This window comes from Nocardia bovistercoris, assembly GCF_015674855.1.
Lineage (GTDB): Bacteria > Actinomycetota > Actinomycetes > Mycobacteriales > Mycobacteriaceae > Nocardia > Nocardia bovistercoris.
Genome location: NZ_JADMLG010000028.1, coordinates 1 through 57671, shown reverse-complemented (window position 1 = coordinate 57671; position 57671 = coordinate 1). Strand labels below are relative to the sequence as shown.

Below are 57671 nucleotides of genomic sequence, written 5' to 3'. Positions count from 1 at the left end.
GGTGTGGGTCAGCAGATGCCGCAGCGTCGGGTGCGGATACTCCGGCCTGCCCGGCACCAGGCGATAGGCCCGCAGGTACCGCTGCGCGGGCGCGTCGAGGTCGACGAGGCCGCGTTCCCACAATTGCATGATCGCGATGGCGGTGAAGGTCTTGGTGATCGACGCGACACGGAACACCGTGTCCTCGGTGACCGGTCGGCGCGTGCCGATATCCGAGCAGCCGTGCGCCGCCAGGGATTCCAGGCGTCCGTCGCGAACGACGCCGATCACCGCGCCCACCATCGCGTGACGGGCGAAGATCCCCGCCGTCGCGCTGTCCACCTCGCGCGCGACGGCATCCGAGGTGGTCGTTCTGGATACGCTCATTCCGTTTCCTCGCGTCTCGGCCGATCTCGCGGCACGGGCGGTCATGGCACTGCTCCGCTCGGCGGAGTTGCCTGTGCGACCCGACCACTTCGATTCGATCAAGCCTCGCCTCCGCCGACCAGGGACTGCGGTCCCGTCTCCGCGGGACGTTCGTCGCCCTCCGGAGATGGCGAAAGTAGGCGCACCAGGAACCATCCGGTGATCGCGGCCATCACCGCCGCCATCAGCACGCCGCCGACGACACCGATCAGCACGACCACCGCGTACGGCTGTCCCGGCTGCCACAACGGCGTCGTGAACGCGGTGAAGGCGGCCAATCCGCCCGCCCACGCCAACGCGGTCGCCAGGATCCACCGCGCTGCTCCCGACACGTATCGCCTGAGGACGGCCCACTGAGCCACGCCGATCGACAGCAACAGCACCGCGCCGCCGAGCACCACCGCGGGCACGACCACGAAGACGGACAGATCGGCGAACCCGTCGGTCAGCATCGGCACGACCCCCAGAGACCACGCCACCAACGCACCCGACACCGTTGCCACGATCCACTCGGCCGAATGGAATCCCGCGATCACCGAGCGCAGCACACGTGCCTGGAACCAGCCGAGTACACCGCCCTCGATCGCCCCCGCGATCAGCATGACCGTCGCTGTGATCGGCATCGCCGCATCCGAGGTCGCCGCGCCCATCGCCGCGGGCACGACGAATCCGAGGAACTCCCCCGTCGTCGCCGCGGCGAACCAGCGCCACCACAGCTCCCGCGACCGTTCTCGGCCGAGCGACGCGTCATATGTCCCGGAGCTACGCCGAGACGGCGGATCAGGCAGCCCTTCGACCGTCCCGTCTTCGACCGACGAACCTTTACCGACCTTCGCGGGTCGCGCGGTGTGCCACATGGATCCAGCCTGGCCGCCATCGCGCGACGCGGGCAGAGCACAAGGCCCTGTCGACGGGTTCTTCGGTCACCCGGGCTGGGGTAGTACTGCCCTTTTCGCCACTCCCCTGATCGGACAGGCTCGAGGTATGACGACCCCGGCACACCACCCGCCCGGCACGGATCCCGCCGCGCCGCTGGGTATGCCCGCGATCGCCCTCGCGGTGGTCACGCTGTGCATACCGCTGCTCGCGATCGACGCGGTCTCCGGATGGATCGCGGACTACGGATCGCTGACGTACGCGGCGCTCGCCTTGTACGTCGCCTGCGCCTTGCATCTGCTGCGCTGGGGTGTGTCCATTCGCCGCACCGCCCTCTCCGTAAAGGTCTCGCCATGAACACCCGAAACGACAGTCATGTTCCGAAGCTCGCCGCGCCGGTGGTCGTCGGCGTCAACAGTTCCGCGGGCAGTCGTCAGGCGCTGCGCTGGGCGGCCGAGGCCGCCGCGACATCGCATCGTCCGCTACGCATCGTCTTCGGTCTCGACCTGTTCCGGTTGAGCGCGACCGTCGAAAGCCGCGAGGCGATCACGCCGGCGATCATCGATTCGATGCGCGGCAACGCGCACACCGTCCTCGTCGATGCCGCCGAACTCGCCCGACAGATCGCCCCCACGATCGACATCGATGTCGAAATCTGCGACGAATCTCCCGCCAAGGCCCTCATCGAACGGTCCGAATCGGCGCATATGGTCGTGCTCGGCGCCACCGGTGACGTAGGCACCTTCGGTCACCTCGGTTCCACACTGCTCAACGTGACCAGCCACGGACACGGATCGATCGTCGTCGTCCGGGGCGGGGAGCGACCGCCCGAGGGGCCGGTGGTGGTCGGCATCGACGGCAGCCCCGTCAGCGAATCCGCGATCGCCGCGGGCTTCGCCGAAGCGTCCGCGCGCGGCGCGCGCCTGGTCGCCGTGCACTCCTGGAGCGACTGGGGCACCGGGGATTTCGCGGGAAAGCACCCCGTCGTCATCGACGCGAACCAACTGGAGACCGCCGAGCAGGCGATCCTCGCGGAACGGCTGGCGGGCTGGCAGGAGAAGTACCCGGATGTGGAGGTGATCCGCAAGGTGTACTTGGCAGGTCCGACCCAGACGCTGATGCAGTGGTCGGCGCGCGCTCGATTGCTCGTGGTCGGCAGTCGAGGTCGCGGTGGATTCACCGGCCTGCTGCTCGGCTCCACGAGCAACTACCTCGTCCAACACGCCGACTGCCCGGTACTCGTCGCGCACTCCGCGTGAATACGACATCTCAGCCAACGAAGGGGCAAGCGGTGCCCGAACACGAATCACCGACCGTTATCACGGTGACCATCAATCCCACCGTCGACATGACGATGACGACACCGCGGTTGACCAGTGGCGGCAAGAATCGCGCCGACGGGCCGACTGTCCAGGCGGGCGGAGGCGGCATCAACGTCGCCCGCGGCATCCGAAGACTCGGCGGCTCGGCTCTGGCGGTGCACACCCGGGGCCGCGAGATCGGGCACTATCTCGATCGCCTCCTCGATGAGGAGGGGATCCCGCATCGAGGCGTCGATATCGACCGCGAGACCAGAACCGCCTTCGTGGTGGCCGAGGAATGGACGGGCCACAGCTACCACATCGTGCCACCCGGCCCCGAACTCACCGAGACCGATGAGCGCCGCCTACTCGAGACCATTTGCCGGGAGGCTGCGGGCTGCCGCTATCTCGTACTCACCGGCAGCCCGACCCCGCGGCTGCGTGAGGACTTCTGCGCCGAGATCATTCGCTCGCTCGCCGATACGGACACTCGAATACTGTTGGACGTGACCGCGCCCCAGCTACGGAAAGCCCTCACGAACGAGGTATTCCTCATCCGCTTGGACCGCGCTACCGCCGAAGATCTCACCGGTACACCGATCGAGACGTTCGAGGACGCCCGCGCCGCCAACGAGCACCTTCTGGACATCGGCGCCACCGCCAACGCCGTCACCACGGTCGGGGCGCTCGGAGCCGTCTACTCCACCCCGCGAGCTCATCACGAACTGCCCGCACCCGCGCTCGTCGACGGCCCGCGCAGCGATGCCTGTGCGGGTGACAGCCTCGTGGCAGCGCTCACCCACCACCTCACCCTCGGGACCCGCCTCGAGGAAGCCGCGGCGTTCGCAGTGGCGGCCGCCGCCGCGACCGTGGCACTACGGGGGACCCAGATGTTCACCCGCGCCGAGGTCGAGCGGCTGCGCGCGGCCATGCCCGCAGGCAGGCGCGTAGCGCGCTGACCGTGCGCGCCGCGAGAAACCGGGGGCGCCGCCGCGGAACACGGTGGCGCTTCCGGCGCGGGACTCGCCGCAGATCGCGCGGCGATCAGATGGTCATCGCCCCCGCAGCCGCTGCGCGAGGGTCGCCCCGACGACCACGGCCACGACAGTGACCCACCCGAGCACCGCCACCGCACGATTGACATCCAGCGCGGGCTGCCATCGCAGCCGCCCCTCGCGGATCACGTAAGCGCCGATCGGCCTACCACCCATTCCGAATCCGACACCGCGACCGCCATTTTCGGCTCCCCCTGCATCTCCACCGCCACCGCCCCCCGACACCGCGGCCGCGGGAATCACGATGATCCCGTCCTTCTCGACCGGCTCGCCGTACACGCGTTCGACGGTCATCGATTTCCCCGCCATCGCCAAGATCTCGTCGACTTTCAGCATCGTCTTCTCCTCGCACAAGGTCGTCGGGCGACCATCCGGTATCTGGTCGAAATCCATTCTCGGACCACCGAAACGTGGATCTCAGAGTCGATCGACCTCGAACTCGCGACATGCTCCCCCTTTGCGGCGGGCCATCGGACCCGGGGCCGCGGGTGCTCACGGGCACCTGCCCTTCGTCCTCGCCTCGAGGGCACTGCGCCTCTCCCGCGCGCGACACGTTCACGGCCACACTGTTGGCAGAGCTCACCGCCACCACCCATCGCATCGCATCGCATCGACGCGATCATGTCGACACCGCCACGACGGCGAACCGTACGGGCGCTGCCCGGACACCGGTCTGCATCGCGGCCTTCGCACCGGAAAGGAAAGTAACGTGAACTGGCCCCTAGCGGCGGTGATCATCGCCATCGTCTTCGCCTTGATGATCGTCATCACCACCTATCTGTCGACCAAACGGCAATGAAGCCCGCGCGTCGACGTTCGCGAATCGAAGAATCCTCCGCTCGAGCGACGCCACCGGGATGCGCCGGGGAAAAGGAGACGTGATGGACGCCGCCGTATTCGATGACACCGCACCCGACGACGCCACGGTCCGCGCGGTGCTGGAGCGCGCCGATCGCGCGCCCTCACTGCACAACAGCCAGCCGTGGCGCTGGCACTGGAACGGCGTCCGGCTCGCGCTGCACGTCGATCCCGACCGGCTGCTGCCCTCCACCGACGCGTTCAACCGCCAGGGCATCATCGGCTGCGGAATCGCATTGCACCACGCCGCGACAGCATGCGCCGCGGCGGGCTGGCAGCCACGAATCCGGCGATTTCCAAAGCCGACGGACCGGACATGTCTGGCCACACTCGAATTCGACGGCCGCGGCGACGTTCTCGATACCGATTCCGAACTCGCCGCGGCGATCGACCACCGCTACACCGACCGCGCGCCCTACACACCGGCGCCGCACTGGCCAGATCTCGTACCCGTTCTCGACGAACTCTGCCGCCGACACGACACGCGACTGCTCACCATCGATGCGGCGTCCCGCGCGACCCTGGCCGAGATCTCCTGGACCGCCGCGACGACGCGACGCCACGATCCCCACTACCGAACCGAACTCATGTGGTGGCTGGGCGGCGCGGGTCCCGACGCGGGCGTACCCGCCTCGGCGATACCCGCGCGCGAGGACATCGAGCGGGTACCCACGAACCGCGTATTCCTCCCCGGCACCGCCGATCCCGGACCCGAACAGCAGGATCATGCCCACATCGTGGCGCTCACGAGCCCAGACGACACGATCGAATCACTGCTCGCCTGCGGCGAGGCGCTCTCGGCGGTCCTGCTCGAATGCACAGTCCACGAACTGGCCACCTGCGTGATGAGCCATCTCACCGAACTACCCGCGACCCGAGCACGCGTCGCCACCGCCATCGGAGACCCGCACCCGCAGATCTTCCTCAGGATCGGAAGCGCCACCGCCCCCATGCCGCCGCGCACACCCCGCCGCCCCGTCGAGGACGTACTCGAGGCAGGCTGACCCGCGAGTGGCGCCTCGGCTACCGAGCCTGGCCTGCGGGCGAGCACTCGCGCCCCCAGCCGCAGGCGGCGCGCCGCCGGATTCCGCTGCCGGTCATCGAGGCGACCGTGATCACGCCGCCGACGAGGCGTTGGTCGCGGATCGTGACCGGATCACCGGCAGGTCGCGCCCGCGCAGGTCGTCAATTCCTCGAGGCGCCGGTCGAGATCGGCGACGAGGTCCGCGTGCGCCGCCCGGCCTTCGGCGGTCTTGACGAGATTGGTCAGCTGGTAGGGGTCGGAGACCAGGTCGTAGAGCTCGTATTCTCGTTCGGCCAGCGGACGTTCACGCTCGTACCAGCGGACATACAGATACCGGCTGGTGCGGACCGCGCTCCATGAAGGCATGTCGAGGGCGTAGATCCGGGGCGTGTCGGTGCCGGGCACCTGTTCCTGCGCGATCCCGTCCCGGCCGCCGGCGCCAGGGCCTCCGTATTCGGCGGCGAAATCGCTACGCCACGAACCGGTTTCGCCGCGCAGCACCGGCGCCAGCGACCGGCCGTCGACGGGACCGGGCGCCGCGACGCCCGCCCAGTCCAGCACGGTGGGCGCGAGATCGATGGACAAGGCCATGGCGTCGCTGCGTCCAGGGGCGATCCCCGGCCCCGCGACGACCAGCGGCACGCGCATCGACTCCTCATAGGGCGCCATCTTCTGGGTGAGGCGGTGCGCGCCGAGGCTGTAACCGTTGTCGGAGGTGAACAGCAGGTAGGTGTTGTCGAGTTCGCCGGTGCGGGCGAGGGTTTCCACGATGCCCGCCACCATCTCGTCCAGCGACTTCAGCGCGCCGAGGCGGTTGGTGTAGTCGAGATCGTTGGTCGCGGCGATCGTCGCCGCGCGCGGGCCCGCCGTATCGATGAGCCAGCTCGGCTTGTCGGAGACGTCGGCCTCCTGATAGTTCGGCGAGCGGGGCGCGGCGGTTGGCCGGGTGTCGGGTAGGTGGCGCGGCGCGGGCGGAAGGGGGAAGTGCGGCGAGGTGGAGGCCGCGTACCAGAAGAACGGCTGCCCGGATGCGGCGGACTCGGTGATGAACCTGCTCGACTTCTCCGCGATCACGTCGGTCTCGTAATCTCTCGGCGCCACACCGTATTTCACCAGCCGACCGTTCTCGTTGAGGGTGTAGTTGTAGCCGCCGTAGAGAAAGTTGTCGACACCGGCGTTCCAGTCGTCCCAACCGGGCGGAATATGACCGGGATCGTCCTCGAGGCCGTTGAGGTATTTGCCCGCCATGCCGGTCCGGTAACCCGCGCCGTGCAACGCCGTCACGAAGGTGCGTGACTCGTTGCCATTGGCCCGGAACGCCTCGAAACCACCGACCGGACCGGCGTTGGTCAGCACTCCGGTGTTGTGGCCGTAGTTCCCGGTCAATATCGAGGAGCGGGCGGCACAGCAGATCGGCATCGGCGCGAATCCGTTGGTGAATTCCACGCCTCGATCTCGCAGGAGTTCGGCGGTGCGCGGCATCGCCTGCCAGACCGGCGTCGAGGTGATATCGAGATCGTCGGCGAGGATCATCACGATATTGGGGCGTGGGTCATCGGCGGCGGAGGCGGCGGACACCGAAGCTGTCCACGCCAAAGCCCCCGTCATCACGACGGTCAACGCGCGGCGCAGCGAACGACCGGAAACCATCGGTACTCCTCGGATCGAAATATGCGGCGTCCGTGCCGGACGACACGGGAACGGAATCGACATTAGGCATCGAAGGTCGATGAACAGAGACCCCGGCGACGATCCTCACCGTTTTCTCACGGGTCGACCGATCCGCACGGCGCCGCTTGCCACCGCCCTCGAAATACGTTGTGGTGCAGGCTTTCAGGTGAGATCTGGATGAGAAGGATTAGCACTCGATGAGATTCGCCGCGCGACGGTTGTCACGGGATTCCACGCACCCATACGGTGAATTCAGTCCTTCGCGGTCCGATCACCACCGATCGCACGACCCAATTCGCGGAGGATATTCGAGAAAGGAATTCCCATGGATATGAATCGAATTCGGCGCCTCGTGGTCCAGGTCGCCACGGCGGGCGCCTTGGCCGCGATTCCGGTGGCGGCACTGGCGGGCACCGCCGCCGCGGTCGATCCCGGTCCCGGCATCGGCGTGGACGGACCCGGCGTATTCGTCCCGCGCCCGGAGGGCGCTTCGGACCCCGGCCCCGGCATCGGCGTCGACGGGCCGGGCGTGTTCGTGCCACGCCCCGAGGGCGCCTCCGATCCGGGTCCGGGCATCGGCGTCGACGGACCCGGCGTATTCGTGCCGCGGGCGGCGCCCGTCGTCGATCCCGGTCCCGGCATCGGTGTTCCCGGCCCGGGGGTGTTCGTCCCGCGCACGGGTTCGGCGGACCTCGGCGCACCGGGCCTCGGTCTGCTGCCCGGACTCGGCTGGGGGCTGCCCGGTCTGCCGGGACACCCGTTCCTGCGCTGACGACCGACCGATCGCCGCGCGGGCAGCCGAGCCCGCGCGGCGATCACCCAGCGGGCGACGGCCGCCGGTGATCAGCAACGGTCGAATCGCTCGCAGGGGCGAACTCTGCTCGGACGCTGCACCGTGATCTCGAGGTGCAGGCCGCTCGGTGGCGGGGTTGGCGCCACGGTCACCGTCTCACTCGGCGGCGCCTGTGGCTGGGCAGTGGTGAGCGCGACCGCGGCGCGACCGCGGTCCAGTTCCTCCTGGCGGCGCGCGCACGCACCGATCGGGCCGGTTCCCGACGCCCACGCCGTGGTCTCCGCCTCGGCCAGCGCCGGGAAGTAGTCGCGATCGGGCACGGGCAGTGTCGCGGCGCGCGCGGCGACCTGATCCTCGAGCGGCACGGCGGCGGTCGCCGCGCGCTCGAGCGGACTCCGCAAACCCGCTCGACCCGTGCGCAACAACTCCTCGTTCACGCTCGCGCCCACTGGAGCCGCCGCATCGGCGGCCAGGTCGGCGTCGGTGTGCACGAAAGCGGTGAGATCGTGTCCGGCACCGGCCGAGCCGTTGGCGCGGACCAGAATCACGGCCCGACCGACCGGGGCGAGCGCACCCAACCCCTCGGCGAACGCGGCCGCACCGTCCGCGTCGCAGTTGGTCACCGTCACCTGCGCCAAGGCCACCGTCACGGGGCGCGCGGTACCGATGTCGATCACCAGATCGTCGTCGCCGACCGCGGTGACGACACCTGCCAACCGCGCGGCATCCGGTATGTGGACGGCCGTGACCGGTGGCCGGTCGATGGATTCCGGTGCGCAACCGGCGAATCCTGTTACCGCGGTCGCGATCACCAGCACGCGACCGTATCGGCTGACGGGCACCATCGGACTCCTCCGTAGTCTCGGCACGGCGAGGCTATCCGGTCGCGCCGCGGCGGAGTCACCCGTGCGTTCGGACTCTCACCGTTTCCTCATCGTCACGGTCGCCGCCGCGGGCGGGCGTGCGGGCAGACTGTTACCGTGCCGCGGGTCCCGACCGTCCGCGGTGGCGCGAAAGGAGTTCCCGGTGTCACCCAAGGACGATCCCGATCGACATCGGGTGCTCGTCGTCGACGACGACCGCAATGTGCGCGAGTCCCTGCAGCGCGGCCTGGAACTCAACGGGTTCGCGGTGCTCGTCGCGGCCGACGGAGCCCAGGCCATTCGGGTCTGCACCGACGCCGATCCCGACGCGATCGTGCTCGACATGCAGATGCCGCGGCTCAACGGCCTCGGCGTCATCACCGCGCTGCGCGCCGCGGGCAACCTCGTTCCGATCTGCGTCCTCAGCGCCTACAGCGCGCCCGAGGACCGAATCTCCGGTCTGGAAACCGGAGCCGACGACTACCTTGTCAAACCCTTCGTCTTCGACGAACTCACCGCACGACTGCGTGCGTTGCTGCGCCGGTACCGCGCCGACCGCCCCGACAATCCACGCGGCGAGCCGATTTCGGTGGGCGAGCTCCACATCGATCGCGGTGGTCACCGGGTGCGGCTCGGCGAGCACGAGGTCGGACTGACCCGTCGGGAGTACGAACTGCTCCTCGCCTTGGCCGTCCGTCACGACGAGGTGCGATCCCGCGAGCAACTGCTCGACACCGTCTGGGGCTACAACTTCGACACCGACACCAACGTCGTCGATGTCTTCGTCGGCTATCTGCGGCGCAAGCTCGAGGCGACCGGCCACCCCAGGATGATCCATACCGTGCGCGGCGTCGGCTACGTGCTGCGCGCCGACTGACCGCGAGACCGCCGATGCTGTCGCTACGAACGCGCGTGGCACTCGCCGCAGGGCTCGGCGCGTCCATCATCGTCGCCGCCCTGGCGGTATTCCTCTCGGTGATGATCGCGCGCACCAATTTGAATCATCTCGACGATCAGCTCGACACCGCGGCCGAGTTGGTCGAACTCAACGCCGATACCGCCCAGTTGCTCCTCGGCCGCATCGGCGACGCGGGAGCGTTCGCCGTCACCTTGCGTGTGCACGGCGCTGTCACCGCCGCGACGACCACACAACTGCCCGAGTTGCCCGACGGCCGGTCGACCCGCACCGTCGACGGCGTCGAATACCGCGTCCGCACCCTGACCCTGCGCCGCGACACGCCGAATCCGATGACGGTGTCGGTCGCCGCGCCCACCGTACGAGCCCAGACCGTCACCCGAACCCAGCAGCGGCGGGTGCTGCTCACCGGCGCCGCTGCCGTTCTCGCCGCGACCGGGCTCGGCTGGATCTTCGGCGGCCGTGCCGTGCGGCCGCTGGTCGACCTCACCCGCCGCATCGGTACCGACTCGCTGTCCCCCGATCTGACCGGCACCGGGCGCGGCGTGCGCGAGGCCGCGCAGCTCTCGGCGGCGGTCGGGGCGATGCTGGCGCGTATCAGCGAGGCCAGAGGACAGACCCAAGCCGCACTCGACACCGCGCGGACGTTCGCCTCGACCGCCGCTCACGAACTACGCACCCCACTGACCGCCATGCGCACCGACCTGGAGGTGATGCGCGGCCTCGACCTGCCTCGCGAACAGCGCACCGACATCATCGACGACGTTCTGCGCAAACAAGGCGGCATCGAATCGACCCTGACCGCCCTCGAACAACTCGCCTCCGGTGAACTCGCCGCCGACCGCCACGGACACACCACGCTCGATCTCGTCGAACTCGCCGACGAGGCCGCCCACGACGCGCGGCGCCATCACCCCCAGACCGATATCGCCGTGCTCACCGACCCGCCGCTGCCCGTGATCGGGCACCGAGGTGGCCTACGTTCGATCCTGGACAACGCGATCACCAACGCGGTCAAGCACGGACGCGCCACTCGAGTCCACATCACCGCCCACCGCGGTCGCGACCACGTCCTGCTGCTGGTCGACGACGACGGCACCGGGGTACCGCCGGAGGAACGCGACGCGGTCTTCACCAGATTCCATCGCGGCGCCAACGCCCACCGCGACGGCTCCGGCCTCGGTTTGGCGTTGGTCGCCCAACAAGCCGAACTCCACCACGGGCGCGCCTACATCGATGACAGTCCACTCGGCGGCGCCCGACTCGTCGTCGAGATCGCCTGATCACAGCCAACGACCGCGTTCGGCGACGACCGGCTCGGGTGGCTACCCGTCGCGAACCACACACCGGAACCCGAGATGGCAGGTGGCGGTGTCTTCGGTCTGGCCTTGGCGGGCCGAGGGACGGTAGCGCAGACAGTAGTTGGCGGCGCACAGATAGGAACCGCCCTTCACGACGCGGCGCGGGAAACGCTCGTCGGTGTCCGGCTCCGGGGCGTCCACCCGAGGATTGCGGGGCGAACAGCAACTCGACGCCGGGTGTTCGGGACGGTAGTGATCGACCGTCCACTCCCACACGTTGCCGGTCATGTCGGTCAGACCGTAGCCGTTGGGCGGGTAGGACCCGACCACCGTGGTGCCGGGGTTGCGCCCCTGCCCGCGTCCGGGCTGGAACGACCACGGGAACTCCCCGACCCAGATGTTGGCCATGCGTCGTCCGGTGGGTTCGGGCTCATTTCCCCAGGCGTAGGCCGCCGAATCCAATCCGCCACGGGCGGCGAATTCCCATTCCGCTTCCGTCGGCAGCTCCTTGCCCGCCCAGTGCGCGTACGCGGCGGCGTCGGCGTAGGCGATCTGGGTGACCGGATGGCGGTCGAGTCCGTCGAGCGTGCTGCCCGGGCCGTGCGGACGACGCCAGCTCGCCCCGGGAACGTAGCGCCACCAGCGGCGCCACCGGTCCAGCGGCACCGGCCCTGCGGTGGGTCGGAACACCAAGGCGCCCGCGACCAGATCCTCCGGTTCGGCTTCGGGATAGTCCTCGGCCCGCGGTGTCCGCTCGGCGACGGTGACATAGCCGGTCTGTTTGACGAAACGCCTGAACGCGGCATTGGTCACCGGATGCGCATCGATCCGAAACGGATCCACCCACACCCGGCGCACGGGTCGTTCCTCGGGAAAGAAGTCAGCGGATCCCATCGCGAATTCGCCACCGGGAACCCGGACCGTGCCCCGCAACTGCTCCGCACCGCGCGCGGCGTCCGTCCGGCCGGGGGTCAATCGCGCGAGAACGCCGCGGCGGCGACCATTTCCAGGTCTTCGTACGGTGTGCCGCTGACGTCCTCGATGACCTGACGCATGACACCGCCGGTGAACGGGAACGGCCCTCGATAGCGCGCGCTGACCGAGTGGCCGCCGTCGCGTCCGACCCGAACCCCCTCCCCCACACCGGAGAACACCGTGGGCTGGATTCGCATGTCCGCGTAGACGCCCACCGGGTCGGCATCGATGTAGAGCACCGCCTCTCCGCTGGGTGTGAAGTCGTCGACGCGGGTACCCCGCCGCTGGTAGCGGACCCCGAGAATGTGGTCACCGGTGGGCACCGCCCGATCGGAGACGATCAGTTGTTCCTCTTCGCCGAGGAAGTTGTAGACATAGCACAGTCGCCCGTCCTGGAGGTACAAGGCGTGACCGCCCAGGCGTCCGCCGTGGGCGAAGAGCACCCCCCGCGCCGCGGGATCGGTGATCGTCGTTTCGGCGAGCAAGGCGAAGGAACGTCCGCGAATCTCGAGCGCCGCTCCCGGTCCCACTTCGGCGCTGTCCGGGTAGTAGACGACTCGATCGCGAGTCTTGTTGTAACCCGGACGATCTCGCGTGATCGTCGCGATGATGTCGAGATCGTTGAGCGGCAACCCGTTGTACTTCTCCGCCTCGGAGAACCACAGCGCCTTCAATTCCTCCAGCTTCTCGGGGTACCGGTCCGCGAGGTCCCGAACCTGACTGCGGTCGGCGTCGAGATGGAACAGCTCCCACCGGTCGGCGTCGAAATGCCCCCAACCGGAAGGACATGCCGCGTGGACGGTGTCGGCGAACCACCCCCGATGCCAGATACCCCGGGTACCCAGCATCGAATAGAACTGCGTGTGCTTGCCGATATCGGCGTCCGCGTCATCGAGCAGCGCCCGGAAACTCACACCTTCGAGAGGACGCTGCGGCACATTGCGAACCGTGTCCGGGGGTGTGATGCCGAGCAGTTCGTACACGGTGGGAGTGATATCGCAGACGTTGAGGTACTGATGGCGCAACTCGCCCCGAGCCGCGATCCGCGCGGGCCAGGCCATCAGACACGGGTCCGCGATACCGCCCTCGTGCGAGGCGTATCGCTTGTACAGCTTGTGGGGGGTGTTGAACGCCATCGCCCAACCCAGGCTGTAGTGGTTGTAGGTGGCGGGCGAACCGAGCTCGTCCAATTTGGCCAAGCCGTCATCTATGGTGTCGATGTAGCCGTTGAAGAACTTCATCTCGTTCGCCGAACCGTTCGGGCCGCCCTCGCCGCTGGCGCCGTTGTCCGAAATGGCGACGATGATGGTGTTCTCGAGTTGGCCGCTCTCCTCGAGGTAGTCCAGCAACCGCCCGATCTGCGCGTCGGTGTAGGACAGGAAGCCCGCGAAGACCTCCGCCTGCCGCCGGAACAGGCGTTTCTCGTCCTCCGACAGCGAATCCCACGGCCGCACGGTGTCCTGGGCGGGCCACGGCTTACCGTCCGCACTGGTCGCCGTCGAGTACGGATTCATCGCCGACAACTCGGTGTCCTCCGGCACCAGGCCCATGCGAATCTGGTTGGCCAGCACGATCTCGCGATATTTCTCGTAGCCCATGTCGAACCGCCCGCGATACTTGTCCGCCCATTCACGCGCCACATGATGCGGCGCGTGACCGCAGCCGGGACACAGATAGAGGAACCACGGCTTCTCGGGGGCGATCACCTTCGCGTCGCGGATGAACTCGATGGATCTGTCGGCCAGGTCCCGCGACAGGTGATAGCCATCCTCCGGGGTGTACGGGGGCGCAACGGGGTGATTGTCGTAGACGAGATTCGGATACCACTGATCGGCCTCGCCGCCGAGGAATCCGTAGAAGCGCTCGAAACCGCGGCCGAGTGGCCAGTGCCGCTTCGAGGCCGCCAGATTCTCCTCCTCCAACGGCGTCATATGCCATTTGCCCACCGCGTAGGTGTTCCAGCCACGCTCCCCGAGCACCTCCGAGCACAACGCCGTCTCGGCCGGAATTCGACCACACATGCTGGGGAATCCATCGGTGAACTCCTCGATGGTCGCCATCCCCACCGACGTCGCGTTCCTTCCGGTCAGCAGGGACGCGCGACTGGGCGAACACAGCGCGGTGGTGTGGAACTGAGTGAACTGCACCCCCGAATCGGCGATGCGGCGCATATTCGGCATCTCGACCAGGCCGCCGTAACAGTCCCAGGTCCCGATCCCGATGTCGTCCCACACCAGATACAGCACATTGGGTGCGCCGTCGGGCGCGGCGGGCTCGGTATACGGCGCCCAGTCGGCGACCGAATCGCGGATGTCGAGCGCGATGCGCCCACGGAATTCTCGAGCCATCATCCACCTCCGGGACGGGAACCATGAGGTTCACCGGTCATCGTTCGTTGGGCGCCTGGCGAGCACGGCACATCCGAATTTCCATCGTGGCCCCCTGCGCGACCACCGCGGGGACGATGCCGTGCGGTAGATCGAGCAGCCTTCCTGCACGCTATCGACCCGCCCGATATTTCGACCGTGAGTCGGACGGGACGATATACGAGGTCTGCCGAATCGTGATCCGAACCCGGACGCGCGCCCCCGACAGTCATGCCGTGACGCAGGTGAACGGATCGCCTCACAACGTGTTCGTCCCCGTCGTGCTCGGCCCCATGGATGACGATGATTACCGGCGCCTGTCGACCGAACGTCGTCTCGCCCGAATCGCGAGGATGGCAAAGTATCGGCAAACCTCAATATGTCCACGGTGAACCCGGAGCTGAGTAGGATGAAAGCATGGCGTTCCTCCGAGAATCCGAGGAACATACCGATCTCGACGGGATCGAGAAGCGGGCAACCTCGGTCGCACAGCTATTGCTGGACCGGGTCGCCGCGACTCCGAATGGGGAGGCATTCCGGTTCCGGAAGGACACCGGCTGGGACAGCGTTTCGTGGCAACGTTTCGGCGACCGCGTCGAGGCGTTGGCCGCCGGACTCGTCGCACTCGGGATCGAGGCCGAGGAACGCGTCGCGTTGTTGTCGGCCACGAGATACGAGTGGGTGCTCGCCGATTTCGCCGTGCTCTACGCGGGCGCGGCTACCACCACCGTCTACCCCACCACCAACGCCCGCGGCGTGGCGTTCATCGTCGCCGACTCGGGAAGTCGCGTCGTGATCGCCGAGGACGACGGCCAAGTCGACAAACTCGTCGAGCACCGGGCCGAATTGCCCGACCTGCGGCACGTGGTGATCATCGATGGTGCGGGCGACGACGACTGGGTGATCGGCCTCGACGACCTCGAACGGCGCGGCCGCGAGCTCCTCGCCGAATCCGCGGATGTCGTGACCGAGCGAGTGCGTGGCATCCGGCCCGAGCATCTGGGCAGCATCATGTACACCTCCGGGACGACCGGCACTCCCAAAGGCGTTCGACTACCGCATTCCGCATGGACCTACAGCGCCGCGGCTATCGACGCTCTGCATGTCCTCGGCCCCGACGACCTGAACTTCCTGTGGCTGCCGCTGTCGCACGCGTTCGGAAAGGTGATGCTGGCGCTGGCGCCACTGATCGGCTTCCGCACCGCCATCGACGGCAAGGTGGAAAGGATCGCCGACAACCTGGTCGAATTACGACCAACCATCGTGGCGGCGGCCCCGCGCATCTTCGAGAAGGCACATGCCCGCATCGAGACCGCGATGGCCGAGAAGGGCGGGATCGAGAAGAGGCTTTTCGACTGGGCCGTCGGCGTCGGCTTGAAGGTCTCACGCGCCGAACAGGCCGGACAACAGCCCTCGCGGCTGCTGAGGATAGAGCACGCGGTGGCCGACAGGCTGGTGCTCTCCAAAATCCGCGAGCGCTTCGGTGGTCGACTGCGGTATTTCGTCTCGGCGGCGGCGCCCCTCGATCGCGATGTCGCACAGTGGTTCGACGCCATCGGCGTAACAGTACTCGAGGGCTACGGTCTGACCGAGACCGCCGCCGCTTCGTTCATCAATCGCCCGGGTGAATACCGGTTCGGTACCGTGGGCCGCCCATTCCCCGGCACCGAAGTCCGCATCGCCGAAGACGGCGAGATCCTGCTCAGAAGTCCCGGGGTCATGACCGGCTATCACAACCGTCCCGAGGCCACCGCCGCGGCCTTGGACGAGTACGGCTGGTTCCGCACCGGCGACATCGGCCGAATCGATGACGGCGGCTTCCTGCTCATCACCGACCGCAAGAAGGATCTCTACAAGACCTCGCAGGGCAAATACGTCGCACCCTCGGCCATCGCCGCCACCTTCAAAGGGCTGTGCCCGTACGCGGCCGAACTCATCGTCTACGGCGAGACACGCCCCTACAGTGTCGCCTTGGTAGCCCTCGACGCGCAGACCATCACCGAGTGGGCGGATCAACACGGCCTCGCGCGCAGCTCGCTGGCCGACATCGCGCACGACGAGCGGACCCGCGCCGTGATCGCGGGCTATGTCGACCGCCTGAACACCCAACTCGACCGTTGGGAACAGATCAAGAAGTTCGACATCATCGACCACGAATTGTCCGTGGAATCGGGCGATCTCACGCCGAGTATGAAATTGCGCCGCAAAGCGGTCCTGGAAAGCTTCGCCGACGACATCGACGCGCTCTACCACTGAGCGAACCGTCGGACAGGACAATCGACCAGGTCGGACATCGCCCCGGGGCGCTGCTGGACAGGCCCGGGTACGAGGCCGACCTGTTGTGTGCCGTCAGCGGCTCACCGATTCCTCGCTGAGGTCTCCCGCGTTCTGCCCCTCGGTTTCCTCGGTGCGTCCGATCCCCATCACGCTGTCCCACCACGCGGTCAAAGGACCCGATTCGGGCCAAATGATCGGCGCGTCGTCGGGGGACGGCCCGTCGTCCCGTCTGCGACGCGATTTGCCTTTCATGGGCACTCTCCTGCTTTCGGTCCGACCGCGCACGGCGGGCTGAGCGGCGATGTGCTCAGCGGGAGGCGCCGGGCGAGTGCCCTGCTCACCGTGTGCCACTGCGGTGTTCGACCGATCTGCCCGACGGTCGGGGCCTCAGCCCGAGGGCCGTGCGCTGACACGTCGTGGTGAGGTCCGTCGAGGTCATCATCCCGGTCAATCGGCCGTCCGGGCCGATCGCGGCGAGGAGATCCAGATTCGGACGCAGCACCGCACGCGAGACCACATCGCGCAGCAAGACATCTTCGCCGACAAGCGATCCCGACGGCAGCGGGCGCGCGATCGCACGCACGGACGCCGGGCCACCGGAGACCTCGGGCATACGCAGCACATCCGACCACGACAGGACCGCGACCGGCCGACCATCCGCATCGACCACCGGGAACACCTGGTGGGCGGAATCGGCTGCGGGAGAACTCAGGAACTCCACCACCGACCAAGTGGCGGACACCGTGACCGGGTCGACGGTCATGACGTCACGGACGCGGAGCTCACCGAGTCGGTGCCGCAGTCCCGCCAGTGTCAGTTCGGCATTCGCGGCCGTGAACAGGAACCAGCCCAACAGAATCAGCCACAACCCACCCGCGTTGCCGATCACCAGCAGTTCGGCCGCGCCCAGCGCCAGCAGACCGCCTCCGCACCAACGCCCGCCGCGAGCCGCGACGGTCTCCGCCCGCAACCGGTCACCGGTTGCCCGCCACACGAGCGCGCGCAGGACCCTCCCACCGTCCAGCGGCGCCGCGGGGATCGAATTGAACAGCGCCAGAACGATGTTCATCGCCGTCAACCAGAGCAGAGTGGAGCCGAGCAGATCACCACCCGCCACCGCGGCCACCACCGCGCCGCCGAGACAGACCGCGGCCAAGCCCACACTCACCAGCGGTCCGGCCGCCGCGATCCGCAGGTCGGCGCCGGGATTCGGTGCCTCGTCACGCAATTCGGAGACTCCGCCGAGCAGCCACAACACGATCCCCTCGACCTGCACACCGTTACGGCGGGCAATCACCGAATGCGCGAGTTCGTGCGCCAACAAGGAGCCGAACAGCGCCGAGGCCCCCGCGACCGCGACCGTCCAAGTCCCGACCGACCCGCCGTACTCGTCGGCGAGCGCACCCCCCAACATCCAGGTGAACAACCCGACCGTGATCAGCGCCGACCAGTGCACTCCGATACGGACACCCGCGATACGACCCAACGGGATCGTTGCCTTCACCATGGAACGCTCCTTTCGGCAACGCACCGGCACGCGAACCGGCGACACCTCAAGGGTGATCCGTACCGTCGCTCGCCCGTAGGGGCGAAAGTCCAAGGTCGCGAGGTCACTCGTCCCGTGACCGAACTGAAGACCATGGTCGCCGCGGGTGCGGGCCGAAGTGCCCTTCAGCGCTGCGTCGCTTCCGAGGAAGGTTGTCCGCATGAAGAAGACCACAGCCTTCGCGGTCGGATTCGCGACCTACCTCGCGGGCCTCGCGGTGGGTTATCGGACCCTCGTGCGCAACCGCTGTCTCAACTGGGGCGCGACCCCCGAGGAAGCCGTCGGCGCGATGGCCGGTGACGAACTGCAGGCCAGGCCCGATATCGTGTCGACCAGAGCGGTCACCATCCACGCCGAACCCGCCGCCATCTGGCCCTGGCTGGTCCAGATGGGCCCCGGTCGTGGCGGCGCCTACACCTACGACTGGATCGAGAACCTGCTCGGTCTGGATATGCACAGTGCCCAGGAGATCCTGCCCCAGTTCCAGAATCTCCGCGTCGATGACGAATTCACACTCGGCGCCGGAGGTCCGACCATGCGTGTGGCCGTCCTCGACCCCGAACACGCACTCGTGTTCGGCTCGACCGACGGGAACTGGGTGTGGGCATTCGAACTCCGCGCCGGAGCCGACGGCACCCGGTTGCTGAGTCGCAATCGGATCACACTGCCGTCGACCTTCCCTCCGTTCCGGCTGCCCTACCAACTGATCATGGAGCCGGGTAGCTGGGTCATGGAACGAAAGATGCTGTTGGGCATCAAAGAACGCGCGGAACGACCCGCCGTGACCGCCCCCGTCGACACGGTCGTTCAGGTCTGAGCAGCCGCGTCCTCCCGTCGGACAGCTATCGGTGTGCATTTCCTGGAACGCCACCGTCGCTGTCCAACGGCCTCTTACCGACACCTGACGGGGGAACCGTGAAGACCATGCATACGAAAGCGTTCACGGTAGCGACGAAGGCTTACCGCGACCCGGCAATCAATCGCACCCGATTCCCATGAACGCGACATTGCTACACTTCTCGATCGTCGTCGCGGTGGTGTTTCTGGTGAACCTGATGCCCGCCTTCGGTCCACCCAATTCGCTTGTCCTCGTGATGTTCCGGCTGAACTGGCAGCTGGACCCCATCGCCCTGGTCGTGGCCGGCGCCCTGACCTCGGGCGCAGGTCGCTACGTACTCGCCGCGGCGACCCGTCGCCTCCGCGGCCATCTCGGCACGCGCAGACAAGCCGGCTTGCAAGCCGCCAACGACTATCTCACCGGCCATCGCGGCCGCTCACTCGCCGGACTCGGCCTGTTCCTGGTATCACCCCTGCCGTCCGCGCAAATGTTCGAGGCAGCCGGTCTGATGGGCATCCCCCTGGTCCCCGTGACGGTCGCCCATGTCCTCGGCAGGCTGGTCAGCTTCACCCTGTACATGAGCGCGACCGGTGTCGCCGAACGAAATCTCGACGCCGAGCTGATCTCCACACTGACCTCACCGCTCGGAATCACACTGCAGATCGTGCTGCTCATCGGTGTCGTCCTACTCGCCCGAATCGACTGGACCAAGTACCTGCCGACCGCGAACACGAATCCGCAGACGACACCCGAGAATGCTGTGGCGCACGGTAAAAAGTTGCGCTGCAACGGTTTCAACCGAAGGCCAGGTCGGTGTCGCGAGACTCACTCTCCCGGGTAGTCGCACCGGCGCCCCCGTTCGATCCCACTCCCGCCGTCATCAGTACCGTGACATTCCCCACCGAACGGAATACCGGGCAATCCGACGGCTGCACGCGCACTCTGCACCGGTTCGAGGCGCTCGCCTACGACGCCGCCGAAGTGCTGATCACAGCCGCCGAATACGTGCGACTCGCTCCCGGGAATATCCCTTTGACCCCGACCACGATATGGCGCCACATCCCCGCCATACACACACCGCCGTATCCCACCGACAGCTACCGGAAGTGCGCTCGAAGGAGTCACCGGAACGATCGACTACGGAGGCGACCTCGTGGTACCGAGTGTCCCCGCCGACAAACCCATGTCAATACTCCGAATCGATGACAGAGAGTACGATCCGACTTTCCGAAACTGTGTGGCGCCGGAGTCTCGAAACCCGAAGCCTGGTGCCCCGGCATCCGTTGACACCACAGCGACCGCCGTGTCTACGGGCCGGCAGAGCGGGCGGTCCTTCCTGACCGATCTCAGGTTTGCTGCCGTTTCCGATCTCGCAGAAGGCGACGACGATGAAGGAGGACGTTCTACTCGGCGCGCCAATCATGATTTACGGTGCATCCCTTGGAGTTCGGAGACTCGACACAACCCGCAACCCCTCGATCCTCGCCGGGCGGAGATCGAGTTCGTGGAGTATGCGTCACGGCGTGGCAGGCTCGAAGACGAGGTAGTGGCGGTCGAGGTAGCCGGGAACCCGACGGGTGTTGAAAGCCGCTTGGACGAGCGCGGCCAGTGTCCCGCCGAGAGCAGCCGCGCCCGATCCGAGGGCGCCGCCGGGCGACCCCGCGACGACGCCGGTCAGTGCTCCGGTGACGAACAGCCACGGGTTGACCGCGTTGAGCAACCGGGTACGACGTGCCTCCTCGTGCAGACGTCCGCGTGCCTCGGCCACCAGGTCGCGCACCGCTTCGTTGACGACCGCGGCGCTCTGCTGCTCGGCGCGTAGACGGTGAGCGGAACCGAGGGCATGCGACAACTGATCACGCCACAAGGCGAAGGCGTCGCTCGTCCGGCGAATCCGGACGGCGTCGCCGACCAGCAGTTGTCCTATCCCCGGCACGTCGACCCGACCGAGTTCGTGCAGACGCATTTGGTCCGCGGGCTCCGGAGCGCCGAGGAACAGAAGCTTCGCGAAGAAGGCCGACGGACAGAGCAGGTCGTAGAATCCGCCGAGTTGCTCGACGGTCGCGACCGCGGCGGCAACATTGTCGACGGCGTCATCGAGCACGGCGCGGCCGTTCAACGTCGGCACGATGTCCAGGAATGCCTCGACGACCGCGCCGTCACCGTCCTCGACCGCTTGGGCGACCAGTTCCAGGGGTGGGCGGCGGTTGCCTTCCCGAATATGTCGCCACAACTGCTGGAACGAGGGCGACAGTCCTCCGCTGACGACCTGGGATTCGAAACTGTCCCACAACTCGTCGATGGGGTATTCGATTCCCGCCGATATCACCCGTGTACCCAGAGCCGCGCTCAGCTCGCGTACCGGTGTCAACCGGGCGGTCGCCGTGAAGTAGGTGTCGATGATGTCCTGGTCGAGCAACGGTGCGATCTCCACCGTCGAGGCGACGGCGGCGGCCAACGCCAATCGACCGAGGGATCGGGCTTCGGCGGCGGTGCCCTGGTACATTTCCGCCGCGGCAGCGAGGGGATCCTCGATCACCAACCCATGGCAGTAGAGCAGCGCACGCAGTACTCCGTTGGAGAACTTGCCCGTACCGGCGAACCGGGGACTCATCGCCGCATTGAGGTTCAGTCCCGCGGGGCCGCTCGCGGGACGGTAGATGTCACCAACCCCGAAGGTGCTCGCGCGCAGCGATACCACCGGCCACACCTCGTGCAACGGCGGCGCGACCCGCGTTCGTTGTTCCATCCGTGCCAGAACCGACTCGGCCAGTTCATCGATCCGCGCGGACGGCATGGCCTCCACGGCAACGATCAGGTCCGGCGACGCGTCCACCCCTGTGATGTCGCGGATCGCATCCAGTGAGCTGCTGGTAATCCTTCGACCCCTCTCACTCGAACATTCCGACCTCGGAAGCTATCGGCAGGTGCCGAGAGTACGCGATCCGCGAGCCGGACCGGCGACCGTCGACGCGTGCGGGTGCCGCATTGCTCGGGGTCCCCGATCGTTGGCGCGCTCGGTCAGTGTCCAGCGGTTCGTGGCGCGTGTCGGCGCACTGCGGGTCCGGGAGAGATCGACCGCATTCGGCAATATCGGGGCAACCCTGAACAAGGTGGCCAACACCTACGACGAGGAGGACCGGTTGTACGCGGAGCAACTGAAGAACATCTGGTAACGGCCGCACGAGAAGGGGGAACGTGACGTGGATTTCAGCGTCGCCGAGTTCGAGGAAGTAATCCGCAATATCGAGGAGAGGCTGGACGGCCTCGACAGCCAGGCGCAATTCGCCTACCGCGCTGCCGCGACGGCGCACAATGCCGCCGCCACCAGGACGCCGAGGATGACCGCGTAGAAGGTCGATCCCGCACCCGCCGAGACGATCAGGGTGGTGGCCGCGTCCTTGGAGATATCGCTGATCCGCTTCCGGGGCACTCGGGCGAGGCCGAGGTTGGCGTCCTCGTTCCCGGCGCCGTCGATGGTCGAGTGGGCACGATGCGCTTCAGGGGTTCGCGGCGCGCAACGATTCGATGGCCTTCGCCACGCGTCGCTGCTTGGTCTCGGCGGTTCTGGCATCGCTGATCGGCAGCGTGAGCTGCTTCTTCCGGCTAGCGGACAACCCCTCGAACACCTTTCGGGTTTCGGCGCCCATCGCGGCGTCCAGCTCCGGCGGGATAACCACCTCTCGCGGCGAGGTGTCGAGTTCGAGTGTCACCTCGAGGGTGTCACCCGCGGCCACGCCCGCGTCGGCGCGTACCTGCGCGCTGACCGAGACCATATAGGTCCCGTTCATGACCGCGACGGTGTTGGAGTAGGTGTATCCGTTGACGGTGACTCGGACCGGCGGTCGTTTACCGCGGCCGAGGCTTTCGACCACCTCTGCCGGTACTTCGATTCCGGTGGTGGTGCCTTTGCCGGGTTTGAGTGTGGTGTGGAATGTGGCCATGCCGAGGTCCTTCCGATGTTGGTGTCGACTCCCGTATCGACGGTTGTTCGTCGGGTAATTCATCGGTCGGAGCCGAAAATCACTGTGCGCACTGCTCGCTCGCGGCGAATGAACGCGCTCCGTCCCTGTCCCGGACTATCGTGAGGCGCGCAGGGCGCGGGAGCGGTCGATGATGTCGCGCAGGACACGGTGTGCGGTTTGCAGGTCGGTAGGGTTCATCTCGCCGAAGACCTGTGTCGCTATGGGAGCGGCACGGGCGGCGAGGGCGGCATCGAGGTCGACGCCCTCGGGGGTCAGAGTCAGGGCGGTGGCCTCGGGGTCGACTCCGGTGACCAGGCCGCGGTCTTCCAGCCCGCGAACGGTGTCGACGGCCGTGCTCGCATCGAGCTTCAACTGCCGCTGTCCGACCAGATAATCGTAGAAGTCACGTGCGGGCCGCGGGCTCTGCCGGCCGAGGGTACGCAGGACCAGGTACTCCCTGATGGTGACGCCGGTATCCGCGAGTGCGTCTTCGAGCAGCGCGTCGAGTGCTCCGTTGGCTTCCCCGATGTCCTGCCCGGTGAGGGTCGGCGCCGTCGGCTCCGATGGGTTCGCGGCGGTGTTGCCGCCGGTGTCCGAGGTGGTCGCGCACGCGGTGGCGACAGTGATGGCGATCACCGCGAGTGCGACGACAGTGTTGATCTTCTTCATGATTCGGGCGCCCCTTCCGTAGGCGGCCTGCCGGTGGCGGATGTCCGCCAATAATAGACAGGCACCTGACTAAGGTAGCGCATTGGACAGGCGGCTGTCCATGCGGTGTGGATCGGAGCCCGTTCGGTCACGGCGCGGGATCGGCGAGGCCGTCCACCAATTCGACAAGGGTCGCGCGCAATTCCTCGAGGCGGCGCTCCCCGACGAGCCGCGCCCATTCCCGCTCCACTTCACGTCCCGCGGTCACGCCCACCGGCCGCACCGAAGCGCCACGGGCGGTGAGGAACACCAAGCGGCCTCGCCGATCACTCGGATCGGGCCGTCGCTCGACGTATCCGGCTCGCTCCAACTGCTCCACCGCCTGAGCCATCGACTGTTTGCGCACGCGCGCGCATTCGGCGAGGTCGCTGACCTGAATCCCCTCGACCGGAACGAAGGGGAAGACATTCGCGTGGGGAGGGCGCAGATCGCCGAATCCGGCGCGCACCAGAGCGGCATCGACCTCACGCGCCCAGTTCTGGTTCAGCAGCCGCAAGAGCAGCCCGAGTAATGGACCGCCATCCTGTTCGGGCAGGTCACCGTCTGATATGCGATTGTCGTCAGGCACCTGACCATAGTAATTCACTGAAGTACGCGGGCGTTCGTCGGCGCACCCGGCACATTCGATATGCGGCAGCCACACGAAATTCAGCGCCACATGAACGAACTGATCTCCCCCGGTCGGCGATCAACCGGCCCGCATTCGCGCGCGCCATGATCGCGAATGCACCGCGAAACTTCCTTCGCGCCGGGACTGTGGAACGGTGCTGCGCGCGGGAAGGGTTGACCTGCCGCGGTTGCTTGGGTGATACTTTGGCTGGCGCCACACGTATGCGCGCAACACTCTGGGCCGATCTCCCGGTCCGACAATCCCATTCGCACGCGGCCGAACGCCGCGCGTTTCGTGCTGCGCCTACGGACGGTGACGCGGCGCTGTCGAGTAGTGACGCCGATGATCCCGTCGTGCGTTCCACGCTGACCGCGTCGACACGACGCGGAGCCCGTCGCCTGCTTCGTGAAGTTCGCTCGCCGACAAGACTTCCCCCGTTCATCGACGCGAGTCCGAACCCACGCTGTCCGGTCCGACACAGTCGGCCACGGCGTATCCCCGAGACCACACGTGCCGCTTCCGATCTCCGAATCGGAAGCGGCACGCGCTTTTTCCGACCGCCGCCGTTCCGATTCGGACGGCTCCCACCGATTTCGAGGTATCCCGTGCCGAAGGACAAGGAACAAGCAAGAAATCAGAAGATCGAGAAGGCAGGAAACCCGAACACCTCGGTCACGCCGAACACCTCGACATCAGCGAAGCCACCCCTCACCGATGAGGAGAGGCGCAGGTGGGCGGCATTGGGGATATCGACCGGTCCCCTACCGTCGCAGCAACAACAGGAACCTCCGAAGGGTGGCCTGGGGCCGCTCGACATTCTGGTCATCACCGAGAATGGTCCCCTCGAACCCGGCGAGACCCTGACACTGCCCAGCGGCACGACCCTCCAGAACAAGCCGGTTCCGTTGGGGAACGGTCTCGGTGGCGTCGAGACGACGATGACCATGCCGGGGTACGACCCGCTGGTGTGGAAGGCCGAGGCAGGTTACGCGCCCAACGAACTGGCGGGTCTGTACTCCACGACCCCCTCCTACACCGCGGCACAACGTGACAACGACCTCGCGGTGGTCAACGGCACCGCTGCCGGACCGTATACCGACGCCATGCGCGCGTACGCGGCCGCGCGTCTGAACGCCCATTGGAATCCGGCGGCGGCGCCAAGGCTCGTCGACGGAAGCGTCGTGATGCCGCGTCCCGGGTACAGTGCCACCCAGTTGTCCAACGACCTCGGCTGGGCGAGCACGACCGGGCCCTTGGACGAACCGAGCGAGCGGCGGCGGCGTGAAGCGGCGGAACGACTCGCCAACTACGCCTACACCGTGCGGCAGCAGGACGACGACCAGATCTATATCCAGCTGGGGAATTTCGCGCCGAACCACCCCGCCTACCGTGAGGAGCTCCGGCGGCTCATCGCGTCCGGTGTTCCGGGCAAGCAGGCCGAGAGCGTGCTGGTCGACAGGATCGCCGCGGCCAGGAATCGACTCGAAACCGCGGGCATTCCGCAACTGAGTCCCGAAGCGGCGGAACAGCTTCGCAACGCCCCACGCAGCTATTCCTACGACCCGCGTATCCCGTTCATCCCGGACGAATCGCCGTATGTCCCGACCCACGACCCCGGTCTCTACCCGAATCTGTACCGCCCCGGACTGATGAACGAATCCGAGTTCCGGCACGGCCTGGGCGAATTGACCGGACTCGCGGATCTGACCGAAGGTCTGGAGAACGGCGACTACGGACAGGCTGCGTTCGGCGCCGGATTGGCGGCCCTGACCTTTGTTCCCGGCCTGGACATGCTGATTCTGGGCAAGATCGGCAAGGGCCTCGAGCGGTTCGGCACGATCCCCGGCGAGGCGGCGGGCACGGGAGCATTCGGCGGCGGGGCCAGAGTCGGCAGCGAGGGACTCGGTCCGATGTACCACCCGTGGGATACCCGACCCGGTACCTCCCTTGTTCTCCCCGAGGGAGCGGGCGTACGGCCTACTGTTCCCGGTCCCCGTGGCTTCGAACACCCCGGCGTGCCGTCGAATCCTGGCGCGGGAACGCACCTTTCCACCGAAGTCCCACCGGGAGCGGCAATTCCGGATCGACCCGGCGGCGGTTACGGCGCGCGGCCCCCGTGGAGTAGAACCGACCCGGCGGGCATCGACGGCCCCGATATCAACGACCCGCGCGCCGATCCTTTCGGACCCCGCACGCGGCCGGGCACGGACATTCCGCGCCGATTCCCCGGTGAGCACGGCGGTTTCGGTCCGAATCCCGGCGTGGGTGCGCGGCCGGCACTGCCGGAGGGTAGGGAGTTGCCACCGGGCATCACCCGTGAAGGAGAACCGGGAAAACCGACCTCGTGGCGAAATCAGCAGGGACGGTACACCAAGAAGGAACCCTGGGACGCGTCCCCGTCCGACTCGGCGCTACCGGGAAAACTACTCGACGACCCCATCGCGCAGATTCCGATCGACTCGTTGCCCGCTCGGGAGCGATGGATGCTCGGCGAAGTGGACGCCGCGCAGAACGCGAGCAAGGCGGTCCGCGACCAGAACATAGCCGAGATCGAGGCAATGCTCGACAGCAGGCAGACCAAGCTCATGGTGTCCGATGGAAAGGGCGGTCTCCGAGAGGCGACGGTCAAGGACTTCTCCGGCGAGAGATTCGACAGGACCCTCGACTCGCTCGACGAATCCCACCAACTCAAACTCACTGATCCCGAATCCATACGCCTGGCGGAGTTGGCCAAGAGTTTGCGCGAGCAGCGGGCGGCGGTCAGCCGCCTGCCCGAGGTCCGTGGTGAGATCGGCGGCGACTACTACGCCAGAAAAGCGCGAATCGATGTCATCCACGAGGGTTCGGGAAACTACACGGCCGACCGGCTCGGGGTGGTGACACTCCCGGACGGCACCCGTCGGGTCGTGTTGCTGGAATACAAGGGCGGTGACTCGGCGACACAGTTCGGCTCCCGCCAGATCGATGTGGGCCTGGACAAACCAGTGCCGTTCGAACAGGGCACCCTGCCCTACGCGCAGGACGAGTTCCTGCGGCCGGACTCGGAGTCGCTCGCGGCGTTGCGCGCCTACGACGAGAAGAACGGCACCGATCTGGCCGAACAGTTGCTGTCGGGACGACAGGACTTCGATTACGTGCTCGTACACACCGATCCGAATACGGGAACCATCACCGCCTACAACGTGGATCCACAGACGGCGAAGAACTTCACCCTCGGCCAACCCGGTGGCCCGCCGCCCCCGAGCGCGACACCGATCGCCGCGACCACCGGGGGGATCGACGGCGCCCCGTCGAACTGGCTCGGCGGTCTCGCCCTACCGGATCTGCACAACCTCGCCGGATGGACGGCGCCCGTGCTGCCGGTGATCGCGCCGTTCCTGCCGCGACAAGACAGGGCCGGGGCCGATCAATCCCTCGTGATCGACATCAGCATGCCCGCGATGGATCAGCGCCGTGTACTCGACCGCGAGTCCGCAGCAGTCCTCACCCACGGCGCCCACATTCGGTAACACGACTCTCGACCATTCGATCGATCCGACAGGAAGTAGCCTGCACTCATGCACACCGACATCGAAGGTGCGACCCGTATCGCCGGGATCGCCAGGGAATTCGACTGGAAGTGGCCCCTCGACGACCCCACCCCGTTCTGCGACGCCGCGGGGTGGGAACTCCTCCGAGAGAACGGCGTCATGTGGTTGCGTACCGACCTCGCGGTGAACAGACCGGAATGTTACGTCCGTCTGGAGAACGGGCACATCATCCGCTTCGCAACGCCGGTCACCGATGTCGCCGATTTCCGGGCACCCACCGAAGAGCGAATGCCCCCCATCCTCCGAGGTTTCGAGGACCTGGCGGACGCTTTCGTCGATGCCCTCGGCCCGCCCGCGCGCTACGAACCAGGTATGGAAGCGATGATCAGATGGGACTACCCGCGGATTATCGTGCGACTCGACGCGGGCGTCGTGGCAGTCACCCTCAGCCTCGTCCGCCCCGAGTATCAGGCCGACATCGACGAATACGCGGAGCGGGAAAGACTCGGTTTGATCGAGGACATCTGAGCGGCATCGCCCATCGGCATGGCCGGAGTAGGCAGGCACAGGCACAGGTGGCGGAGTAAGTAGCAGCTCGCGCCCATCTGAAGTTCCGAGTGATCGGGCGCCTCGTGCCGCCGACAACGGGAAAGGGGTGGTCTTTCCCGGGTGGTCCTCGAGGAACACGAGCAAGTTCTCGGCCTGCCGCCGACTACTGTCGCGGCCGTCGTGCGGCAGTGAGCGTTCCCGGCGACTGCGCACCCTCCCGCTGTCGCCGGTTACACCGCGGCGCGCCCGCCGTCGACGGGCAGTATCGCACCGTGAACGAAGCCTGCCCGTTCACCGATCAGGAACTCGATCGTCTCGGCGATCTCGTCCGCCTCGGCCACCCGCCGCGCGGGCGCCCGAGCACCCAGCGCCTCCAGTCGCGCCGTCCCGTAGTGGTCGACGGTGCCTTCGGTGCGGGTCGGGCCGGGAGCGACGGCGTTGACCCGCACCCCGTGCGGGCCGTACTCGGCGGCCCACGACTTGGTCAGCAGTTCCAGCGCCGCCTTGCTCGACGCGTACACCGCCGAGCCCGGTGTCCCGAATCCCGCGACCATGGTGCTGACGTTGACGATCCTGCCGTACCCACGTGCCGCCATCCCCGGCGCGATCGCCGCGACCAGGAAGAACGGCACCTTCACATTGATCGCGTAGCACGCGTCGAAATCGGACTCCTCGATGACGGCCGTGGCACCGAACACCGCGATCGCCGCGTTGTTGACCAGGATATCGACCGGCCCCGCGACGTTCTCGGCCGCACGCGCCAATGACCGAGCGTCGGCGGCGGTCCTCAGTTCCGCGCACACGAGATCGGCGCTGCCACCGCCCGCGCGAATTTCCTCCACCACATCGGTACCGCGCGCGACATCGCGCCCCGACACCACCACCCGCGCTCCACGCGCAGCCAGCAATCGCGCTGTCGCACGGCCTATTCCGCTTGTCGCACCGGTGACCACCGCCACCTTCCCGCTCAACGACACCGGGCCATTGTAGAGGCGCTCGTATGTACGGTGCGGCGAAACTGGACAGCCCTCATCCGGTGCTGCACTCGGCTGGGAAAACGGTCCCCAACCGTGATCGCCCATCCTGCCCCCACCCGAGGACCCCGAATGGTCCCGACAACACCGCACAACACACGCCGCCCACGACTTTGCCCCGATTTCGCGATCGGTTACGCGGTTCCGGGCAGCTTCCATAGTCGAACGGTTGAGTCGGTACTGCCCGTGGCCAGTATTCGGCCGTCGGGACTGAACGCCACCGACCACACTACGGAGTTGTGGCCGCTCAGCACATCGATATGCCTGAGGCCGGCTATATCCCACAACCGAATTGACGCGTCCTCGCTCCCGGCGGCCAATGTTCGGCCGTCGGGACTGAATGCCACCGATCGCACCGCACCGCCGTTTCCTGACAGGTCGCCGATCTTCTGGCGGCTACCGGTATCCCACAACCGAACCGACTTATAGCCATCGCCGCTTGCCAGTGTTCGGCCGTCGGAACTGAAAGCCACCGAATAGACCGCAACGCCGTTCCCCGGCAGGTCGGCGATTACCTCGAAATTACCGACATCCCACAACCGAAACATCGCGGCTTGACTGCCGGTGGCGAGTGTTCGGCCGCCGGGGCTGAACGCCATCGAATTCACCGGGGAGATGTGACCGCGCAGGTCTGCGATCTTCTGATGGGTGCCCACATCCCACAACCGAACCGCGGTATGCGCACCGCCGGTGGCCAGTATGCGGCCGTCAGGGCTGAACACCACCGAATGCACCGCACCGGTGTCCGCGGAAAGCTCGCCGGTCTGCCGCTGAGTCTGCACATCCCACAACCGAACGGTGGAGTCGAAACCGCCGGTGGCCAGTGTGCGACCGTCGGGGCTGAACACCACCGAATTCACCAGGTCGGTGTGCCCGGCCATGTTGCCGATCCGCTGGTGGGTGCCCACATCCCACAGTCGAACCATCTTGTCCAAACCGCCGGTGGCCAGTGTCCGGCCGTCCGGACTGAACGCCACCGAGAACACCGCGTCGTCATGGGCGAGAACGTCGGCAACGGGGGCGGTCGGCGCGGACACATCGGGATCAGCATGGTCGGTGTCGCGGAGCAGGGTGATCGCGGTCCCGGCCGCGACGGTGCAGAGGGCACCCCCGATCAGCAACCGGCGCCGAGTGATCGGCCGCGGCGAGTGTGGCGGTTCGGACTGTCGGGATACCTGTGCGGGGAAGGCATTCTCGTGGACGCGCGTTGGGGCCGGTGCGACAGGAGCGATCGCCGGTGCGGGGCGCTTCGGTGTAGGGAATCTCGGCGGGGTGATCCGGGCAGATCGGGCAGCTTCGGCGAACGCGAGGCAGCTGGGATATCGGTCGGCGGGATCCTTGGCCAGGGCGGTCGCGATGACGGCGTCCATCGCGGTGGGCAGATCCGACCGCGACAAGCGCAGGTTCGGCGGTGGGTCGTTGAGGTGCGCCGCGATGACTTCGACCGCGCCGCCGCCGCGAAAGGGCACCGTTCCGGTGAGCAGGTGGTACAGGGTGCAGCCCAGGGAATAGATATCGGCGCGGTGATCGACGGGTCGACGGGTGAAACGTTCAGGTGCGGCGTAGGCCAGGGTCGCCGCGACTTCGGCCAGAGTTACGGTGTCGTCGAGCGTGCGGGCGATACCGAAATCGGTGAGCAGTGCCCGCTGTCCGTGCCGGGGGTCGGGCTCGATCAGCAAGTTCGCCGGTTTCACATCACGATGCAGCACATCCTGGGAATGCGCGTAGTCCAGAGCGGCAGCGGCATCGGCGATCACAGCCACCGCCACCTCCGCCGGTAACCCCGAAGGGGCCGCGTTCAAGAGCACACCGACGTCTCCGCCCGGTATGTGACGCATCGACAACCACAACATCGGATCCTCGGGCCCGCTGCGGTCGTAGACGGTGACGATATTGGGATGTTCCAAACGAGCGGCCAGTGCCGCTTCACGTTCGAACGCTGCCCGAGCACGCCGATCACCGGCCAACGAATCGTGCAGCACCTTCAACGCCACACGGCGTTCCAGGCGCGGATGGCGGGCCACATACACCGCACCCATTCCTCCGGCGCCGAGGACGCCTTCGATGACGAACCCGGCGACGACTTCCCCCGCCCGCAGCACCACCCTGATTCCCCGATCTCCGAGACGACACCGCACCGCAGAACCGGGCAGTCTCAGAACAGGAATGTAGCTCACCGAACGAAATGGCGGCAGCACACGACCGCTCACAGCCTCGCCGCGTTCCCCGTTGGCCTCGGCGCACAAGTCGGCCAGGCGCCGACGTCTCCGCCGACATCCCGACGCGCTCGGGCAGATCCAGTCACGCCCGAAATGTGGGACCGCTAGCATCGCTGCGGAGTGTCGGGCGCGTGCGGCGGTGGGAGCCGTACCAGCTACTTCACCGGTGAAACACGCTGACGGCACCACGCTGCCACCGATGCGCCTGCGCTGAACCAGCTACGCCGCCACCTGGGAATTCGCCATATACCTCCCCGGCCCCGACAGCTACGAGAACTCCATCGGCACACCCGCGAGACCCTCGACTGCGCACGCGATCTCGACCTCAACGCCCCCGCCCGGCGACCTACGCGCCGAAGAGAACTATTCGGCGCCGCGACTGGTGAAGTCGAAGGATCCACCGTCGATGCCCCAGGAGATGATCCGTTCGGGGTGAATTCGGATGACCGCGCGTTCCTGTGGCGGGAACGGTGGCTCCTCGTCATCGAGCGCCTCGGCCGTGCCGCGCACCTCGATGCCGCGAATCACATAGGGGTCCGAGGAAACCTGTTGGTCGATGACGAACGACACCCGGCTCCCGACCTCGACGTTGCGGCACTTGCGGCTGGCACGCATTCGCATGCCCCCGATGTCGATCGTGCCGTCGGCGTTCACCCGGTAGCTGGTCGGGTTGTTCTGTACGACGCCGTCGGGTGACACCGTGGCCAGCCTGCCGATCCCGGCCTCGGCGAGGAACTGCTGTTCGTTGATGGTGAAGGTCATTTCGGATACTCCTGGAGTGAATTCGATAGCAGGTGCGCCCCCGGCGGTCAGCCGGATGGTGTTCAGAAAAGTGTCAGGGTGGTGACGAGGGCGGCCAGGGCGGCCAGTTGTAAGGCCACGCGAGCGTGGATGATGCTGTCCCAGCGGGTTTGGAGAGCGCGGGCGTTCGGCGGCGTGCTGCCCGACCGGGCGGCGGCGGTTTGGGCGGTGTTGATGGGCTTGGCGATTCGGATGTAGAGGGCCAGCCAGGCCACGAGTGCGAGCAGAGCGAGTCCCGCGGCGGCGGCGGCGCCGGGGTGACCGCTGATGGCCGCGACGATCACGGCGATGGCGGTGGTGATCATGCCGCCTACACCGATCGGGGGCATCCGGCGGTCGCCGTAGTAGTGACCCCAGCCCGCGGACGCGGTGACGGTGGCGTCGTCCAGGCGAGCGTAGACCGCGCGGGTGATGAGGGCGTAGCAGGCGTCGGTGCCGTAGATCACTCCGTTGGCGAGAATGGCGGCGCCCGTGAGGATTTGTCCGAGTGTGACGAGCATGGCGAGACTTCCTTGCTGGTTGCGGGTCGGTGGATCAGTGGCTGCGCGCACCGATGGAGAGGATGAACAGCGCCCGAGTAGCGAGAGGACGGGGGTGAGGCAGCGAGTGGTCATCGCAGGGCTCGCAATCTAGCACCGCTAACATCACGAGCAAAGATAGCATCGTATCGGTCGGATTGTCTAGCGATGCTAGGATTCCGACATGAGTGCCACCACGCGCCGTGAACGGGAACGCTCCGCGCGCCGTCGTCTGATCATCGACACCGCCCGCGAAATGGCAGAGGACCAAGGCTGGGACGCGGTGACGGTGCGCAAGCTGGCGGACCAGATCGAGTACAGCCAGCCGGTGCTCTACAGCCACTTCGCGGGAAAATCGGCGATCGTGTCCGCCGTCGCGGAAGAGGGTTGCGCGGAGCTGGCCGCCATCACCCGCCGTGCACGGGAGGAGGCAGGCGACCCGGTGCTGGCGGTCGCGGCGGTGGCCGCCGCCTATCTCGCGTTCGCGACCGAACGGCCCGCCATCTACGACGCCATCTTCGGGATGGAGGTGACCTTGGAATTCGGGCCTGCGGCACCACAGCCGTTGAAAGACGCCTTCGCGGAACTGGAACGAACCTTCGCACCCTTCACGGGCTCCGACGCGGAAACCTTCACCGAGGTCGCGTGGAGTTCACTGCACGGCCTGGCCGCCCTGGATCGGGGCAAGCGGCTACGTCCCAGCCACCGTGACGCACGGTTGAAAATATTTGTCGCGCAATGGACGAAGGGGCGCTCCCGGTAAGTCGGATGCCGGTCCCGACACCGAACCCCTGGCCGGACGCGTACGCACGCAGGCGGGGCTCATGCGATTTCGGCTGATCACAACTCGTCCGGTACCGAGAGAAGCGAGCATCGCGTGGACATCGAACCTGAAATCCGCACCACGGCCGGAGTTGTGCGCGGCAGATGGGAAGACCCTATCGCGGTCTTCCGGGGCATCCGCTACGCCGAACCGCCGGTCGGCGCACGACGGTTCGCCGCCCCGGTCCCCGCACAGCGGTGGGACGGCGTCCGCGACGCACGGCAGTTCGGTCCACCGGTTCCCCAACCCGGCAACACCGGTTCGGTGATGTCGTCGGTGTCCGGCAGCACCGAGGACGGATCCGAGGACTGCTTGACCCTCAATGTCTGGTCACCCGACCTCGGTGCCGCGAAACTGCCGGTGATGGTGTGGATCCAGGGCGGCACCTATCTGGAGAACAACACCGCCAACCCGCACCTGGACGCCGCGACACTCGCCGGGGCGGGCGTGGTGGTGGTCAGCATGAACTATCGCGTCGGCGTCGACGGCTTCGCCCGCATCACCGGCGCTCCTGACAACCGCGGCATCCTCGACCAGATCGCTGCATTGGGCTGGGTCCAGGACAATATCGCCCCGTTCGGCGGCGACCCCTGCAACGTCACCGTGTTCGGCCAATCCGCAGGCGGGGCATCCATCGCCGCCCTGCTTGTCATGCCGAGGGCGGCCGGACTGTTCCGACGCGCGATCAGCCAATCCATGCCAGGCACCTACTTCACCCCACAACTCGCCGCCGCGATCTCGGCGACGATCGCCACCGAGGCAGGCGTCCAAGCCACGGTCTCCGACTTCCGCCGGCTGCCACCGCGTGCTCTGACCGCCGCGACCACCGCGGTGATCGCGAAGATGCCCGAGTTCGTCGATATCTGGGGTCCGATGACGTTCACGCCGACCCCGTTCTCGCCCGTCGTCGACGGCGACGTTCTGCCGAGCGCACCGTGGAGCATGGTCGCCGACGGCGCCGCGAGTGGGGTCGACTTGCTCATCGGCCACACCCGAGACGAGTTCCGGCTCTACTCATCCCGGCCCGCCAGCGAACCGACCCCAGCGCACATGACCGCGGCATTCCACCACCTCGCCCCCACCGCGGACGGCGACAGGCTCTATCGCACCGCCTACCCCGACGCCACCCCCGGCCTGCGCCTCGAAGTACTCAGCACCGACTGGCTGTTCCGGATGCCGAGCCTGCATCTGGCCGACGCCGCGCACGCAGGCGGCGGACCCGTGTGGCTCTACGAACTCACCTGGAGCTTCAATTCCGAACAGGGCGCCTCGCACTGCCTGGACTTCCTGCTCCTGTTCGGCACCCTCGGCCCCGACGAGGTCCGCGCCCATCGGGCCGCCCATCCGAACGCCGCGAACGAAATCAACCAGGTCGGCCAGTACATGCGTGCCGACTGGGTGCAGTTCGCCGCCACCGGCAAGCCCGGTTGGGCACCCTACGATCCGCGGACACGAACCACCCGCGTCTACGACGCCGAACCGATCACCCAACCCTACCCCGAAGACGCCTCGCGGCGAATCTGGTCAGCCCACCGATTCGACACCCTGGACCTCACTGTCTGAACAACCAGCAAGGCAACGAATTCCAACCTGTGCGGTCATCCTCTCCGCCGAGCAGCCGGGTCGCTGTCGGCCTGCAAGCGGCGCAGCCCCTTGTCGGGAGCTCGCGCGTATTTCGCGCAGGCTGCGCACCGAGGTGTGCCGGACAGCTTCATCGGCGCCGGCGTCGACGCGCCCTCTTCCGCGGCGTGAGTCAGGCGGGAACGGCGCAGCCGGCGCAGCGTGTGGGGGCCGCCGTCGAAGGCGGCGGTGTGCCCCGCGAAAGCTCGGCCGCCCGCCGATACGACAACCGAGCCCGCGCGGTCGTCGGGTCGATGTCGTTGACCACCGACGGTCACGCCTTGCGGTCGGTCAGCAACAGCGGCCGGACTTGCAGCTGGTCAGCAGCCGGGCGGTGCCGGTCTGCCACGCGATAACCTCGCGGGCCCCACCTTTGCAGGTCACCACCGCGGTTGGCGGTGTCGAGATCGGCGACGTCGAGCATCAGCACTTCTTCGGTGCGCGGAGGATTCGTAGAGCAGATGCCACAGCACCTGTTCGCGCAACGGCGCATCTACCGCGACCGCCTCGGCCGACAACCCCGACCCGACCAGCACGCAGACCCGCCCTCTACCAGCGGATTACGCCATATCCGCCCGAAATTCGGCCGATACAGTCGAGACCCCGATACGGTGCGGCGAGGTGGCGATGATGGTCAGAGGTCGAACCGCACAGCGAGCACCATTTTGATGAAGTCGAGCATCTCGGTGTTCACCGTCCCGTCGTAGGTTCCGGCTTGCAGCACCGTTCGTAGGCAGGGAATGAATCGGTGTACGGCGAGCACGCGGCCCTCGTCCCAACCCACCGAGAAGATCCGCAGGTCCCACGGCATCTCCCGCGCATCGACCACCGGTACCGCCAACGCCACGTCACGATGACGCAGCAGTGTCTGCCCGTCTACGATCACCACGGTCAGGAAGCCGTCACCGGCGGCGATGGTGTAGATATCGCCCTGACGCAGTTCTGTCACAGAGGCATACCCATGCCGATGCGCAGCAAGTCGGCATCGCTGTACTTCGGCGGGTTCTGCTGTTCGTGCGCGGCGATGCGGCGCAACTCCTTGTCCGCGAGCCGCTGCAGTACGGCCCGGTTGATCTCGGCGCTGACGTTGCCGCCTTCGGCGTTCTCGCGCAGCGCCTGGGCCGTCGCGTCCGGGAGGCTGATGTTCAGTTTCGCCATACCACCACGGTAAAGCGTGACGCTTTACCGTGGCAAGCCCCGCTGTTCGTCACCGACCCCGACGGCGAACAATTCTTCCCCTACCGACCGAGCCGACCGGGCTCGCGGCACCGGCCCCCGGGGCGACGCTGCCCAGGTTCACCGATGACGCCGATGGCGCGCGAACTCACCGAGCAACGCATGTCCGACCGGCTCGACGACCACCCCCACCCCTGACGGACGCGGCCGGACCTGCGCTGCGGACCGCGACACCGGTGTCCACCGAAGCGGTATCGCGTGCGTCGAATCCGATACCTTCCGCCGACCCGCCGCTGATCCGGTCGTCGGAGAGTTCTCGAGCGGATCGGCCGTCCGATCACGCGGATTCCCGATTCTCCAAGGTCTGTGCAGCGGCTTCGAACAAGATCCTGGCGGCATTGTCGGTTCCGGCCGTGGTGTCGAGTTCGTCGAAAGCGACACTCGCGGCGACGAGCACCACGACCGGATCGACGAGTACGTCGCCGACCGTGGCCGCGCGATCGCATCGGAGCAACCATCCTGTGGGTAGCAGCCGCGCGAGCGGTACTTTCCGGTCCGCGCCACGATCGGTTTCGGCGATACGCGCCACCCATTGGGCTACGACCGACTCCACCACCGCGGCCCGACCGCCGGGTTCGTCGGACGCCGAGGATGCCGCGTCGAGTACCCGCGCCGCCAATCGTGTCGCGACCTGCCCCGCGATGGCTCGGGCCCACCGGTCGGGCACAGGCGCGCCATATCGGGACCGGTCCTTCGTGGAGACCCGGCGGTCCGGCAGCGGACGCGGCGCTCGCGCGGGATCGTTGGGCACCCATACCAGTCGCGGTTCCAACGCGGCCCACTCGTGCGGCCACCACCGCTCGACTCGGGTCATGCCGCGCTGCTGTCGCCGCAGCAGTTGATCGAACTCGGTCAGTATCTCCTCCGTACTCGCACGCAACGTTCCGCGATCCTCTCGACGCTCGGACAACTTCCGGTGTCCCGCCCCGCGGTGCACGGTGCCGCGCTCGTCACGCTTGGCGCGCGAGTAGCCCACTACTCGTTCTTCCTGAACCGACGGTGGTTACCACCTCGGGCCACGGTTAGGCGCTGTCCGAGCTGGACGCGTACGGTTCAGTCGGGGCGGATTCCGTTGGTCAGGACGGACATCGCGAGCGTGGATTGGTGCGGGCGGTGCTCGATGGCGAGTGCGACGGCGTTGGCGAGATTGAGCAGTGCGTTGATCTCGAGGTCGGTGCGGACGCGGCCTGCTTTCTGGGCGGCGGTGAGCAGTTCGGCCCCGGCCGCGCGCATCCGGTGACAGGAGTGGCCTGTCAGTTGATGGTCATCATCGGCGCGACGATCGTGAACGTGGCACTGTCGCGCATCGAGCGGGATCTGGAGTTCGGTGCCGCGAACCTGGCCTGGGTGCAGAGCGCCTACTCCCTGGCCTTCGGCGGCCTGCTGTTGCTGGGCGGCCGGTCGGGGGATGTCTTCGGCAGGCGGCGACTGTTCGTGGCCGGACTCGCGGTGTTCACCCTGGCTTCGTTGCTGGCGGGAGCGGCGACCTCGCCGGGGTTGCTGATCGCGGCGCGTGTGGTGCAGGGCGCCGGGGCGGCCTTCGCCGCTCCGGCGTCGCTGTCGTTGCTCGCGGCGACTTTCCCGGACGGGCCGCGGCGCCACCGCGCACTTGGCGTGTTCTCGATGATCGCCGGATTGGGTCTGACCCTGGGGTTGATACTGGGCGGCGCGCTGACCACGCTGTCGTGGCGGTGGGTGTTCCTGGTCAACATCCCGGTCGGTGTCGCGGCGATCACCCTGGCCCGGGTGTATCTGCCCGAGACGCCCCGCCACCGTGCCCGTTTCGATGTCGCGGGCGCGGTGAGCTCGGCGTTGGGAGTCGCGGTGCTGGTGTACGGATTCCTGCGTGCCGCAGCGCACGGATGGTCGGACCCGATCACGATCGGATGTTTCGTCGCCGGTGTCGCGATGCTGGTGTTGTTCGTGACGGTGCAGATGCGGGCCGCGCAGCCGGTGATGCCGCCGCGGTTGTTCGCGCAGCGGGCCCGTGCCTGCGCCTACGCCGACATGCTGCTGCTGGCGGCGGCGATGGGCTCGATCATGTTCTTCCTGTCCCTCTACGTCCAGGTCGTGCTCGGCTACGGCCCGCTGCGCGCCGGACTGGCCTTCCTGCCGATGGCGCTGGCGCAGTTCGTCTGCGCCCGTTCGGCGCCGCGCCTGGTGCCCCGCCTCGGCGCCGCGCCACTGACGATCACCGGTTGCCTGGTGACCCTCGCCGCAGGAGGGTGGCTCACCCGGCTTGGCCACGTCCAGGGCTACCCGGGCGCGGTCCTCGGCCCGCTGATCCTCCTCGGTGTCGGTGTGGGATTCGCCTTCATGCCACTGAACATGGTGATCCTGGCCGGTCTGCCCGCTTCCGACACCGGCTCGGCCTCCGGGGTGCTGCAATGCGCCCAGCAACTCGGCCTCGCCCTTGGCATCGCCGTCGCCACCACCGTGTACGGCGGCGCGCTCGACCACCACGGCCGCGACCACGCCATCGCCACCGCGATGATCGCGGTCACCGCCATGCTCGCGGCCGCCACCCTGGTCGCTGTCTCGACCCTGCGCACCCGCACCTCCACTCCCGCACGCTGACCCCGTCTACCGCGACCCCTCATCGGGAGACCGTCGCCATGTCACTACCGCAATATCAGCACTCGCGCACCGGGCCGGGCCTGCTCGATCCCGACAACGAATTCTCGGCCGCAGACGGGGTCGGCTGCGGTGGATCGGGCCGACGAAACCGGAAGCGGGATGTCGTCGAGACGATGGTGTCGACGGCGAATCGCGGTCGTGAGCTGGCCGACCACGTTGTCCGGGCGCGGCATTAGCCTGAGTTCATGGCGCACCTCGAACCCTGGTGTCACCGGCCGGGACCGCCTCTGGGCGATCATGTCGAATTCTTCGCCTACTGGCGCAATGCCGCGGATCGGGCGTATACGGAGCGCGCGCCGGCGCGCGGCGCGGTAGCGGTGATCATCGATGTCGGGGCGCGGCAACGCTTGGATGTGTTCCAGGCCGACGGTAGGACGCCGGTGCCGGTGCCACCCGCCTTCGTCGCCGGTCCACATTCCGGCTCCTATGTTTCGCGGATCGCCGCCGATTCCGAGACGGTGGCCGTTCATTTCCTGCCGGGCGGGGCGCGCCCGTTCATGCCGATTCCGTTGCGCGAGTTGCGAGGTGCGTGCGTCGGGTTGGATCGAGTGTGGGGCCGCGACGGCCTCGGACTGCATCGGCGACTGATCGCAGCGGGCTCGGTCGCCGAACGCCTCACGATCCTCGAACGTTTTCTGACCGAGCGGATGGGCGTCGTGGACCGGCACCCCGAAGTCCTCGCGGTTGAGTCCAGCAGGATGGTGTACGACCGGACGCCAGCAAATGTCTGAGCGTGTCGTAGCCGAGTAGAGGATGGTCACCGCGTGATCCTCAGCAGACCGACCAAAGTCTTCGAGGAGAAAGTTCACGCGATGACCGCTGTCCAGCGTATCGACCCGAATACCCCTTTCGCCGAGCAACTCGCCGTCGCCAGCCCTGACCTGCTGCGTGAGATGGTGTCCTCGTTCGTCGCGACATTGATGAGCGCCGAGGCCGACGCGATGTGCGGCGCCGACTACGGCGAACGCAGCCCGCAACGCACCAACTCCCGCAACGGCTACCGCCACCGCGATTTCGACACCCGAGTCGGCACGATCGACGTCGCGATCCCGAAATTGCGGTCGGGTAGCTATTTCCCGGACTGGCTGCTCGAGCGTCGTAAACGCGCCGAACGAGCCCTGACCAGCGTGGTCGCGACCTGCTACCTGCTCGGGGTATCGACGCGGCGGATGGAGAAGCTCGTCGAGTCCCTCGGGATCACCAGCCTGTCGAAATCGCAGGTCTCGATGATGGCCCGCGATCTCGACGCCCAGGTCGAAGCCTTCCGCACTCGGCCACTGGATCAGAGCCCCTACACCTTCGTCGCCGCCGACGCGCTGGTGCTGAAAGTGCGCGAGAACGGGCGCGTGGTCAACGTCCACGCCTTGGTGGCCACCGGTGTCAACGCCGAGGGGTACCGCGAAATCCTCGGCCTCCAGGTGACTTCCGGTGAAGACGGCGCGGGATGGCTGGCGTTCTTCCGCGACCTGGTCGCCCGCGGCCTGGCGGGCGTGCAGCTGGTCACCAGCGACGCGCACGCCGGGCTGGTCGCCGCGATCGGCGCGACCCTGCCCGGCGCGTCCTGGCAACGCTGCCGCACCCACTACACCGTGAACCTGATGTCGGTATGCCCGAAGAGTTCCTGGCCCTGGGTCCGCACCCTGCTGCACTCGGTGTTCGACCAAGCCGACCCGCAATCGGTTGCCGCCCAATACGATCGGATGCTCGACGCTCTCACAGAGAAACTGCCGAAAGTCGCCGCGCACCTCGACGGCGCCCGCGCGGATCTGCTGGCGTTCACCGCGTTCCCGAAACAGATCTGGCGTCAGATCTGGTCGAACAATCCACAGGAACGGTTGAACAAAGAGATCCGCCGCCGCACCGACGTCGTGGGCATCTTCCCCGACCGCCAAGCCATCATCCGCCTCGTCGGCGCCGTCCTGGCCGAGCAACACGATGAATGGATCGAGGGCCGTCGCTACCTCGGACTCGACGTCCTGACCCGATCCCGCACCACCACCACCACCGAACCGGACCAACAGGAGGAAACCACCACCACAGCACTGACCGCCTGACCCGAAACCGGATCAGCGGTGACCATCCCAACTACACCACCCGTTTGGACTTGACCGTCCTCGCCGCGATCGGGGCGATAGAGACACGTCCTGGGATGCGGATAGGGGATCTGAGTGTGACCCTCGGTCTGTCACCCAAGCGTTTGACCGCGCTGTTCGACGACGAAGTCGGTCTGAGTCCGAAGGCTTACGCTCGAATCCGGCGCCTACATTTCGCATTGCGGGAATTGCGTACCGGTCGTCTGCCTGCCGCGGTGGTCGCGGCCGAGGCCGGGTACTTCGATCAGGCGCACCTGCATCGGGACCTGCGCGCTTTCACCGCACTGACGCCTGCGCAGTATCGGCTGCGCCGCATCCGACTGCCCCACCATGTCCCGATCGACGAATAGCAACCCGCGCGAGGCGGAAATATCCAATACCGGCAGCCGCGGCCCCCGCCACGCTGGAGGCATGTACGAAACGAATCATGCGGTAGCACATACCGGTCTGCTGGTCGCGGCGATACGCGCCGCGGAATCGCGACGTGAGGACGCGTTGTTCACCGATCCGTTCGCGACGGCGCTCGCGGGTACGCGGGGACGGAATCTGCACGCGGAATACGACGCGGCCCTCGGCCCGGCCGCGGCCCCGATCATCGAGGTCCGCACCCGGTTCTGGGACGAGGTCCTGACGCGGTCGCACGAGGGTGGCGCCACCCGATTCGTGCTCCTGGCCGCAGGCCGCGACGCGCGAGCGTTCCGGCTGACGTGGCGGCCCGACACAGTCGTTTACGAACTCGATCAACCCGAGGTGATCGCGAACAAGGACGCGGTGCTCGCCGGGACGCCGACCACGTGCGTGCGGGTGCCGATAGGTATCGACCTGGCCGATGACTGGCCCGAAGCTCTTCTCGCAGCGGGCTTCTCGACCGACATCCCGACAGTGTGGCTCGTCGAAGGACTGTTGCAGTATTTGGACGAGGCAGCGGTGGGCCTGCTGTTCGAACGCATCGACGCGCTCTCGGCCACGGGTTCGGCGCTGTGCTACGACGTCGTCGGACAGACCCTGCTGGCGGCCCCGTTCCTGGAACCGGTCCGCCGGTTCATGTCGGAGCTGGGTGCGCCGTGGATCTTCGCCAGCGACGAACCCGCCGACCTCGCCGCCCGCTTCGGCTGGACGACGACCGTGACCGATTCGGCCGAAGCGGGCAACCGGTGGCAGCGCTGGCCCGCGCCTGCGGTGCCGCTGAATGTTCCGGGCGTCGCACGCGGATACTTCGTGGAAGCGACGAAGAACTGACTTCAGTCCGGTATGTCAACGGGACGCCAAACTGCGTTCTGTCCCGCATCAGATGAAAGGGTTGGGGGCGATTGTGTTGGACACGGAGGGGGCTGCGACTATCGGCGCAAGGCAAAGGCTTTGATAAAACCATCGTATTGCCCGGCATGAAAGCCGCCGGGCAGACCGGTGTCCCTGCGTTTCTGGAACCTCGGATGAGCGCAACCTACGGTTCTATCGACGGCTCGGCTTCGAAGTGACTGTCGAGGTGGCCGCGACGCATGGGCACCTGACCTTGCACCGCGTGCGCGTCTGTGGTCGTGAAGCCCCAACCTTCGGGGAAGTAGCCGGGTTCGAGAAGAGTCGGCGGAATATGGAAGCGCTCGTGATTGTGGAAGCGGCTGTGGTCATGAATGCAACCGAGATCACTGACGCGCAACCCGTTACGCACGCGTGTCTTCTCATCGATGCAAAAGCCGTCATCCCGAGCCAGCGGCGCCTCGGCAGTCGCCGTCACCGCGCTCGGCGCCCCGATCGCCACGGCAATCAGCGCTACAACCAGGGTGCGGCGTACCGGCACGGCAGTCGCGGGAATTGTTCGCCCCATCGGGTTCCTTCCGTTGCGGGATCTCACACCGTTCTATCAACGCACGCAGCAAGGCGACACCCGCCGATTCCAGGGGCGACTCGACGATCATCGACCGCGACCCCTTCGAACTCCATGCTGGTCCTCACCGAGGAACCTTCGGCCACAAGGTATCCGAAGGATTCGCGCGGGCCTGCGCCGACCTCGCTCGCGCCGCCGGAGCCGATGTGCTCGGGGTGAGCGTCGAGCAGGACGGCGATGGCGAGCGATTCGCGGGCGCGACAACGCTGCCGGATCTCCGAATCGGCGGTGACGGCTTCATCGAAGCGTTGTTCGCCGCTCTCACGTCGACAATGCACCCGAGGGCCGACGACCGCCGCGACGTGCGCGAGATCCTGGTCGAACTCTCGGTACTCGGCCCGCATGTCGGCAGGGCCCTGGCTGGGTCCTCGCCTGCGTGAAGCCGCGGCATCGGGATACGAGCGCGGCGGGTCGGTGGCGGTGCAGTCCGTAGGACGGTTCCACGCACGTCCGCCCCGAGGTCTCCGGGTTTCCGGAGGGCTCGACATCGCGTCGAAACCGGACGAAACCGGACTTCGGATCTCTTGTCGAAGTGCCGGCGGAACAGGCTTACTGGATAGGTAGCGGTTGTCGTGATAGGTCGATATCCGTTGCGAAAGAGTCTATTTCACTCTATTCGGCTGGGAGTTGAACCATGGCGGCTGCACTCACTTCCCTCACACCCGATTCCGGCCCGGCGACGAGTTTCACCACTGTGGTGATCGCCGGCTCCGGGTTCGCCGATGTCGGTCCGCTGACGGTGCGTTTCGGCACGCAGGCGACCACGTTCACCATCGACTCCGACACCCAGATCACGGCGGTCGCCCCGACTGGAACAGGGACGGTGGACGTCACCGTCGCGGTGGAGTCGAACGGTGTCAGCAACGCGCTGCCCTTCACCTACGTCTGAGCGGGCGTGAGCTTGCCGTCGGTGGGCGACCGGCCCGCCGACGACGAGCACGCGTGCCGGAGTCGAATTCGGGGTCGTCGCAAGGTGTTCGAGACACGTGTCAGAGAAAACCCAGGGCGAGGGCGGACGTTGTCCAGGCTCAGGTCGGTCCCGATCCTCTCGATCGGGTCAGATGTCATGGAGTTTCCAGGGAACGCAGGTGACAGACGCTCGTATTCTGGCATGGCCCGGCCGACCGTCGCGAGTGAGCGCGATGATGGGTTGTTCGGCGTGCGTGTGTCAGGCGTCGTGCAGTGATGATGTCCGTCAGCGCGCGAGGGTGCTGTCCGTCGTGCCTGCCTCCGGTGTCATCAGCCCGGCGATCACGGGCACAGTCGTCGACCTGCCCGCACCGTCGGGTCCGGGCGAATGAGCGATCGAGCCGGTGCCCGACCTAGGACCGCTATACTATTTGCTAAACTTCGCAATCAGTAAGTCTGGTGACCCCGTCGCCGGAACCGGTCGTCGTCGGAAGGGAGTGGGCCGACCCATGCCGGGATCGAGCAGGCCGCTCTACCAAATGAAGGCCGACTTCTTCAAAACGCTCGGTCACCCGGTGCGTATCCGCGTCCTGGAACTACTCAGCGAGCGTGAGCGCGCGGTGTCGGAGATGTTGATCGAGATCGGCGTGGAGGCGGCGCACTTGTCGCAGCAGTTGTCCATCCTGCGCCGTGCCGGTTTGGTGACCGCCCGCCGTGAGGGTCTGTCGGTGACTTATGAGCTCGCCAGCCCCGAGGTCGCCGAGTTGCTCGCCACGGCACGGGTGATCCTCACCGGCGTCGTCGCCGGGCAGGTCGAGGCCCTCGAGCACTCGGCGTAACCCGGTCGGGCGTCCTCGAGGAGTGTGCACCTGGCCATAGATTGCAGTTTTTCTAAACTAATTACTTACATATTTATGAAGGAGAGATTCGTTGCCCGAGCAGCTGCGCGAACAGCTCGCGGTGTTGAAGACACGTCTGGCAGCTGCTCGGTGACCGTCCGCGCTCTCCTGCCGTCGTGGTCGGACTGGAGTCCGGCGGTCCGGGCACCGGGCGCGGACCTGCTGTCGGGGCTGATGGTCGCGTTGGTGGCGCTGCCGCTGGCGCTCGGGTTCGGTATCAGCTCCGGGCTGGGTGCGGCCGCCGGTCTGGCGACCGCGGTCGTCGCCGGTGCGGTCGCGGCGGTCTTCGGCGGGTCCCGGTTCCAGGTGTCGGGGCCGACCGGGGCGATGACCGTGGTCCTGGTGCCGATCTTCGCCCGCCACGGCGCAGGCGGGGTCCTGACCGTGGGTGTGATGGCCGGCCTCGTGCTGGTGGCGCTCGCGATCGCCGGGGTCGGCCGGGCCGTGCGGTACATGCCCGCACCGGTGATCGAGGGCTTCACCGCCGGTATCGCCGTCGTCATCGCCCTGCAACAGTTCCCTCTCGCCCTCGGCATCGCCGACGCCGAGGGCAAGAAGGTGTGGCAGTCGGCCCTCGACGCCGTACGGCAATACACCGCACACCCCAACCATGTGTCGCTGTCGACCGCACTGCTGGTCGCGGCGGCAGTCCTGGCCGCGGGACGGTATCTGCCGAAGCTGCCACTGGCGCTGATCGCGGTGGCTCTCGCCACCGTCGTCGCGCAAACGTTGAACCTGGACCTCACCCCGATCGGGGAGATCCCCAGCGGACTACCCGCCCCCACATTCGGATTCGTGCACCTCGAGCAACTCGGCTCCCTGATCGGTCCCGCGTTCGCGGTGGCCGCGCTGGCCGCGCTGGAGTCGCTGCTGTCGGCGACCGCGGCGGACTCGATGGCCGTTGGCACCCGCCACGATCCCGATCGGGAACTGTTCGGGCAAGGGCTGGCCAATCTCGCCGCCCCACTGTTCGGCGGCGTCCCGGCCACCGGCGCGATCGCCCGCACCGCGGTCAACCTCCGCGCCGGTGCCCGCACCCGCCTCGCCGCTCTCACCCACACCCTCGTGCTGGCCGCGATCATCTACCTGGGCGCGGGCCTCGTGGCCGACATCCCCCTCGCGGCGTTGGCGGGCGTGCTTCTCGCCACCACAGTGCGGATGGTCGAGACCGCCTCACTGGCCGCGATCGCCCGCGCCTCCAAACCCGACGCCGCGATCATGATCATCACCTTCGCGGTCACCGTCGCCACCGACCTGGTCACCGCCGTCGCGATCGGCGTCGGCATCGCCGTCGTGCTCGCCCTGCGCGCCGTCGCCAAAGAAGCCAAGCTGCAGCAGATCCCGCTCGAGCGCCCCACCGAGGACACCACTCACCTGGTCGAGGAACACCGACTACTGCACGATCATATCGTCGCCTACCGCATCGATGGGCCCCTGTTCTTCGCCGCGGCCCACCGCTTCCTCCTCGAACTGGCCGAGGTGTCCGACGTCCATGTCGTCGTTCTGCGCATGTCCCACATCACCGCCCTCGACACCACCGGCGCCCTCGTGCTCAAAGACGCCATCGCCAAACTCGAACACCGCCACATCACCGTGCTCATGTCCGGTCTGCGCGCCGATCACCACCAGCGCTTGGCCGCGATCGGCGCCCTCCCGCCGGGCGGCGCCCCCCGGCTGTTCGAACACACCCCCGACGCCATCGCCCACGCCCGCGATCTGCTGCTCGGCGCCACGAAAGACCGTTGACGACCGTCGCGCCGACGCACTCGGCCACCGAACACCCCACCGGATGTACTCGCGCCCGAACACCCCGGGCCCCGCGGTCCGGCCAGGGGCGACGCCGTTGTGGTGTAGTTCGCTCCGACCCGCGGCACCGCGATCTCTCGTGCACTCGGGCGATGGCGGCGGTGTCCTGGAATCCGGTGTCGCGCATCGATACGGTGTTGCCGTTGGCGAACGTCTCGTTGCCGCGCGCGGTCAACGCGACCGGCCCGGTGTCGGGTCCTGCGGCGGCGTGAGCGGCGGCCGAGGCCGAGCACGTCCACCGACCGGACGACACCTCGATTACCGTGCGGTCCCAGCGACGATCATCTCGGCGAGCGGTCGGGCGGCAAGGGCGGGATCGGAGGCGGGTCGCGTCACGGCCAGCGCGAGGACGCCGTCGATGAGCACGACGAGCTGGGTGGCGCCGAGTACCGCGTCCGGGTGGCCGAGCCGGGTGAGCTCGGTTTCGAACACCTCGTGCAGTTCTCGCTTGTAGTCGCGCACGACAACGTGCACCGGGTGGTCGGCGGCGGGCAGTGCCAGTTCCGCTGCCGTGTAGCGGCAGCCTCGGAACGAGGGATCGGCGGTCATGGTCCGCAGGTCGTCGAAGGCAGCCAATACCCGGGCCGCGGGATCGTCACCCGCGGCCGCCATCACCGCACGCAGCCGGGTCAGCGTTTCGGTCGTGTCCAGCGCCTCCGCGACGAGCCGGTCCTTGCCGCCGAAATGCTGATATACCGATCGGCGCGCGACCTGCGCGGCACGCAGGATCGCGTCCAGGCCCACGTGCGCCCCTTGCGAGTACGTCAGTTCGCGAGTGGCCGACAGAAGCCGTTCGCGCGGTCCGGGTTTGGCCTGCATGCCCACCAGAATGCCACGCTCTTGACAGTAGATCAACCGGTCTATCTACTTGAGCCATGAGTACACCGATTGGTCTACCGACTCGGGCGGCGACTCGCCGCATGCCGCACCGACAGCTGCTGTGCCTGGCGTTGGCGACCTTCGCCGTCGGCACCGACGGATTCGTCATCGCGGGTGTTCTGCCGCAGCTCGCGACGGACCTCGACGTCCGTGTGTCGACGGCCGGACAACTCGTCACCACCTTCGCGCTCGCCTTCGCGATCTCGGCGCCGACCTTCGGCGCGCTCACCAGCAGATGGGACCGGCGTACCGCCCTGCTGGTCGGGCTCGCCGTTTTCGTCCTCGGCAACGCCGCCACCGCAGCCGGCCCGAACTACGAGATCGTCCTCGGCGCCCGCGTCGTGACCGCTGTCGGCGGCGGACTCATCGGCGCGGCCGCGTTCAGCGCCGCGGCCGCGGTCGCTCCCGAAGGCCGACAAGGACGTTCACTCGCCTTCGTCATGGGTGGACTGACCCTCGCCATCGCGATCGGCCTGCCCGCGGGCACACTCATCGGCAGTCTGGACTGGCGATGGACACTCTGGGCGGTCGCCGGGGTCGGCGCGCTCGCCGCACTGGGAAACTGGCTCTGGTTGCCGAAGATCACCCAACCCGCCGACAGCTTCACCGCCAGATTGGCGCCTCTTCGAGATCCCCGCACCGTCGCACTGCTCGCGGTCACCGTGCTCGCCCTGTGCGGCACCCACACGCTCTACACCTACATCAGCCCCGCACTCGCCGACGCGACGGGCGGTTCGCTCCCGGCGCTGACCATCCTGCTGCTGATCTGGGGTATCGGCAACATGGTCGGCAACACCCTCGCGGGCCGACTCGCCGATGCCTACCCACCGCGGCGAGTCGTCGCGGGCGGTCTCGCCGCGGCGACCGTCGCGCTCGCGCTCACCCCCCTCGCGGACGGCACCATGGCCACCGCGGCCGTATGGATGTTGTTCTGGGGCATCTGTGTCTCGCTGCCCGTCGTCCCCCAACAGAGCCGCCTCGTCACCCACGCCCCCACCGCGGCCGCGGTACTCCTCGGCTTGAACTCCTCGGCAATCTACCTCGGAATATCGCTGGGCGGCGCCGTCGGCGGCCTCATCGACCACGACACCACCACATCGTGGCTCGGACCCGCCGCCGCGGCGATCAGCATGACGGGCCTGCTACTCACCCTTGCCCTCGGGCGACAGAGAAGGGCTCCGTAGGCGGTCATCGGCATGGCGAACGAGCGGGCGTAGCCGTCTCGAGATCCCGTTCTGGTGGGCTCATGTATCACCTCGGTACAGGGCCTACAAGAATCTTCATGTACCTGGTGACACGATCCTTACCGACACGACTTCCGTGGGTTCAGCCGGATCGAAGCCATTTCGGCGGGAACTCACGGTGTTTCAGCGTCGCTGACGCGAAAAGGCCGTGGGTTTGTGCTGGGTCGCACAGATGAGGTAATCGGCCCCAGATGCGGTGACGAGCACGGCGAGAATGCGCGCAGCGGAGATGCTTCGGGCTCGCGGAGGGTCATGCCGGGAGACTCCTTACCGGTGCGAAGGAGGCGGCCGTAGGCTTGCCGGTCACGGTTTCGCGACTGCCGCAGAGCCCGATAACTGGGCGTTCATGCCGCGCCCGCCCAGGTCGTAGGCCTCCTTGTCTCGTTGGTTACTTGGCTGGGTGGCTGCGCAGGGCCCGGGCGAACCAGGTGAAGACCGGTTCCAGGTCCGCCATCGGCGGCCAGCTGTTGATGATCGCCACCAATTGCCAATAACGCGTCACCCGAGCGTCGTCGGCGACTTCCAACCGCTCGAGCACCCAACGCCGCAGATCGGAGTCATCGGGTCTGCCGAAGGTCTCGGCGTAGCTCGCGGTCAGAGTGTCGACGACATCTGCGGCTTCGGAGGTGTCCGGGGCTATGCCCGCGGCGAGCGCTCGGCCGACTTCGTCGCGCACGGTCTCGGTCAGGTCGTGATGCAGCCCGGTGTCGTCCCCGTCGGCTCGTTGTCTCTCCTGGTATTCAGCCATGCGCCGCACTACTGTCCGGAAGTCGTTGTCCTGCACCAGCTGCACGAGTTCCATCCACGCCTGGACCTGCGAGGCGCAGGGATCCTCGGGAAGGTCGGGCATGCTCGAGCGCAGCAACTCCACTATGGCCGGATTGGCATCGACGCCGCCGAAGGTGTCATCGATGAAGTCGTGGATATAACGGTGCCGTTCGGCCTGGGTCAGGTTCACCAGTTTGTGCATCAGGTCCATCTCCTCTGGATTCGATTCCCGGTTCGCCACCGCCCGCAACACCGCGCGCCGTAGCCGCAAAACCCGAATCTGCGCATCGAGAGCGGCCGCGTGTGCTGCGGCGACGGCGGCCAACGAGGCCTCACGGGCCAGGATGCGCCGCACCGTGGGCAGGTCGATTTCCAGTTCGCGCAGTGTCCTGACCAGTTCCAGACGCACCAGAGCGTCGATGTCGTAGAGGCGGTAGCCTGCCGGGCTGTGACAGGTCGGCGGGATGATCCCCTTGTCGGAGTAGAACCGAATCGTCTTGACCGTCACACCGGTCCGCTCAGCCAGGACCCCGATCGTGAAGAGCATTTCGTCGTCCATGCCCCAAGCTTGATGTCTCCACCTGATGGAGACTCAAGTCGACACCCCGCCCCGGGGCACCAGGGCCGCGAACATCCGCTTCTGCCGCCTGTCATGCGTTCGCCGCAGGCTGTCGTGTGCGGTCCGCTCGCGGAACCCAGGGCGCGTGTCTCCACGCATCGGGCTCTCCACGGAGTCTGCTCTCAGGCGTGGTCGGCCACGGCGTAGGGGTTGGGAATCGTGTCGCCGCGATACCGGTATCGGGTGATCGATACCTTGGCGAGGTCGAACAATTCGGTTCCACTTCGGTCATACGCGGGAAGAAGCCGACGTACTCTCGGCCCAGCGGGTCTTCTGTCACTGGTGAGTAGTAGCCGCGCTTGAACCGAATCGAACGGCTCCAGGCTGCCTGTGCCGTCGGTGCGCAGCGGGCTTTGCCGCGACGACAGCGTCGTCGCCTTGCCGATTTTGTCGAGCGAACCGGTGCGTAGGGCGAAACACTGGTGTAGCCCGACAACGTCTCCGGCACGTCGCCGACCGAGCCAGGGACGAAATAGCTGGTGGCAGTGTCCAATCCGGGAACTCCGCGATGCAGCCGACACCCGCGAAGCCTCGGCAGCTGGTCCATATCAGGCTCGGCACCGGATATGGGGGGGCGCGAACCGGCGCCGAAATTCCAACGAAGTTCGATGTTCGAGCGGATCGGTAGGTCTACCTACAGCGTCCCGAACAGCCGGACACCGCGAGGGTTTCCGTGGGCGTCCAGCGGTTCCACGACCGGCTCGTCACCATCCCAGACCACCGTGCACGTGATGTCGTTGCCCCACCCTCGCCAGCCGTGCATGCCGGAGTCGAAGTATCCGGACAGTTCCACGGCCTTGATCAGGCTGGGTAGCCCGTCGTCGGTGGCCTCGACGATGTCGAGCACCGGGTAGGCGCCGAGCACGGCGAAGCCGGGACGCACGACATGGGGTGTGCCAGCGGCCGGTGACGTGGTAGATGAGGTACGGGGCTTCGCCCGTCTCGGCTTTCCAGGTGAATATCGAGCTCGCCTGGCCGGTGTAGGACGGACGGTTCTCGACGAGGGTCACCGGCACCGGTGGAACCCGCGTCGGGTCATGGCCGGGGTTGGCGGGCGGCGGCTCGTCTCGGCGGTCGGAGCGAGACCGCTTCCGCTCGACCTGGCGGGTGAAGGCTTCCACGATGAGAGCGCTGACGTGCTCGCCTATGTGCCGCCTGGCATCTGCCACCTTCACCGCCGCCATGTGTCGACGATAGCTCGCGACGAACAACGGCCCATGTCGATGCCGCCGAGCCTCGACATCGAGCGCACCCGCTTGTCGGCTCACCCCTGACGACGACCCGCTCACCCTGCGACCGGCGTTGCTCGAAGCACGGATCAGCCCCGCCACGTTCGCGACCGCCGCCGAATACCGCCGCTGCACAACACCGTTGGCCTCCGGTTCCGAAGCCGCCGACCACGGCGGAACCGACCTCGACGCCACCGCGCCGACGCCGCGCATGTCATCGCGAAGATCGAACGCACACCACACCGACCAGCCCTGCCCCGTTCGAGGGGCGGCACCGACCTCGCGCCCTGCGCCGTGCGACAGGACGGGCCCCCGGTCCGAGATCGGTCGACCCCGGCTCGCCCCACCCGCCGGGGATCAACCGCGCCAGAGGGTCCGACCTCCGGGGATACGACCACGACAGCGCGGCCGCTGACCGTCTCCGGCATCACCTGAACGGTCTGGTCGCGTTCGCAAATGCGGAGTCGGAGTTGGCGGCGTGGGTCACCGATCAGGCGGATCACCGGTGACGGGCCGAAGGCGACCTTCGATGGTGCGGTGGCCGTGGCACCGGGCCCGGCGGGTACTGTTCTCGTCGGAGTGCGGCGGGTCTCCGGCGGTGTCCGTTCCCGGCTCAGCCACCGCCACCGCCACCTCCCCCACATCCACCGCCGCCTCCGCCGCAGACCCCGCTCCCGCCGGCGCGACCGCCCCCGAAACCGGCGTTGAATCCGCTGCCGCTGCGGGCGTCACCGGGTCGCCGGGTGCGGCTCGGGTAGTGGTTCCAGAAGTCCTCATCGCAGGGGTTGGGGCGTTGGGTGCGGACCGCGATCTCAGCGATTAGTTGGCAACAGGGCCGGTGTCGGCGGGGGCTCAGGGTCTCGTCGCGTTCGCAGAAGGCGCGAAGTTTCGTCCCGTCGGGGTCGAGTTCGTCGTAGCGGGTCCATTGCTCGGTGAGGAACAAGAATGCCGCGCTGCGCTGTTCTCCTGACCAGGTGTAGCCGGTGGCGAGGACGATCTCGCGTGCGTGGCGTGTGTGGCGGGCGAACTCGTCGACGGCGATGTCGCACAGCGCTTCGCGGGCTTCGCCGCCCTCGAGGGTGCGTAACACTTGTTCGCAGCGAGCGGTTATTTCCGGTGGCGCTCCCAGTTGTGCGCCGTCGAGTAGATCCCGGACCCATCCCGCTGGGCCGTGTTGGTGCCGGTGGGCGCGCACCAGGTCCGACCGGTTGTGCACGATTGCCTCCAGAACGTGGCCGCGGGCGGCGTAACGCCATGCCTCGGGCCGGGGTCCGAGGTGTCGCGGCAGGAAGGGATTGTCCAGCAGGATCCGGGTGAACGGTGTCGGTCGCCCCTGCGGTGTCCACAATCGGCGCAGAGCGTCGGGAATGGGTGGGGTGGGGTGCCCGTGTGGTCGCCCGCCGTGTTTCTCGGCGATGGCTTCGGTGACGAGGTGGTCGAACCTGGCTTCGAGTGCCTCGAGCAGCGCGGGGTGATCGGTGCTGCTGAGAAATCCCGCCACGCCGCGACGCGCGGGATCCTCGGTGATGTCGGTTCCGTCGGAGACGACGGCCGCCAGCCATGCGGTGAGCGCCCGAGTGTCCCGGTTCGACGAGAGGTACTCCACCAGGCGCACCTTCGGCATAGAGGGGAATCGTTGCGGTTTCGGTGCGGGCGCGAGAAGAAACGACACCGCCGCCGGTGTCAGGCCGCAACCGTGCTGCCGTGCCCGAGAAGATCTGTCGTCCTCGCCGGTGACCACACAGTCGAGCACCCCCGCGAGGACCTCCGGATCGAGGCACAACTGCTCGAGAACGCCCCGGGCTCGATCCGAGGCCGAGCCGTCCGGTCCGCGGGCCATGATGCCCGTGAGCGCCGACAGCGCCCGCGGTGTGTTCCGACGTCTGAATTCCCGGCGCAGCCCCCTGACATTTTCCTCGGCGAACCACCGCTCGACCCGACGCTGTCTCGCCTCGTCGCAGAACCAGAACATCAATTCGACACCGCCTCCATCAGGGTCAAACCCATGCCCGGATTCTCACCGCTGCGGGGACGCACCGGCAAGGCACACACGCACTGTCGATGCGTGCGCCCGTGAATATGGCTGAGCGCGTGTGAGTCTCGTGTGTCCGGCGGTGTGGGCCCTTGGGGGGCAGTCGCCTCCGCCGCAGCCGCCACCGCAACCGCCTCCCCCTGCGCCGCAGCCGCCTTCGCCGTTGAGGTCGTCGTGGTCGTCTCGGGGTTTCGGGGGTGGCGGCGGGTAGGGGTCGGGGCGGTGGGTGCGGTGGGCGATCTGCTGGATCGCCGACCGATAGGAGTCGACGTAGTCGGCGCTGCTGTGGCAGAAGGCGCGCAGCCGGGATCCGTCGGGGTCGAGGGCGTCGTAGCGGTCCCATTGCTCGGTCAGGAACATGAATGCCACAGGGTCCTCGTCTCGCGTCCAACCGGGTTCGACCACGATCTCACGCGCCAGCGGCGCCTTGCTCGTCCAGTGATGCAGGATGCTCAGACACAGGTACGCGCGGGCGTCCGCGGATTCCAGAGTAGCCAGGACCCGGCGGCATCGGTCGGCGAACGCGCCCATACCGGACAGCTTCGCCTCACCGGACCACGCGACACGGTCCGGATCAGCCACAATTTCTGCTCACGCCGCATCGTGGCGGCCGCCTCGACCACTCGCAACGTCGGCAGGTACGAGCACAGATCCGGATCCGGCAGCGGCGCGAACAGAAACGACACGAATGCCGCGCTCGGGACGAACTCGAATTCCTTTGGCCACCCCGACAGATCGCGGTCGACGAAGCACTCGAGGATCTCGTGCAGTACAGCGTTGCCCGTTTTACCGGTGTTGCCCGCGCACGCCTGTGCCAAGGCGTGGCGGGCTTTCACAGAAGCCGCCGGGTCCGGTGAGGAGGTCATGATCCAGGTCAGCGCCCGGATCATGTATCGATGCGTCGGGCGACGTCGCAGTTTCCGGCACAGCCGGTCGACGTCGCCACGACGCAACCAGCCGATGATCCTGTCCTCCGGATCGGCCCCGGTCAGCCGCCGCCACGACGCGCGAAACACCACCACGTCATTGTGAGGACACAACGTTGAACCGACAACAGGCTCGACGAAGGTGGAGTCCGCGCGCAGGTAGGCGGGCAGCTCGATCGGGCATTGAGAGGCATGTAACGACCACACATCCACGCCTGGGGCCGATACACTTCTGTTTCGGATTCAGGCGATCAGTCTGGGGCGAGGGGGATTTCGGATGATCCGGCATCGGTGTAATGCGAGCGTGGCAGCGTGATGGTCGACGGTTCGCCTGCATACGAGGCCCCGGAACTGCTGGCGCGGGTACACCGGACCGCACACGACGCCGACCTGGGTGGTCACCGTGCGGTTTTCGCGCGTACGCGCCCCAGGATCGAGGTGTGGACGTTGATCTTCGGGCTGATAGCGGCAACTGCCCTGGCGTGCGCGGTCGCGCTGATCAACGAATTCATCACCGTCACGGATCGCCCCGGCGACATGGCAGGCTGCGCGTTCGGCCTGCTGTGCGTGGCGCCGTTCGTCGCGCTGCCCGGGTATACCTTCGTCACGGGGCTGTACCGGGGCACGTTCGGCAAACCCGTACTCCGGGCGGTGCGGCTGGATCTCTACGAGCGCGGCCTGGTTTTCGCGGACTATGGCAAGTTGCATTGCGTACGCTACGACACGACCGTGATCCATCGAGAACTGGTCCGACACATGCTCTACGGGCTACTCGAGCTCAAGACCACCTACCGCTACGACTTGGTCGACGTCGAGGGCAAACGGTTGTCGCTGACCCACGAAGAAGCTCCGCAGGTCACCCGGTGGGGCCCGGCCATCGAGCACGACCTGGCAAGGGCTCAGCTCCCCTCGGTGACCGAAAAACTGTACCGGGACGACCACGTGAGTTTCGGAAAATTGTGGCTGACCACGCGCGGCTGCGGCGCCGACCGGAACTCGGTGCTGTGGTCACAGGTCAACCAGATCGCGGTGATCAACGGACGTCTGTGGGCGCACGTGGACGGGCGATGGCTGCCGCTGACCAGTACATCGCTGGCAAAGATTCCCAACCTGTGCGTGTTCCTGGCCCTGGCAGACCAACTGATAGCAGACAGTCGCGGGCAGGGTCCCGCCCCGGCGTGATATCCGGCAACCACCGCATCCCCGGGCGCGCCCGAAGACATCCGATCGCTGCCGGCCAAGAGGACGGGAAACCACACGACCGCCGAACGGCTGATCGCCCACGAGCGCGAACAGATCCCCGACGCCGAACGCACGACCTGGATCGCGACCGCGATCCAACGCCCGCGACGCGACCACGAACAACACCGCCGAGCGGCGCCGCCGCAGGTGGACCGACGCGCGGCCCGCGCGGCCGGACCACAGCAGGGCGCTCGGCAGGGACCGGATCATCGAGATCCTGAGATCGCAGGCGGCGCGCGGGGATCGGATGTCACCTCGCCTGCTCTTCGGATCCCGCGCCCGTGCCGAGGAACCGCCGGCGCTCGGATGTGCGTCGGATCCGGACACCGCGAACGGTGCGCGGTAGTGACCGGCAGACCAGCACCGCCCGGTCGCTGCCGCGAATGCCGGCCGGACGCAGGACCGGGCCGCCGTCCCTCACCGACCGTCGAGACCGGCCGTCGTTGGCGCACAACGACATCGAGGGTCTCGGCTCGTAGTCGGCGTGTCGGCGACGAGGCTGTACGCGGGGACGTTCAAGGGAACAGGCATCGGCGCATGAGGCAACCGGCCGGACCGTGCGCCGACTCACTCGGGCGGCCGCCCGCAAGCTCATCACCGCCCTGCCGACGCGAACTGATCAGCGGGGGCGCGATGTTCAGGATTCGTCGAGCAACTCGAATGTCCGAACCACGGGTGGTGTCCATGTACCTCTCGTACTCCTTCGGCTGAACGGCGGTGAACCTCGGGCCGTCGAGCAGCCGCGCCCACCCATGGCCGAGGTGCCCCCACATTTCGGGGCGTAACGACTCCGCCCGTACGACGACTCTGTCTACGTCGGGGATTTCAACGGGGAGGCGACAATGAAGAAGACAATCGGTGTACTGTTCACAGCTTTGACGACGGCCGCGCTGATCGCGGGTTGCGACGACGGCACGAGTTCGGTCGCGACCGTGACACCGAGGTCCGGTGCCACGACGGCGCCGGAAAAGCCGGACGGCACGACCCGATCCGGTACCGCGTCCGGTGGAGATCGACAAGGTGGTTCGGCGCCAGGGGGAAACTCGCAGGATGGCAACAGTCCACAAGGCGGTCCGGCATCGACCGGGTCCGGGCAATCGGGACCGTCACCGGTGAGCTCACCCGAACCCGCCCCGCCGACGTCGGACGCACCGACATCGGCGCAGGTGCCCGACGGTCCGGTGACCGCGGGCGCGGGCCGATGCCTCGACCCGAATTCCCCCTTGGTCGCGGCGGCGATCAGCAGCCTCGGCTTCGCACCGGGTGGGAATCCGTTCGCGGTGGAACGCACGTCCGACGCCGCCGTCGGTTCCTGTCCCGCCCTGCTCTGGGCACTCGTCGGCACCCCGCACGGAACAGCCAGCTCACCGAGCCATGTTCTGTTCTTCGCCCACGCCGGCTACCTCGGCACCGCCACAACCGCCGCCACCCCCTACACCGAGGTGGTCGGTTCCTCCGACCGCACCGTCGAGGTGCGATACCGGTGGCTCGATGCCGACGAGCCGAATTGCTGCCCCGCGGGCGGGCCCACCGTCATCACCTTCACCCTCGGCGCCGACGGCGACACGATCACCCCGAACCCGGCCATTCCGAACGAGGTCGGCCTTCCAGTGCGGTAGCCGATCACCGCGGTGACTCACAGACGCCCGCCATCGCGCCCGAGTCGACGCTCGAAACGCCTCACCGATGAGGGCACCACCCGAGTTAGGACAGGTTAGTGTGCAAGTCCGCCGGGTTTGGCCCGGCGGATCCGTGGATTTTGGTGAGTGCTTCGGCGAGGTCGGTCGGTAGCGGGTCGGCGGCGGTGAGGGTCTTGTTGCCGGCG

Annotated in this window: 56 protein-coding genes (1 of these 56 running past the window's edge); 28 read left to right on the top strand and 28 right to left on the bottom strand. The window is 67.3% G+C overall.

Annotation, left to right across the window (positions count from 1 at the left end; all coding sequences use genetic code 11):
• Both IT779_RS36230 and IT779_RS36225 read right to left on the bottom strand, forming a co-directional pair.
• A protein-coding gene (locus tag IT779_RS36230; RefSeq protein ID WP_196154020.1) for a serine hydrolase domain-containing protein crosses the window boundary here: on the bottom strand, positions 1–366 show its 5' end (the start). It extends 1083 nt beyond the left edge of the window; only the first 366 of its 1449 coding nucleotides appear in the window; the start codon lies at positions 364–366; its stop codon lies beyond the left edge, outside the window.
• A gap of 98 nt (positions 367–464) precedes the next feature.
• Entirely contained in the window at positions 465–1262 is a 798-nt protein-coding gene (locus IT779_RS36225) for a hypothetical protein (protein ID WP_196154019.1), read from the bottom strand.
• A 127-nt stretch (positions 1263–1389) separates the two neighbouring features.
• Between IT779_RS36225 and IT779_RS36220 the strand changes: the two genes are divergently transcribed.
• The 3 genes from IT779_RS36220 (at position 1390) to IT779_RS36210 (ending at position 3541) form a co-directional block, all read left to right on the top strand.
• Positions 1390–1638 (top strand): hypothetical protein, encoded by a 249-nt coding sequence (locus IT779_RS36220; protein ID WP_196154018.1) that lies wholly within the window; start codon positions 1390–1392, stop codon positions 1636–1638.
• Positions 1635–2540 carry a universal stress protein gene (locus IT779_RS36215; RefSeq protein WP_196154017.1) on the top strand — a complete coding sequence of 302 codons (906 nt, stop codon included), beginning with the start codon at positions 1635–1637 and terminating at the stop codon, positions 2538–2540. The genes IT779_RS36220 and IT779_RS36215 overlap by 4 nt, the downstream gene beginning before the upstream one ends.
• A gap of 65 nt (positions 2541–2605) precedes the next feature.
• Entirely contained in the window at positions 2606–3541 is a 936-nt protein-coding gene (locus tag IT779_RS36210; RefSeq protein WP_196154016.1) for a 1-phosphofructokinase family hexose kinase, read from the top strand.
• A gap of 93 nt (positions 3542–3634) precedes the next feature.
• On the opposite strand, the gene IT779_RS36205 is transcribed toward IT779_RS36210, so the two are convergent.
• On the bottom strand, positions 3635–3973 hold the full coding sequence (locus tag IT779_RS36205) for a sporulation protein (RefSeq protein ID WP_332839120.1): 339 nt from the start codon (positions 3971–3973) through the stop codon (positions 3635–3637).
• Positions 3974–4518: 545 nt separating this feature from the next.
• On the opposite strand from IT779_RS36205, the gene IT779_RS36200 reads away from it, so the two are divergent.
• Positions 4519–5499, top strand: coding sequence for an Acg family FMN-binding oxidoreductase (locus IT779_RS36200; RefSeq protein ID WP_196154015.1), 981 nt, complete (start codon positions 4519–4521; stop codon positions 5497–5499).
• Positions 5500–5651: 152 nt separating this feature from the next.
• Here the strand turns inward: IT779_RS36200 and IT779_RS36195 are convergent, their stop codons facing one another.
• Positions 5652–7169, bottom strand: coding sequence for a sulfatase-like hydrolase/transferase (locus IT779_RS36195; RefSeq protein WP_232542421.1), 1518 nt, complete (start codon positions 7167–7169; stop codon positions 5652–5654).
• Between the two features lie 346 nt (positions 7170–7515).
• On the opposite strand from IT779_RS36195, the gene IT779_RS36190 reads away from it, so the two are divergent.
• Entirely contained in the window at positions 7516–7962 is a 447-nt protein-coding gene (locus IT779_RS36190; RefSeq protein WP_196154013.1) for a hypothetical protein, read from the top strand.
• Between the two features lie 71 nt (positions 7963–8033).
• Here IT779_RS36190 and IT779_RS36185 read toward each other — a convergent pair whose 3' ends face one another.
• The gene (locus IT779_RS36185; protein ID WP_196154039.1) at positions 8034–8828 is read right to left on the bottom strand and encodes a hypothetical protein; all 795 of its coding nucleotides are present in this window, start codon (positions 8826–8828) and stop codon (positions 8034–8036) included.
• 181 nt (positions 8829–9009) lie between these two features.
• Between IT779_RS36185 and IT779_RS36180 the strand changes: the two genes are divergently transcribed.
• Positions 9010–9723: a response regulator transcription factor gene (locus IT779_RS36180; RefSeq protein WP_332839119.1), complete on the top strand. Its 714-nt coding sequence runs from the start codon at positions 9010–9012 to the stop codon at positions 9721–9723.
• A 35-nt stretch (positions 9724–9758) separates the two neighbouring features.
• Positions 9759–11045, top strand: a complete 1287-nt coding sequence (locus IT779_RS36175; protein WP_332839118.1) for a sensor histidine kinase — start codon at positions 9759–9761, stop codon at positions 11043–11045.
• Between the two features lie 42 nt (positions 11046–11087).
• Here the strand turns inward: IT779_RS36175 and IT779_RS36170 are convergent, their stop codons facing one another.
• Both IT779_RS36170 and IT779_RS36165 read right to left on the bottom strand, forming a co-directional pair.
• Positions 11088–11996: a formylglycine-generating enzyme family protein gene (locus IT779_RS36170; RefSeq protein WP_269781709.1), complete on the bottom strand. Its 909-nt coding sequence runs from the start codon at positions 11994–11996 to the stop codon at positions 11088–11090.
• 38 nt (positions 11997–12034) lie between these two features.
• Positions 12035–14386 carry an arylsulfatase gene (locus tag IT779_RS36165; protein WP_196154009.1) on the bottom strand — a complete coding sequence of 784 codons (2352 nt, stop codon included), beginning with the start codon at positions 14384–14386 and terminating at the stop codon, positions 12035–12037.
• A gap of 435 nt (positions 14387–14821) precedes the next feature.
• Between IT779_RS36165 and IT779_RS36160 the strand changes: the two genes are divergently transcribed.
• Entirely contained in the window at positions 14822–16660 is a 1839-nt protein-coding gene (locus IT779_RS36160) for an AMP-dependent synthetase/ligase (RefSeq protein WP_196154008.1), read from the top strand.
• 93 nt (positions 16661–16753) lie between these two features.
• Here IT779_RS36160 and IT779_RS36155 read toward each other — a convergent pair whose 3' ends face one another.
• Complete coding sequence (locus IT779_RS36155; protein ID WP_196154007.1) at positions 16754–16933, bottom strand: hypothetical protein; 180 nt, start codon at positions 16931–16933, stop codon at positions 16754–16756.
• Positions 16934–17018: 85 nt separating this feature from the next.
• Complete coding sequence (locus IT779_RS36150; RefSeq protein ID WP_196154006.1) at positions 17019–18188, bottom strand: site-2 protease family protein; 1170 nt, start codon at positions 18186–18188, stop codon at positions 17019–17021.
• Between the two features lie 199 nt (positions 18189–18387).
• On the opposite strand from IT779_RS36150, the gene IT779_RS36145 reads away from it, so the two are divergent.
• Both IT779_RS36145 and IT779_RS36140 read left to right on the top strand, forming a co-directional pair.
• Positions 18388–19044 carry an SRPBCC family protein gene (locus tag IT779_RS36145; RefSeq protein WP_196154005.1) on the top strand — a complete coding sequence of 219 codons (657 nt, stop codon included), beginning with the start codon at positions 18388–18390 and terminating at the stop codon, positions 19042–19044.
• Positions 19045–19222: 178 nt separating this feature from the next.
• A complete protein-coding gene (locus IT779_RS36140; protein ID WP_196154004.1) occupies positions 19223–19906 on the top strand; it encodes a hypothetical protein in 684 nt (227 codons plus the stop codon).
• A 675-nt stretch (positions 19907–20581) separates the two neighbouring features.
• On the opposite strand, the gene IT779_RS36135 is transcribed toward IT779_RS36140, so the two are convergent.
• Positions 20582–21901 (bottom strand): hypothetical protein, encoded by a 1320-nt coding sequence (locus IT779_RS36135; protein ID WP_196154003.1) that lies wholly within the window; start codon positions 21899–21901, stop codon positions 20582–20584.
• Positions 21902–22103: 202 nt separating this feature from the next.
• On the opposite strand from IT779_RS36135, the gene IT779_RS36130 reads away from it, so the two are divergent.
• On the top strand, positions 22104–22241 hold the full coding sequence (locus IT779_RS36130; RefSeq protein WP_196154002.1) for a hypothetical protein: 138 nt from the start codon (positions 22104–22106) through the stop codon (positions 22239–22241).
• A gap of 27 nt (positions 22242–22268) precedes the next feature.
• Positions 22269–22418, top strand: coding sequence for a hypothetical protein (locus IT779_RS36125; RefSeq protein ID WP_196154001.1), 150 nt, complete (start codon positions 22269–22271; stop codon positions 22416–22418).
• Between the two features lie 147 nt (positions 22419–22565).
• On the opposite strand, the gene IT779_RS36120 is transcribed toward IT779_RS36125, so the two are convergent.
• From IT779_RS36120 to IT779_RS38655, 3 genes are all read right to left on the bottom strand, one after another.
• Positions 22566–23009 carry a YdeI/OmpD-associated family protein gene (locus IT779_RS36120; RefSeq protein WP_196154000.1) on the bottom strand — a complete coding sequence of 148 codons (444 nt, stop codon included), beginning with the start codon at positions 23007–23009 and terminating at the stop codon, positions 22566–22568.
• Between the two features lie 135 nt (positions 23010–23144).
• Complete coding sequence (locus IT779_RS36115) at positions 23145–23699, bottom strand: MarR family winged helix-turn-helix transcriptional regulator (protein WP_196153999.1); 555 nt, start codon at positions 23697–23699, stop codon at positions 23145–23147.
• Positions 23700–23826: 127 nt separating this feature from the next.
• Entirely contained in the window at positions 23827–24306 is a 480-nt protein-coding gene (locus IT779_RS38655; RefSeq protein WP_198429320.1) for a MarR family winged helix-turn-helix transcriptional regulator, read from the bottom strand.
• A gap of 647 nt (positions 24307–24953) precedes the next feature.
• Here IT779_RS38655 and IT779_RS36105 point away from each other — a divergent pair.
• Positions 24954–27857 carry a hypothetical protein gene (locus tag IT779_RS36105; RefSeq protein ID WP_196153998.1) on the top strand — a complete coding sequence of 968 codons (2904 nt, stop codon included), beginning with the start codon at positions 24954–24956 and terminating at the stop codon, positions 27855–27857.
• 48 nt (positions 27858–27905) lie between these two features.
• Complete coding sequence (locus IT779_RS36100; RefSeq protein ID WP_196153997.1) at positions 27906–28406, top strand: DUF6301 family protein; 501 nt, start codon at positions 27906–27908, stop codon at positions 28404–28406.
• A 251-nt stretch (positions 28407–28657) separates the two neighbouring features.
• Here IT779_RS36100 and IT779_RS36095 read toward each other — a convergent pair whose 3' ends face one another.
• From IT779_RS36095 to IT779_RS36080, 4 genes are all read right to left on the bottom strand, one after another.
• A complete protein-coding gene (locus IT779_RS36095; protein ID WP_332839117.1) occupies positions 28658–29404 on the bottom strand; it encodes an SDR family NAD(P)-dependent oxidoreductase in 747 nt (248 codons plus the stop codon).
• A gap of 191 nt (positions 29405–29595) precedes the next feature.
• On the bottom strand, positions 29596–31566 hold the full coding sequence (locus tag IT779_RS36090) for a WD40 repeat domain-containing serine/threonine protein kinase (protein WP_196153995.1): 1971 nt from the start codon (positions 31564–31566) through the stop codon (positions 29596–29598).
• Positions 31567–32043: 477 nt separating this feature from the next.
• A complete protein-coding gene (locus IT779_RS36085) occupies positions 32044–32442 on the bottom strand; it encodes a PPOX class F420-dependent oxidoreductase (RefSeq protein ID WP_196153994.1) in 399 nt (132 codons plus the stop codon).
• A gap of 62 nt (positions 32443–32504) precedes the next feature.
• Positions 32505–32981: a DUF1772 domain-containing protein gene (locus IT779_RS36080; protein WP_196153993.1), complete on the bottom strand. Its 477-nt coding sequence runs from the start codon at positions 32979–32981 to the stop codon at positions 32505–32507.
• A 202-nt stretch (positions 32982–33183) separates the two neighbouring features.
• Here IT779_RS36080 and IT779_RS36075 point away from each other — a divergent pair, with 202 nt between their 5' ends.
• Positions 33184–33762, top strand: coding sequence for a TetR/AcrR family transcriptional regulator (locus IT779_RS36075; protein WP_196153992.1), 579 nt, complete (start codon positions 33184–33186; stop codon positions 33760–33762).
• Positions 33763–33876: 114 nt separating this feature from the next.
• Positions 33877–35385, top strand: coding sequence for a carboxylesterase/lipase family protein (locus IT779_RS36070; protein WP_196153991.1), 1509 nt, complete (start codon positions 33877–33879; stop codon positions 35383–35385).
• Positions 35386–35716: 331 nt separating this feature from the next.
• Here the strand turns inward: IT779_RS36070 and IT779_RS36065 are convergent, their stop codons facing one another.
• The 5 genes from IT779_RS36065 to IT779_RS36045 form a co-directional block, all read right to left on the bottom strand.
• Positions 35717–35866 (bottom strand): hypothetical protein, encoded by a 150-nt coding sequence (locus IT779_RS36065; protein WP_196153990.1) that lies wholly within the window; start codon positions 35864–35866, stop codon positions 35717–35719.
• Positions 35867–36076: 210 nt separating this feature from the next.
• Positions 36077–36391, bottom strand: coding sequence for a hypothetical protein (locus IT779_RS36060; protein WP_196153989.1), 315 nt, complete (start codon positions 36389–36391; stop codon positions 36077–36079).
• Entirely contained in the window at positions 36388–36600 is a 213-nt protein-coding gene (locus IT779_RS36055; RefSeq protein WP_196153988.1) for a hypothetical protein, read from the bottom strand. Before IT779_RS36055 ends, IT779_RS36060 begins: the two co-directional genes overlap by 4 nt.
• Before the next feature lie 355 nt (positions 36601–36955).
• A complete protein-coding gene (locus IT779_RS36050) occupies positions 36956–37654 on the bottom strand; it encodes a hypothetical protein (RefSeq protein ID WP_196153987.1) in 699 nt (232 codons plus the stop codon).
• A 77-nt stretch (positions 37655–37731) separates the two neighbouring features.
• Positions 37732–37911 carry an SbtR family transcriptional regulator gene (locus tag IT779_RS36045; protein ID WP_196153986.1) on the bottom strand — a complete coding sequence of 60 codons (180 nt, stop codon included), beginning with the start codon at positions 37909–37911 and terminating at the stop codon, positions 37732–37734.
• A 27-nt stretch (positions 37912–37938) separates the two neighbouring features.
• Here IT779_RS36045 and IT779_RS36040 point away from each other — a divergent pair, with 27 nt between their 5' ends.
• From IT779_RS36040 to IT779_RS36020, 5 genes are all read left to right on the top strand, one after another.
• Positions 37939–39255: a DHA2 family efflux MFS transporter permease subunit gene (locus IT779_RS36040; RefSeq protein ID WP_196154035.1), complete on the top strand. Its 1317-nt coding sequence runs from the start codon at positions 37939–37941 to the stop codon at positions 39253–39255.
• Positions 39256–39500: 245 nt separating this feature from the next.
• Positions 39501–40046: a DUF6597 domain-containing transcriptional factor gene (locus IT779_RS36035; RefSeq protein ID WP_196153985.1), complete on the top strand. Its 546-nt coding sequence runs from the start codon at positions 39501–39503 to the stop codon at positions 40044–40046.
• 81 nt (positions 40047–40127) lie between these two features.
• A complete protein-coding gene (locus tag IT779_RS36030) occupies positions 40128–41369 on the top strand; it encodes an IS256 family transposase (protein ID WP_196153984.1) in 1242 nt (413 codons plus the stop codon).
• A 116-nt stretch (positions 41370–41485) separates the two neighbouring features.
• The gene (locus IT779_RS38370; protein WP_332839116.1) at positions 41486–41758 is read left to right on the top strand and encodes a helix-turn-helix transcriptional regulator; all 273 of its coding nucleotides are present in this window, start codon (positions 41486–41488) and stop codon (positions 41756–41758) included.
• A gap of 61 nt (positions 41759–41819) precedes the next feature.
• Complete coding sequence (locus IT779_RS36020; protein WP_196153982.1) at positions 41820–42647, top strand: SAM-dependent methyltransferase; 828 nt, start codon at positions 41820–41822, stop codon at positions 42645–42647.
• Between the two features lie 205 nt (positions 42648–42852).
• Here IT779_RS36020 and IT779_RS36015 read toward each other — a convergent pair whose 3' ends face one another.
• Positions 42853–43233 carry a hypothetical protein gene (locus IT779_RS36015; protein ID WP_196153981.1) on the bottom strand — a complete coding sequence of 127 codons (381 nt, stop codon included), beginning with the start codon at positions 43231–43233 and terminating at the stop codon, positions 42853–42855.
• A gap of 215 nt (positions 43234–43448) precedes the next feature.
• Here IT779_RS36015 and IT779_RS36010 point away from each other — a divergent pair, with 215 nt between their 5' ends.
• The 4 genes from IT779_RS36010 (at position 43449) to IT779_RS35995 (ending at position 46847) form a co-directional block, all read left to right on the top strand.
• Positions 43449–43673 carry a hypothetical protein gene (locus tag IT779_RS36010; protein ID WP_196153980.1) on the top strand — a complete coding sequence of 75 codons (225 nt, stop codon included), beginning with the start codon at positions 43449–43451 and terminating at the stop codon, positions 43671–43673.
• Between the two features lie 254 nt (positions 43674–43927).
• Positions 43928–44182, top strand: a complete 255-nt coding sequence (locus tag IT779_RS36005) for an IPT/TIG domain-containing protein (protein ID WP_196153979.1) — start codon at positions 43928–43930, stop codon at positions 44180–44182.
• A 529-nt stretch (positions 44183–44711) separates the two neighbouring features.
• Positions 44712–45041 carry an ArsR/SmtB family transcription factor gene (locus IT779_RS36000; protein WP_196153978.1) on the top strand — a complete coding sequence of 110 codons (330 nt, stop codon included), beginning with the start codon at positions 44712–44714 and terminating at the stop codon, positions 45039–45041.
• A gap of 75 nt (positions 45042–45116) precedes the next feature.
• Positions 45117–46847 (top strand): SulP family inorganic anion transporter, encoded by a 1731-nt coding sequence (locus tag IT779_RS35995; RefSeq protein ID WP_196153977.1) that lies wholly within the window; start codon positions 45117–45119, stop codon positions 46845–46847.
• A gap of 318 nt (positions 46848–47165) precedes the next feature.
• On the opposite strand, the gene IT779_RS35990 is transcribed toward IT779_RS35995, so the two are convergent.
• Positions 47166–47726: a TetR/AcrR family transcriptional regulator gene (locus IT779_RS35990; protein ID WP_196153976.1), complete on the bottom strand. Its 561-nt coding sequence runs from the start codon at positions 47724–47726 to the stop codon at positions 47166–47168.
• Positions 47727–47782: 56 nt separating this feature from the next.
• On the opposite strand from IT779_RS35990, the gene IT779_RS35985 reads away from it, so the two are divergent.
• Complete coding sequence (locus IT779_RS35985) at positions 47783–48970, top strand: MFS transporter (protein WP_198429318.1); 1188 nt, start codon at positions 47783–47785, stop codon at positions 48968–48970.
• Positions 48971–49418: 448 nt separating this feature from the next.
• Here IT779_RS35985 and IT779_RS35980 read toward each other — a convergent pair whose 3' ends face one another.
• The 4 genes from IT779_RS35980 to IT779_RS35965 all read right to left on the bottom strand — a co-directional run bounded on the left by IT779_RS35980 (position 49419) and on the right by IT779_RS35965 (position 54817).
• Positions 49419–50357, bottom strand: a complete 939-nt coding sequence (locus IT779_RS35980) for a MerR family transcriptional regulator (RefSeq protein ID WP_196153975.1) — start codon at positions 50355–50357, stop codon at positions 49419–49421.
• Between the two features lie 694 nt (positions 50358–51051).
• Positions 51052–51300: a hypothetical protein gene (locus IT779_RS35975; RefSeq protein ID WP_196153974.1), complete on the bottom strand. Its 249-nt coding sequence runs from the start codon at positions 51298–51300 to the stop codon at positions 51052–51054.
• A gap of 959 nt (positions 51301–52259) precedes the next feature.
• A complete protein-coding gene (locus IT779_RS35970) occupies positions 52260–53270 on the bottom strand; it encodes a hypothetical protein (protein WP_196153973.1) in 1011 nt (336 codons plus the stop codon).
• Positions 53271–54130: 860 nt separating this feature from the next.
• The gene (locus IT779_RS35965) at positions 54131–54817 is read right to left on the bottom strand and encodes a hypothetical protein (protein WP_196153972.1); all 687 of its coding nucleotides are present in this window, start codon (positions 54815–54817) and stop codon (positions 54131–54133) included.
• A 102-nt stretch (positions 54818–54919) separates the two neighbouring features.
• Here IT779_RS35965 and IT779_RS35960 point away from each other — a divergent pair, with 102 nt between their 5' ends.
• Both IT779_RS35960 and IT779_RS35955 read left to right on the top strand, forming a co-directional pair.
• Positions 54920–55786, top strand: coding sequence for a DUF6585 family protein (locus tag IT779_RS35960; RefSeq protein WP_332839122.1), 867 nt, complete (start codon positions 54920–54922; stop codon positions 55784–55786).
• A gap of 1172 nt (positions 55787–56958) precedes the next feature.
• Positions 56959–57465, top strand: coding sequence for an LppP/LprE family lipoprotein (locus IT779_RS35955; RefSeq protein WP_196153970.1), 507 nt, complete (start codon positions 56959–56961; stop codon positions 57463–57465).
• Positions 57466–57671 lie beyond the last annotated feature (206 nt).

Bases quoted from the DNA above. Each gene is read 5' to 3' on its own strand.
- IT779_RS36225 (WP_196154019.1), bottom strand. From the start codon at position 1,262: ATGTGGCACACCGCGCGACCCGCGAAGGTCGGTAAAGGTTCGTCGGTC.
- IT779_RS36220 (WP_196154018.1), top strand. From the start codon at position 1,390: ATGACGACCCCGGCACACCACCCGCCCGGCACGGATCCCGCCGCGCCG.
- IT779_RS36215 (WP_196154017.1), top strand. From the start codon at position 1,635: ATGAACACCCGAAACGACAGTCATGTTCCGAAGCTCGCCGCGCCGGTG.
- IT779_RS36205 (WP_332839120.1), bottom strand. From the start codon at position 3,973: ATGCTGAAAGTCGACGAGATCTTGGCGATGGCGGGGAAATCGATGACC.
- IT779_RS36200 (WP_196154015.1), top strand. From the start codon at position 4,519: ATGGACGCCGCCGTATTCGATGACACCGCACCCGACGACGCCACGGTC.
- IT779_RS36195 (WP_232542421.1), bottom strand. From the start codon at position 7,169: ATGGTTTCCGGTCGTTCGCTGCGCCGCGCGTTGACCGTCGTGATGACG.
- IT779_RS36190 (WP_196154013.1), top strand. From the start codon at position 7,516: ATGGATATGAATCGAATTCGGCGCCTCGTGGTCCAGGTCGCCACGGCG.
- IT779_RS36185 (WP_196154039.1), bottom strand. From the start codon at position 8,828: ATGGTGCCCGTCAGCCGATACGGTCGCGTGCTGGTGATCGCGACCGCG.
- IT779_RS36165 (WP_196154009.1), bottom strand. From the start codon at position 14,386: ATGGCTCGAGAATTCCGTGGGCGCATCGCGCTCGACATCCGCGATTCG.
- IT779_RS36160 (WP_196154008.1), top strand. From the start codon at position 14,822: ATGGCGTTCCTCCGAGAATCCGAGGAACATACCGATCTCGACGGGATC.
- IT779_RS36155 (WP_196154007.1), bottom strand. From the start codon at position 16,933: ATGAAAGGCAAATCGCGTCGCAGACGGGACGACGGGCCGTCCCCCGAC.
- IT779_RS36150 (WP_196154006.1), bottom strand. From the start codon at position 18,188: ATGGTGAAGGCAACGATCCCGTTGGGTCGTATCGCGGGTGTCCGTATC.
- IT779_RS36145 (WP_196154005.1), top strand. From the start codon at position 18,388: ATGAAGAAGACCACAGCCTTCGCGGTCGGATTCGCGACCTACCTCGCG.
- IT779_RS36140 (WP_196154004.1), top strand. From the start codon at position 19,223: ATGAACGCGACATTGCTACACTTCTCGATCGTCGTCGCGGTGGTGTTT.
- IT779_RS36120 (WP_196154000.1), bottom strand. From the start codon at position 23,009: ATGGCCACATTCCACACCACACTCAAACCCGGCAAAGGCACCACCACC.
- IT779_RS36115 (WP_196153999.1), bottom strand. From the start codon at position 23,699: ATGAAGAAGATCAACACTGTCGTCGCACTCGCGGTGATCGCCATCACT.
- IT779_RS36100 (WP_196153997.1), top strand. From the start codon at position 27,906: ATGCACACCGACATCGAAGGTGCGACCCGTATCGCCGGGATCGCCAGG.
- IT779_RS36085 (WP_196153994.1), bottom strand. From the start codon at position 32,442: ATGACCTTCACCATCAACGAACAGCAGTTCCTCGCCGAGGCCGGGATC.
- IT779_RS36080 (WP_196153993.1), bottom strand. From the start codon at position 32,981: ATGCTCGTCACACTCGGACAAATCCTCACGGGCGCCGCCATTCTCGCC.
- IT779_RS36075 (WP_196153992.1), top strand. From the start codon at position 33,184: ATGAGTGCCACCACGCGCCGTGAACGGGAACGCTCCGCGCGCCGTCGT.
- IT779_RS36065 (WP_196153990.1), bottom strand. From the start codon at position 35,866: ATGCTCGACGTCGCCGATCTCGACACCGCCAACCGCGGTGGTGACCTG.
- IT779_RS36055 (WP_196153988.1), bottom strand. From the start codon at position 36,600: ATGGCGAAACTGAACATCAGCCTCCCGGACGCGACGGCCCAGGCGCTG.
- IT779_RS36045 (WP_196153986.1), bottom strand. From the start codon at position 37,911: ATGCGCGCGGCCGGGGCCGAACTGCTCACCGCCGCCCAGAAAGCAGGC.
- IT779_RS36040 (WP_196154035.1), top strand. From the start codon at position 37,939: ATGGTCATCATCGGCGCGACGATCGTGAACGTGGCACTGTCGCGCATC.
- IT779_RS36035 (WP_196153985.1), top strand. From the start codon at position 39,501: ATGGCGCACCTCGAACCCTGGTGTCACCGGCCGGGACCGCCTCTGGGC.
- IT779_RS36030 (WP_196153984.1), top strand. From the start codon at position 40,128: ATGACCGCTGTCCAGCGTATCGACCCGAATACCCCTTTCGCCGAGCAA.
- IT779_RS36020 (WP_196153982.1), top strand. From the start codon at position 41,820: ATGTACGAAACGAATCATGCGGTAGCACATACCGGTCTGCTGGTCGCG.
- IT779_RS36015 (WP_196153981.1), bottom strand. From the start codon at position 43,233: ATGGGGCGAACAATTCCCGCGACTGCCGTGCCGGTACGCCGCACCCTG.
- IT779_RS36005 (WP_196153979.1), top strand. From the start codon at position 43,928: ATGGCGGCTGCACTCACTTCCCTCACACCCGATTCCGGCCCGGCGACG.
- IT779_RS36000 (WP_196153978.1), top strand. From the start codon at position 44,712: ATGCCGGGATCGAGCAGGCCGCTCTACCAAATGAAGGCCGACTTCTTC.
- IT779_RS35995 (WP_196153977.1), top strand. From the start codon at position 45,117: ATGAAGGAGAGATTCGTTGCCCGAGCAGCTGCGCGAACAGCTCGCGGT.
- IT779_RS35990 (WP_196153976.1), bottom strand. From the start codon at position 47,726: ATGCAGGCCAAACCCGGACCGCGCGAACGGCTTCTGTCGGCCACTCGC.
- IT779_RS35985 (WP_198429318.1), top strand. From the start codon at position 47,783: ATGAGTACACCGATTGGTCTACCGACTCGGGCGGCGACTCGCCGCATG.
- IT779_RS35980 (WP_196153975.1), bottom strand. From the start codon at position 50,357: ATGGACGACGAAATGCTCTTCACGATCGGGGTCCTGGCTGAGCGGACC.
- IT779_RS35970 (WP_196153973.1), bottom strand. From the start codon at position 53,270: ATGCCGAAGGTGCGCCTGGTGGAGTACCTCTCGTCGAACCGGGACACT.
- IT779_RS35960 (WP_332839122.1), top strand. From the start codon at position 54,920: ATGGTCGACGGTTCGCCTGCATACGAGGCCCCGGAACTGCTGGCGCGG.